The organism is Sulfurihydrogenibium azorense Az-Fu1, assembly GCF_000021545.1.
GTDB classification, from domain to species: Bacteria; Aquificota; Aquificia; order Aquificales; family Hydrogenothermaceae; genus Sulfurihydrogenibium; species Sulfurihydrogenibium azorense.
This window is the reverse complement of record NC_012438.1, coordinates 858,252-915,628: the sequence shown is the minus strand read 5'-3', so window position 1 is coordinate 915,628 and position 57,377 is coordinate 858,252. Positions and strand designations below refer to the sequence as shown.

Below are 57,377 nucleotides of genomic sequence, written 5' to 3'. Positions count from 1 at the left end.
CAGTAGTTTTTATATCTAATCCTTTTAAAGGTTTGTCAGTAAAACCTAAAAAGTCTAATACCTTTTCTTCTAATATTCTGGTTAAGGAATTTTTATTGATATGTTTGTCATAATCTTGTCTTTTTTCCGGGTTTATTAAAGTTTCATAAGCTATGTTTAATACTTTAAAGATTTCTTTACCATTTGGGTTTATGTCTGGATGAAATAGTTTTACTTTTTTCCTGTAGGCTTTTTTTATCTCTTCAGGAGTAGCGTTAAAAGCTACTCCCAAAAGTTTATAAAAGTTCATCAGGTTATTTCTTCTTCCTCTACTGAAACTACTACTTTTGCAGGTCTTATAACTTTACCTTTAAAGGTATAGCCGTGTTGTAAAACTTTAACTATTTGGTTTGGTTTATACTCTTTAGATTTTACAGTCTCTATCGCTTCATGAAGCATTGGATTAAATTCTTGAGTATCTTCTATCTTTTCAATTCCAAAGTTTTTAAGAAGGTTTACAACTTGGTAATGGGTCATCTGTATACCTTGGAGTATGGAGTTAATGTCGTTTGTGTATTTGAAGCTTTCTAATGCTTTTTCAAAGTTATCTACTACTTCTAAGAACGCCTTGGCAAACTTTTCTATAGCCTCTTCTTTTATCTGTTCTTTTTCTTTTATTGTTCTTACTTTATAGTCTTCAAAATCTTTCTGGATAGCTTGGTATAAAGCACTTAGTTTTTTTGCTGCGTCTTCTGTTTTTTGGAGTTTTGCTTTTAGCTCTTCATTTTCTTTTTTTAGTTGCTCAATTAACCCATCTTTATCTATAACTTCTTCTTGAGTTTGCTGATTTTCTTGGTTGTTTTCTTGCTCAGTTTCTTGCTGAGTTTGATCTTTATTTTCTTCCAAGTTTGTACCTCCATTTTTTTTACTTTTTAAATATAAAATATATCTTTTAAGGAAGTTATTCAAGGGTAGCTCATAGGAATATATCCTCGCCATAAATATTTAAATCTATAAACTCATCTGCAGCTTCTATAAGCTCTTTTGCCGTTGTTTGTTTAAACGCTGCAATCTCTACTTTTACACCTTTTGTTTGAAGGTACTTTACAAGGTCCTTAAAGTCTCCGTCTCCTGTTGTAAGAACTGCTACGTCAATCTTATCTGCCAATGAGATGGCATCTATGGCAATTCCCATGTCCCAGTCTGCTTTAATAGTAGTCCACAAATTTCCTTCTTCATCTAACCTTTTAAAGATTTTAGGCTCTTTTTCTCTTACCTGATAACCAATATGTTTTAAGGTATTTATAAAGCCTTTTTGGTCAACTCCGTGAAGCTTTACAATGTAGGCAAAAGCCCTAACTAATATCCTATCTCCAACTGTCTTTTGGAGAATACTTTCAAAGTTTACTTTTCTGTTAAAAGTATCCCTTGCAGAGTAATACAGATTTTGTATATCTACAAACACAGCAACTCTTTGATTGTTGTAAATTCTTTTATTCATGATGCTCCTTAAGAGTTTTTATTGAATTATAACATAAATGTGATAAAATTATCTCTATGGAAATTTTTTCAACCGGGTTTAATTATAAGACAGCTCCTGTAGAAATAAGGGAAAAGTTAGCAATTACAGAATCAAACTACCAGTCTATCTTAGAGAAGCTAAACTCTCTTGATAATGTATACGAAATATGTGTTATATCTACCTGTAATAGAGTTGAGTTTTACGGTGTTTTTGATGGAGATGAGTCTTTAAAGTATGAAATCCTAAAAGTACTTTCTCAATACTCTTCAATACCTATCAATATTTTAGAAAAACATGTATTTTTTTATACAGGCAGAGATGCTATAAGACATATTTTTAGAGTTTCTTCAAGTTTAGATTCAATGGTTATAGGAGAACCCCAGATAGTCTGTCAGTTTAAAGAGTCCTTTTCCCTTGCAAAAGAGTACAAAGCAGTTAGACACATACTAACAAGGCTTTTTGACAAAGCCCTAAATGTATCTAAAAAAATAAGAACTTCTACAGGAATATCCAAAAAAGCAGTATCTATAAGTTATGCAGCTGCTTTACTTGCAAGGAAAATATTTGGAGATTTAAAGGATAAATCTGTACTGGTGATAGGTGCAGGGGAGATGGCAGAGCTTGCTGCAAAGCATCTGTCATCTATGGGTGTAAAACATATCTTTGTATCAAATAGAACATTTGAAAGAGCTGTAGAGCTTGCAGAAAAAGTCAACGGAAGCGCAATAAGATTTGACAAAATTTTAGAATTTTTACCAGAGGTAGATATTGTAATAGTATCAACAGGTGCAACTCAACCTATATTAAAAAAGGAAGATATAAAAAAAGCAGTAAAAAACAAAAGAGAGCCCTTATTCATAATCGATATATCAGTTCCGAGAAACGTAGAAGATGATGTTAATAAAATTGAAGGAGTTTACCTTTACAACATTGATGACTTAAAATCTATCGTAAACTCAAACATTGAAGAAAGAAAGATAGAAGCTCAAAGGGCAGAGCTTATAGTAGAAGACGAAGTAGAGAAGTTTATAAAGTGGTTAAACACTCAAAAGGTAAACCCTTTAATAACTCAGATAAGAGATTACGCAGACCAACTTAGAGAAAAACAGTTAGAAAGACTTTTTAAACAGATACCATACCTAACAGAAAAAGAAAAAGAAAATATAGACTTAGCCTTCAGATCTTTAATAAACAAGCTACTACACAGACCTACAATGTATATAAAAGATAAAGCCTCGAAAGAAGGTAATGATTTATACATAAAAATCATAGAAGAGATGTTTAGCTCAAAGTGGGATTTAAGAAACAAAAAGCAAGAGAAGGAAAGTGTTAGAGAAGACTAAAAAATTTTTCTTCACTTTTTTAGTTATTTTATCTGTATCATTCATATTTAAAGAAATCTCAGATTACTTAGACAGACAAAAAATATTAGAAAAGATAAAGTACTCAAATAATACTTTAGAAAACTTTTACTTAGTGTCAAAAGCAGACCAAACCTATACCCTAACAGGATCAAAGATGGTAGTTAAAGGAGATAATATCTTTATAGAAAATCCAAAAGGGCATTATGAAGGGGAAAAGGGAAGTTTTGATTTAAAGTCTAAAGAAAGTACTTACCATACAAAAGAGAAAGTAGCAAAATTCTATAAAGACGTAATTTTTACGGGTAAAGATATTGATATAAAAACCGAATATATAGTTATAGATACACAAAAGAATATAGTTTATAATGATACTGATACATTAATCTACTCGCAAGAGATGACTACAAGAGGGAAAAATTTATTTTTAGATATGGAAAAGGAGTTTTTAAAGTTGGATGAAGTAAACAGTGAGTATAGAGGTAAAAATGGTTAAAGTGTTGGTTGTTTTAGTTTTGATTTTTAGTGTTTCCTTTGCCCAAATAAATAAAACCGAGAACAAAAAAGAACCTGTTGTTATAAACGCAGATAAGCTAGAATACTACAACAAAGAAAAAGTAGCTGTCTATTCTGGGAATGTAGATGTAAAAAAAGGAAACTTTAATTTAAAGGCTGATACTGTAAAGATATACTTAGACGAAAAAGGAGATGTATCTAGAATATACGCAGTAGGAAACGTATACTTCCAACAAGAAAACAAATGGGGAAAATCGAAGGAAGCTGAGTACTACAAAGATAAAAATCTAATAATCCTTAAAAACAATGCAGAAGTCCATCAAGGTAAAAATGTTGTTGAAGGAGATGAGATTTATTATTATATAGACGAAGAGAAAGCAGTTGCAACATCAAAAGGTAGTAGAGTAAGGTCTGTACTATTTCCTAAAGAAAAAGAGGAAAAATGAACTATTTAGAGTTTTTTGGGTTAAAGGAAGACCCTTTTAAGATTAATCCAGACCCTGATTACTTTTTTGAAACTTTAACCCATAGAAAAGCTTTAAACCTTCTTTGGTACACTTTAGAATCAAAAGAAAGTTTTGGAGTCATTATAGGAGAACCGGGAACAGGGAAAACAACAATATTAAAGAAATTTTTAAAAAGCCTGCCTAACAAGTACACAACTGCAGTAATACTAAACCCTTTTTTATCTCCTGAAGAGTTTTTAAAGACACTTTTAGATGAGTTTAAGATAGAGTATGATGAAAAAAGTTTAAAAAATGAGATGTTGAAAAAGATTTACACTTTTCTTGAAGAGCAGCTATCCAATGGAAAAAAAGTTTTAGTAGTAATTGATGAAGCCCAACTTCTACCAGATGAAACCTTAGAAGAGATAAGATTACTTTCAAATCTAGAAACGGATAAAGAAAAACTAATTCAGTTTATATTAGTAGGACAACCAGAGTTTGAAGAAAAACTTTTAAACCCAAAACTAAGACAACTCAACAATAGAATATCAAATAAATACTTTTTAGAACCTTTATCAAAAGAAGAGGTGGAAAAGTATATAAACCATAGGTTAAAGATTGTTGATTTTAAGGAAATAAAGTTTGATAAATCTGCGATTGATGAAATTTACAGTAAATCTAAAGGCATTCCAAGGTTGATAAATCTAATAGCTTCAAGGTCGTTAATGGTAGCATTCTTAAAGAAGAAAACAGTGATAGAAAAGGAAGATATTCTGAAAAGTCTAACTGCATTAAACCAAGATGTCTTTGAAGATGCAGAAAAATCAAGCAACATCAAAGTTTACTTAACATTTTTTTTAATTTTAACTGCTATTTTTATGGTACTATGGTATATATTTAGTATACTTAAAAACATAATAGGGGTTTAAAATGGAAAAAACAGTTAAACCTGTAAAAAGGATAGAAGGCTCACTAAGAGTTCCTTCTGATAAATCTGTATCCCATAGGTCTATTATATTACCATCACTGGCAGAGGGAGAGTCTGTTATTAAAAACTTTTTAAAGGCTGGAGATACTCTAACCACTTTAAATGTATATAGAAAGTTAGGAGTAGATATAGAAGAGAAAGATAACGTTATATACGTAAAAGGTAAAGGTTTAGAAGGATTAAAGGAGCCTGACGATGTTCTTGATATGGGAAACTCTGGGACTACAACGAGACTAACACTTGGAGTTTTAGCAGGACAAAATTTCTTTGCAACTTTAACCGGTGATGATAGTTTAAGAAAAAGACCTATGAAAAGAGTCGTTGACCCATTATCTGAGATGGGAGCAAAAGTAGATGGTAGAAAAGAGGCAAACAACCTTCCTATATCTATAAGAGGTGGAAAGTTAAAAGGAATATCTTACTTTAACAGTAAGATGTCTGCTCAGGTAAAGTCTGCCATTTTACTTGCTGGACTTTACGCTGAAACACCTACAGAAGTAGTAGAGCCTATAGTGTCAAGAGACCACACAGAAAAGATGTTAAACTGGATGGGTGCAAACATAGAGATAGATTTTATGACTGATGGTTATAAAGTTAAAATATCTAAAACAGATAGATTAAAACCTATCCATATAAACGTTCCAGCTGACCCTTCTTCTGCTGCCTTTTTTGCAGCTGCAGCTTCAATAGTTCCAAAATCAGAGATTATTCTTAAAGATGTTATGGTTAATCCTACAAGGGATGGCTTTTTTAGAAAGTTGAAAGAGATGGGAGCTGATATAGAATATAAAAACAAGAGAGATGAAGCAGGAGAAATTGTGGCAGACGTTATAGTAAAGTACAACGACTTAAAAGGTGTTAAAGTAGTAAAAGAAGAAGTTCCATCTATGATAGATGAGCTGCCTTTACTTGCTATAGTTGCAACTCAAGCTGAAGGAGAGACTGTTATAACAGGAGCTGAAGAGTTAAGAGTAAAAGAAAGTGATAGAATAAAAGCGATAGTAGAAAACTTTAAAAGATTAAACTTAGAGATAGAAGAGTTAGAAGATGGAATGGTAATAAAAGGTAAACAAAAAGTAAAAGGTGGTGTTGTAGATTCTTACAAAGACCATAGAATAGCCATGGGATTTGCGATTTTAGGTCTTGTATCTGAAGATGGTATAACTATAAAAGATGCAGACTGTGTTTACATATCTTATCCAGATTTTTTCAAACATTTAGAAAAAGTTTCCAAGTAGGAGATAAACGATGTTAGATATAGATAGAGCTTTATCTTTAGCATCAGACAAAGAGATTTTTCCAATTATAGACAAAGTACTACAAGGAGAGAGATTACCTTTTGAAGATGGGGTTAAACTCTTTAAAACGAATGATATCCTAACTCTTGGCTATCTTGCAAACTACATCACAGAAAAGAAAAACGGGAAGTATGCTTACTTTGTAATAAACAGACAGATAAACCCTACTAACGTCTGTGTTTTAGATTGTAAGTTCTGTGCTTTTGCCCAGATGGACAAAAACGACCCAAGAGCTTATGAGTTAAGTTATGACCAGATAGTGGAAAAAGCCAGATACGCAGTGGAAAACGGTGCAACTGAAGTTCATATAGTTGGTGGACTTCACCCTGAGTGGGATTTCCAAACTTACTTAAACATAGTATCTATAATAAAGAAAAACTTTCCAAACCTTCATATAAAAGCCTTTACAGCTGTTGAGATAGATTACTTTTCCCAAATCTCAGGACTTTCCTACGAAGAAGTCTTAATAAAACTAAAAGAAGCAGGACTTGGAAGCCTTCCTGGTGGAGGAGCTGAAATTTTTTCCCCAAACATCAGAAGAATAATAGCTCCTAAAAAGATAGGTTATAAAAAGTACTTAGAGATACACAAAACAGCCCATAGACTTGGCTTACACTCTACTACTACGATGTTGTACGGACATGTTGAGAGTTATGAAGATAGGGTAGACCATATGTTAAAGATAAGAGAAGCTCAGGATGAGACTGGAGGATTTACCTGTTTTATACCCCTTGCCTACCAACCAGAAAACAATGAATTACCTGTCTACGACTTTACAACAGGTATAGATGATTTAAAGACTATTGCAGTATCAAGACTTATGTTAGATAACATAGACCATGTAAAAGCCTACTGGGTTATGATAGGAGAAAAGACAGCTCAGGTAGCTCTAAACTTTGGAGCTGACGATATGGACGGGACTGTGATGGAAGAAAAGATAGCCCACTTTGCTGGTGCAAAATCCCCAACCCAGCAACAAAAAGAAAAACTTATAAGACTTATAAAAGAAGCAGGAAAAATTCCTGTAGAAAGAGATACACTTTACAACCCTATAAGAATCTATGAGTAAGATAAACTTTGAAACAAAAGAGTTAACCTTAAAAAATTATATTTTGGCTTTAGTTGTTGTTATCCTGTTTGGGATAGCCGTATTGGCTGTACTAATAGCAGTGCCTTACCTATTATTTTTACTGCTGAAAATATTATTTTTAGGTATAGAGTTTACCATTTTGTTTGTAGTTGTTTTTTGGATTGTTGTAGTTATACTTCTTTGGATTTTAAAGCTTAGCAAGTTAATGTAAGACCTCACATTTTTTGTTAAAGGTCTCTGGCTGGATTGTAATGTGGTTTATCCCTTTATTTTTTAAGTACACTTCCAAATCTTCTAAAAGCTCTTCAAAGTAGGCTAAATCATCTAAAACTATGTGGGCTGTAAGGTATGTATCGCTTGAGCTTAATCTCCAAACGTGAATATCGTGAATCTCTACTATATGGGGAAAGTTTTTTTCTATATCCTGAATAAGAGATTCTAAATCTATATTTTTTGGTACAGCTTCCATAAGGATAGAGTAGCTTTCTTTTAAACCCTTAAAAACCTCTTTTATAATGTACCCTACAAAAATTAAAGACAAAACAGGGTCAATCCAGTAAATGGAAAACAGGTACATAAACACTCCACCAACAACTACAGCTAAAGATAACAAGGCATCACTTAAAAGGTGTAAGTAAGCTGCTTTTATATTTATATCTTCGTGATGGTGGTCATCATGGTCGTGGTGATGATGAGTTTTTAAAATCAAAGCTGAAAAAAGGTTAATAACAAAAGCTAAAAAACCAAATACAATAACGTAAAAGCTTTTTACTTCTTCTGGATTTATAAATCTAACAACTGCTTCATAGGATATAAAAATTAACGTAAATAAAAGGACTAAGTTGTTGACAAAACTTGCCATCGCTTCAGCTTTTAAAAAGCCGTATGTCATCTCAAACGATGGCTTTCTTGAAATTGCGTACACAGCCACTAAGGCAACTATTAAACTTAAAACATCTTGAAAGTTATGGACTGCATCAGTTATTAAAGAAACTGAGTTTGAGTAAAGACCAAATATTATCTGTAAAACTACGATAAAAAGATTTAAAATCACTGCTATAAGAATTTTTGACTTTTTTTCTGTACTTTTCCTTTCTCTAAAAACGTTTTCCTTGTATATCATCTTTAACCTCTCGCTATTACGTAAGCGTAGATTTTTCCATCTGTTTTGTCCTTTATTAAATTGTAAATCTCTAAAAGGGTCGCACCTGTAGTTAAAATATCATCAAAAACTAATGTATTACCTTTTATACTGTCTACTGTTAGAGAAAAAGCATCTTTTAAGTTTTTAAACCTGTCTTCCTTGTTTAGCTGCATCTGAAAAGCTGTCTCTCTATGTTTTACAATGTAGTCTTTTACTAAAAAAGATGGAACTGCATACTTTAATATCTCTTTTAAGTGGTTAAATCCCCTTTCTTTTTGAACGTTTTTAGATATAGGAATGTAGAGGATGTTTTGAATTTTGTTTTTTCTTAAGTAGTCTTGTATATCGTCTTTTATAAGTAAACCTAAATCTTTGGCTAAAGGTTTAATCTTATTAAACTTCAGCTGCTTTATAGCATCTTGAATATAGTAGTAGTAAGTAAATACTTGAATATCTTCGTACTTTCTCTCTACTTTACAGTTATCACATATAGGGTACTCTTGAGCTTTTCCACAGCTTCTACAGTAGAATGCTACCTGTGTTTTTGATTGGTTTAAACAGTCTTGACATATCACGTTTTGATTTTCGAATATAAAAGGGTTTTTACATATTAAACACTCTTTTGAAAACAGTGTGTTTAAAACAGCTTTAAAAATCGTTTTAATAACTCTTCATCTCCTTCAAGAGTTTTTATAACTTTATTATAACAAAGCTTTTAGCTTACTTAAAAACTCTTGCAAGACTTTCTTTTTTGTGTACTTTTGTAAAAACTCTTGGTAGGCGTTTTCTGTTATAGTGTTGTAAAGGCTATTATCCTTAAGGACTTTTTTTATGCTGTCTACAGCTTGATTTATATTGCCTTTTTCTACAATTAAACCGGTTTTGTAGTTTTCTATTAGATATTTAAGATTTTCTACATCATAAACAACTACTAAACTCTTTACAGCAAAACCTTCTATAACCGTTCTACCAAAACTTTCTTCTCCTTTTGATAAAACCAGCACTACATCAGCTGCTTTCAAGTACCAGTGGGGGTTTACTACATTTCCAGTAGTTATAACTTTGTCTTGTAATGAGTAATTTTTAAATCTTTCTAAAGCTGGCTTTAAATCTCTCCCATCACCGATGATTAAAAATTTTAAGTTTTTAAATATAGTATGGAGCTCCTTACAAACTTCTACATAGTCGTATATTCCTTTTCCTCTGTCAACTTTACCTATAAAGGTTATTACAATCTCATTTGGAGATATGTTTAACTGTTTTCTTACAGACTGTTTTTCTTGGGAGCTGTAGTAAAACTTTTCTTCGTCTATAAAGTTTGGAAGGATTTCTATCTTGTTTTCTGGGACACCATCTTTTAAAAGCCTATTTTTACTTGCCTGACTTACTGCAAAAATTTTATCAACTTTAGGTAAGATAAACTTTTTATTGAAAAATGGTTGGTAGTTTAACATATGACGAAAGAGGATTATTTTTGAGCCTGACAGTTTCCCTGCTAAAAATGTGTTTATATACTCGTTTCCGTTGTTTCCTATTACAAAATCTGGTTTTAATTTTCTGGCAAGGTTTATTAGCTTTATGGTGTTTACCGGTGAAAACTCTGACTTTAAAGATATATAAAACTTATTTCTGTCGGTTGTGTTTTTGTCTACAAAACTTCCTTTTGCAACTGCTTTGTAGATTGTGATATCAGGAATGTTTTCAAGGTTATTTATAAAGTCTATAGAGTGGGCTTCTGTTCCACCGGGATTTGGATTTGGGTTTGCGTTAATCCAAAGAATTTTCATACTAAGAATTTCCATAAAAACTGTGGTAAAAGGTAGTGTCCAAAGACTGTGATTCTTTTTATTTGGTAAATATCTTTACTTTCTTCGTAAGAACCTTCTTGAGTTGTGAAAGCCATCTTATAACCTGCATCTGCTACTAAGTCTTTTATTCTCTCGTTGTAGTCTCCGTAAGGATAACAAAATGTTTTAATTTCTACACCTAACTTGTCTTCCAGTATTTTCTTAGAGTCTTCTATCTCAGCTTTTGCAGTCTTTTCCGGAATTTTTGTTAAATATGGATGGGTAATAGTGTGAGACCCTATCTCAAAACCTTCACTTACTAAAAACTTTATCTCTTCCCAGTCCATCAAGGGTTTTTTTACGTTAAGTTTCTCCCAGTCCCAGAGATTGTACTTACCTGTTAATCCTACTACTACAAATATTATTGCTTTTGCGTTGTACTTTTTTAAAATAGGGTATGCATTTCTTACAAAATCTCTATAACCGTCATCAAAAGTCAAAATTATATTTTTTTTACTTTTGTTAATCTCATCTGATAAAACAGTTTGAAAGCCTAACTTTTTTAAAAGTTTTATCTGGCTTTCAAACTTGTTAGGATTTACATAAAGGCTTTTTAGCTTAGCGTTTTCCGGTGGATAGTCTATATTGTGGTAGGTTAAAACCTTCATCTAAGATAAGAAGTTTTGCAGATGTTTTTTCAAGGCCACAGCCTTTAGCTTTTTTAAAGCTCTCTGTTCAAGTTGTCTTACCCTTTCCCTTGAAATACCGAGCATCTCTCCAACTTCTTCCAGAGTTTTTGGTTCTAGACCTTCAAGTCCGTATCTAAGTTTTATTATCTCTCTTTCTCTTTCGTCTAACACATTAAGAAGTCTCTCAAACTCTTCTTTCAAGGTACTTTCCACTAAATCTTTTTCTACGTCTTCTGTTCCTTTTTTTGATAAAATGTCAAGTAAAGTAAAGTCCTCTTCTCCACCTTCTCCTAAAGGCATATCTAAAGATATAGGTTGTCTAACTATTGCTAAAGCGTTTTTCACTTTTTTAACAGAAGTTTTAAGCTCTTTTGCTATCTCTTCTTCTGTAGGTTCTCTGCCTAAACTTTCTTTTAGTTTTTCATAGGCATTTTTTACTTTAGATATAAATAAAGACTCTTTAATTGGTATTCTTACAGCTCCTGTTTGCTGGAATATAGTCTGCATTATTGCCTGACGAATCCACCAAACGGCGTAAGATATAAACTTTACATTTTTATCCGGGTCAAAACGTTTAGCAGCTTCTATTAAGCCTAAGTTTCCAGCTGCTATAAGGTCTGTTAAAGGCACACCCCAACCCATAAAGTTTTTAGCAATATTTACAACAAACCTTAAATTCCCTTCTACAAGTTTTTTAAGAGCTTCTTTATCTCCTTTTTTTGCTCTGATGGCAAGCTCCCGCTCCTCTTCCGGAGTTAGCATAGGATACTTGCCCATCTGTTGCATATAAAGTTGTAAAGTTGTGAGTTCTTGGTCTTGATTTGCCATTTTAGACACCTTTGTTAAAAAACTATTATTAAATTATTTAATAAAGTTTATCATAAATCTATGAGATTTCTCAATTTAAAAACTCTACACTTCCATCAGAAAACTCAACTTTATTAAACTCTATTTCCACCTTTAAATCTGACAGTGGAGCGTCTTTTATGTACCTTAGGTTTGGCTTTTCAGGTTCGTATATTATTTCTAATGTTCTTCTAAATGTTTCTCCGGGTCTGATTTTGTTAGTTCTTATTATATCAAGTGGTTTGTAGATTTTTACAGGCTGGGTTAAAAGTTCATTTCCAGCTTTATCGTACACCTTTAAGTTGCCGTATATAACGTCAACATCTTTTTTAAAGTTTGATGTAAAGTTAAATACAAAGAGTATTTTGTCATCTCTATCGTAGAGTTTATTTTCCCCTTTATGAAACTTTTTTTCTAAAAGGGTGTACTCAACAGGTTTAACATTCTCTTTTAGTAAGATTGATTCTTTTTCTTTTCGTTGTATTAAAGGTTTGCCTTCAAGTTGAAGTATTCTCTCTTCAAGTTGTTTTACTTTCTTTTCAAGCTGGTCAACTCTTTCTTCTAACGATTGAGAAAATGAAAAAGTGAAGATAGATAAAACTGCTACAGTAGATAAAACTTTTTTCATGGGAAGCCTCCTATATAAGATTTTCGTTTACTTTATAGTTTACAGCTGTGATAATGTGTTTATCAAGTATCTCTTGGCTTTGTTCTAAATCTGCTATAGTTCTTGCAACTTTTATTACACGATGGTAAGACCTTGCAGTAAGGTTTAGTTTTTCTGCAGCTGTGTTTAATGTGTTTTTTGCACTTTCTGATAGGTTTGCATAAGCTTCTATGTGGGAAGGTGTCATTTGACTGTTAAACTTTATCTTTTCGTTTTTAAATCTGTTATTCTGTATCTCTACTGCTTTTATAACCCTTTCTCTTATCTCTTTTGAGGTTTCTTGGGGTTTGTTTGATGATAAGTCGGTAGTTCTTACAGGCATTACTGTAACAGATAAATCTATCCTGTCTAAAAGAGGTCCTGATATCTTTCCTAAGTATCTTTTAATCTCAGCTGGGGTACATTTACACTCTTTTACCGGGTCAAACCTATAACCACAAGGACAAGGGTTAGCAGCTGCTATAAGTAAAAAGTTTGCTGGAAAAGTAATTTTTCCTGTTGCCCTTGATATACTAACAACTTTATCCTCTAAAGGTTGTCTTAATACTTCAAGGGTTGATTTTTTAAACTCTGGAAGTTCATCTAAGAATAAAACACCGTTGTGGGCTAAAGAGACTTCACCGGGTTTTGGATAACTTCCTCCTCCTATGAGTGCTATATCACTTACTGTGTGATGAGGACTTCTAAAGGGTCTTGATTTTACGATACTGTCTTTAAGGACTCCTGCTACACTGTGTATTTTTGTTATCTCTATAGCTTCTTCAAAACTAAGGGGTGGTAGAATAGAAACAAACCTTCTTGCAAGCATAGTTTTTCCTGACCCGGGAGAGCCTATCATAAGCAGGTTATGAAATCCGGCAGCTGCTATCTCAAGAGCTTTTTTTACTCCGTACTGTCCTTTTACCTCTGAAAAATCACCAAAATGGTCCAACTTTTCTTCAAGTAGCTTTTCGTAATCAACTCTCTCTGGTTCTTTCTTTAAATAACCATTTAAAAAGTCCACTATATCTTTAAGATTTTTAAATCCGTAAACGTTTATTCCTTCTACTAATGCAGCTTCTTTTGAGTTATCCTGCGGAAGAATAAAGCTCTCAAATCCTTCTTGTCTTAATTTTATTGCTATAGGGAGAATGCCTTTTACCGGTCTTAGGTCTCCGTTTAGGGCAAGTTCTCCTATGAAGGCTGTTTTTTCTAACTTTGACTGGTCTATAAAACCGGATGATGTCAGTATTCCAATTGCTATAGGTAGGTCGTAAAGGGTTCCTACCTTTAGAATATCAGCAGGGGCAAGGTTTACGGTTATCTTTTTTACCGGAAACTTAAAACCTATGTTCTCTATGGCTGATTTTACCCTTTCTCTACTTTCTTTTACAGCTGTATCTGGTAGTCCTACTGTTATAAACTGGGGAAGTCCTTGGGTAATGTTTACTTCCACATCAACTATATAACCGTCTATTCCGAAAGTTCCTCCACTTTTAACCACCGACAGCATCTAACTCTCCACTCTCCCTTAAAGAGTTAACGTCAAGGGTATAGATATGGGATATTCCTTCTTTTGCAGAAACTCCTATAAGTCTGTCTGCAAAACTTGCCATAGCATCCCTATGGGTAACAACTATAAACTGGGCTTGGCTTGATAGTTGTTTTATAAGTTGTCCTACTTTTTTTGCGTTTGCATCATCTAAAGCCGCATCAACTTCATCAAAGTAGTAAAATGGAGCTGGTCTGTACTGCTGGACTGCAAATAAAAATGCTAAAGCGGTAAGAGTTTTTTCTCCTCCTGACATCATCTCAAGTCTTTTAACATCTTTACCTCTTGGTCTTGCTTTTAGTAAAACTCCACCACTTAACGGGTCCGATGGATTTTCAAGTTCTAAGTAAGCCTTTCCACCAGGAGAAAGTATTTTAAAGTTTTTATCAAGATTTTTATTTATGTTTTCGTACACTTCCATAAATGCTTGTAATTTTTTCTCTTCAAGGTTTTCTATGAGTTCTTCAATCGATTTTTTCTCTTGTATTAAGATGGTTAGTTTTTCGTTTATCTCGTTGTATCTTTTTAACTCTTCTTCGTAATCTTCTAAAGCTTTTTGGTTAACGGACCCTAAATTTTTCCTTTTTTCTTCCAGTGTTTTTAGTTGTTTTTCTAAGGATTTTATGTCAGCTTCTACAGGTTCTCCATCGTACTCCTGTTTAAGCGTTAGTATCTCTTCTTCCGTGTCTGTAAGTTTTTGTTGTAGTTTTGCTTTTTCTTGTAGAAGAATTGTTATCTCTTTGTTTATGTTTTCTTCTTCGTATCTTAGATTTTTTATTTTATCTCTGTAGTCTTGAATTTGGTTTATAAGATCGTCTCTTTCTTTTTCTGAGGTTTTTAAGTCCTTCCATAGCTCTGAAAGTTCTTTTGTTAAGCTTTCTATTTTTGATTTTACACTTTCTATCTCTTGATTTATTTGGTATAACTGGTTTCTTATTTCTTCTTTTTCTGTTTCTATCTGAAAGACTCTTATTTTAAGCTGGTTGTCTTTTTTGTCTATCAGTAGGTTTATCTGAGTTTCAATATCTTTTACTTTTTCTTTGAGTGAGTAAACTCTGTTTGCAGCTTCTTCCCACTGCTTTCTTAAGGTTGACAGTCCAGCTCTTTCTAATCTTTTTAATATTTCTTGTTTTTGATTTGATACAGACTGTAGGGTTTGAGACTGTTTTTCTATTTCTTGTTGTAGTTTTTCAATTTTTCCTTCGTATTCTAAAGATTGTTTCTTTAGATTAAATATTTCGTTTTCTAAATAACTTACTTTATTGTTCTTTGAGATTAGTTGATTTGTTAGTTCTTGTATTCTCTGGTTTATACTGGAAGCTTCTGTTTGTATTTTTATTAGAGTTTTTTCATTTTCGGCTATTTTGTTGTTTATTAGTTTTAACTCGTTTTGGATTGATTCTTCTTCTTTTTTTAGTTTTTCATCTTCTTCTTCCAGTTTTTGTTTTTCAGCTTCTAAGTTTGACCTGCCTATTGTTATATTTTGTCTTTCAAAACCTCCAGAGATAGCTCCAGACTTTTCAAAAAGTTCTCCTTCTAACGTTACCATTCTATAACTTCCTATTCCTATAGACCTTGCAGACTCGAAATCTTCTACTACTACTGTATCTTGGAAAACGTACTTTATGGCTTTTTCTATTTTTTTATCGTAATCTACAAAGTCTATTGCGTATCCAAGTAGACCTTTTTTAAATGGTAGTTTAGGGTTGTCAAACACTTTTATTTTGTTTAAAGGTATGAATGTAACTCTCCCTGCTTTTTCTTTTTTTAGTATATCTATACATTTTTGGGTTACGTAATCATCTTCTACAACTATATTTTTTAACCTACCTCCTCCTGCTACTTCTATAGCAGTTTGATACATTGGGTCTTTTAAAGATATAAGTTCTGATACTTGTCCGTAAACACCGGGAACTGATTTTAGTATTATAGATATTTTATCTTCTCTAAACTGGGATAGCTGGGCTAAGATATGGGCTAACTTTTGAAAGTTTTTCTCTAACTTTTCTCTTGTTTCTTTTAATCTTTTTTCTAATGTTTCTTTTCTTACTTTTAGTCTTGTTATCTCACTTTGTAAACCTTGGATTTGGGTTTGAGTGTCTTTTGTGTTTGATTTGATGTTCTCTATTGTTTTTTCAAGGTTTTCAATCTCTTCTTTTGTTTTGGCTAAGTCTTGGTTTAGGTTGTTTATCTTTTCTTGGGTTGTGTTTAGTTTTATTTGATACTGGGTTTTTTCATTTTCTAACTGTTTGATGGTTTCAAGGAGCTGTTTTTCTTGTTTTTCTATTTCTCCAAGGTCATTTTTTGCTGAACTTCCTAAAAACTCTATCTCTTGGAGTTGTTTATTCTTTTCTTCCAGTGTTTTTTCAGCTTCTTTTAACTCTTCTAAAAGTTTTGGAAGCTGTGATGAGAGATTTTTTATTGTTTCTTCTGTTTGGAGTATCTCTTTTATTTTTTCTTCTTTTTCTTTTTCTAAGGCCTTGAGTTTTTCTTGGAGTTGCTGAAGAGTTTTTTCAAGGTCATCTTTTTTTTCACTTAGAGATTTTACTTGGGCTGTTATACTTCCTTCTCTTTCTTTGATAGGCAAAAAAGACTCTTGAATATGGTTTAGTTTTTCTTCAAGTTGTTTTATATTGTTTATAATTTCTTTTTGGTTTTCTATGTTTTTTTCTTTTTCTAAGTATAGGTTGTTTATCTGGTCTTCTACTTGAGTTATTTGGTTTAATACTTCTTCTTTTTGTTTTAAGAGTAGGTAGAGTTTTGCTGACTTTATGGCGTTTTGTAGTTGTTGAATCTGGTTTTCTAAATCAATGGCTAAAAGGGCATCTTCTTTCTCTTTTTCTAACTTTTTTAGTGTATGGCTAATTTCGTTTAGTATGGCTTTGACTTTTTCTATTTTTTCGTTTGATTGGTTTAGGTCTTGTATGGCTTTTTGTTTTCTTTCTTCATACTGGGTAATTCCTGCTATATCACTGATTAGGTCTCTTCTTTCTGATGGAGTCATTTTTACAAATTTGTAAATATCTCCTTGGGTTACGATGTTGTAGCCTTGAGTTGGTATTCCTGCTAAAGTTAGGAGTTCTTCCACTTCTTGTTGTTTTGCAGGTCGTGAGTTTATTTTATAGGTTGATTTTCCGCTTAAATCTACTTTTCGTGATATGCTTACTTCTTCTGTGTTTAGAGGAAAAGCTCCGTTATTTTTAAATATTATTTCAACTTCTGCATAGGGAGCTGTTTTTCCTTTTGAGGAGAATATAAGGTCTGTTAGTTTGATGGCTCTCATTGCTTTGGCAGATGCTATTCCTAGACAGAAAACTATAGCATCTCCAAGATTACTTTTACCGGATCCATTTGGACCAACTATGGCAGTAAAACCTTCTCCTAAAGGGATAGAAAGATATCTTTCTCCGTAAGATTTAAACCCAAAAACGTTAATTCTATCTATGTATGCTTTTAACATGAAAAGATTATAGCATTAGTTATGGATTTTTATCAATTTGGTGTATGAGTTCTATACATCGTGAACACCTTCACCTAAAAATTTTATCATACTCCATAAACAATGTCTGCTGGTCTTTTGTATCCTAAAGAATGATGTGGCCTTATAAAATTGTACTTCCTTACATACTTCCTTAACTTCTTATTCATCTCCTCTAATGTGTAATCTAATCCCTCTATCAACCATAACTCCTCTTCTATTGTCCTTATCAATCTTTCTACAACACCATTAGTCTTTGGACTCCTTGGATAGCTAAAGTAATGCTCCACTCCTATATCCGTTAAATACTTGTTAAACTCCCCTAAAAACTCACTCCCGTTATCTGTTTGTACCCTCTTTATCTCAAATTCAAAATACTCATTTAACTCAATATAAAATTCTTTTGTTTTCTTTGAATTTTTACTTTCATATACCCGTGCAAAACAAAATCTGCTATACTTATCTATAGCTGTGAATTGGTAATATGTTGCACCTGCGATGTTCAGGTGTTTTACGTCTATTTGTACTACATCCCCTGGGGCTTGTGCTTGCAAGCCTCTTTTTGTCCTTTTCTTCTTTATACTCTTTTTTCTTTTGTTTTGTATTTTAATTGATTTTGTTCTCTCTATTAATCCTTCTTCTTTTAATACTTTATACACTGTAGATGGTGATACTTTTATGTTTTTTTCTTCTTGTAGATATGCCGATATTTTTTCTTTGCTCCAAGTTGGGTTTTGTTTCCTGACTTTTATTATTTGTTCTCTGTACTGATTTCTTATAGTTGGTTTTCTTGTGTTTTTTGGTGTTTTAGGTCTATCAAGAAGTCCTTCAAGTCCGTCTTTTTTGTATCTTTCAAACCATTTATAGAAGGTAGTTCTTGATATTCCGAAGTATCTGCAGGTTTTGGATATATTTTTTGTATCTTGGTAGTGCTGTATCCATTTTAGTCTTTTTTTGGCTTCTTTTGTTAAAGGAATGTCTTTAATCTTGTTTGATAGTTTTTTAGGAAAGAGTGTTGTCATATACATAGGGGGTTCCTATAATACCTTTCATATAACCTACCTCCTGTTTTTGTTGAAATTATTTTAAAGGGGTAGGTGTTCACTGTGTATTGAAACTTATACACCGGAATATATTTTTTCCTGTCGACCTCCGATCCTGCAAAAATCACTGGAGATAGACAGTGATTATTTTTCAATCACTTAACTCAATTAATCTCAATAAACCCCTTCTAATTGAGACTCAAAAACTGCCATTTTCGATAGGACAACGACGGCAATTCGGCAGATAGAAAAATTAGGTCAAACCTAATCAAAAAATACTTTATATCTCATTATTAATTTAGTTTTTTATAAACAGCTCCTGTTGGGTTTAATATACTTTCTATTAGATTTACAGTTATTGTTTCTTGCTTTAAAAATAGCTTTTCTTCATATTTTTTTAACTTTTCTACAAACTGAGCCTGTTTCACTTCTTTTATTCTAAGGATTGTAATATGTGGAATAAACGGCTTTATCTCTTTTTTGTAGCCTATACTGTAAAGCTTTTCTTCTAAGTTTAAGAATATCTCTTTTAAAATCTCATTTTCTAAAACTTTAAAAAATAACACCTTTGGATCATCAAGGTTAGGGAAAACCCCAAGGCCTTTTAAAGTTATATTTACTTCCAACTCTTTGTTAAAATCTTTGTTAAGTATATGTAATATATCGTTTATCTTTTCTACCTTAGTATTACCTAAAAACTTATACGTTATATGAAAGTTTTCGGGCTTAACCCAGCTGCCAGACACTACTCCACTTAAATCTTTTTTTATGTCTGTATAACTTTTCTTTAGCTTTTTCCAGTCTACAAAACTTCCTACAAATACTCTTTTTTCCACTACTTTATACTCTCTAAAAATTCTTCACTGATTATTCCTCTGCAAATTTCCTGAACTTCCCCTGTCATTCGTATATTCCAATCTTTATCTACAGTTATTTTCAGCTCTCCACCTATCATTTTAATGGTAATATCATTTTTTGCAAGACCTTTCTTTACTAAAACAGATGCAACGGCACAGGAAGAGCTTCCAGAGGCATAAGTAAACCCGGCTCCTCTTTCCCATATTAATATCTCTGCTTGGTCTTCTGATATTGGTTTTACAAATTGAACATTTATACGATTTGGAAAAAGTGGATGATTTTCTATCAAAGAACCGTATGTTTTTATCTCTTCTTCGTTTAACTCCTTTTTTATTATTACACAGTGGGGATTTCCTACAGACACACAGTTTACTTCGTACTCTTTATCACCAACTTTAACCTTTTCTCCTAAAAACTCTTTTTTATCTGTTTTAACAGGAATTTTACTTGCTTCAAAGATGGCTTTACCCATATCAACAGTTATAACTTTTGCCTTTCCAAACTTATTTTTCTCTTCAATTTTAGCTCTTACTAACCCTCCTTTCGTTTCTACTGTGAACTCTTCTTTATTAGTATATCCATAATCGTATAAAAATTTACAGAATATTCTAAGACCGTTTCCACTTTTTTCAGCTTCAGAGCCATCGGGATTAAATATTCTTAGTTTAAAGTCTGCAACACTTGACGGATACTTTACCAGAATTCCATCAGAACCTATACCGTAGTGTACATCACATATTTTCTTTATAAAGTCCTGTGTAATCTCAAAAGTTATATTTTCTGAATCTATCACTATGTAATCATTACCAAGTCCATGAGATTTTACAAAAAAATTTTTATCCATAATTCTCTTCACCTAAAGTATTTTAGAAAAATCTTCTATAGACTGAGTTTTAACAGCTTCTCTTCTTAAATTTTTCAACTTTTCTAAATCTTCTATAGCTTTAATTTTTGATTTCAACTCATCAGAAACAGATCCAAACCTTATTTCCAGTATCTCTATTACAGCTTCTTGAGATTCTTGTATTAATCTTTTTAACCCTTCCTGTAGCCCTTCCATCTTCCATTTTTCTGTTAGAGTCATCATTTTCTCTTCACCTCCTATTTCTTCTAAAACTTTCTCTATTGTTTCTAAATCTTTTTTTACTATTACCGTGTAGTCAATAATAATATAAAGACACTCTCTAACATCTTCAAGGACAAGTTTTTCCAATATAGGTTTTAGATGTTCTAAATCTTTAAATATATTTTTCATCGTATAAATGGCAGAAAGTAAGCAGGCGTTTAAGTATAAGTTTTCTATCAAGAATATGTCTTCCAATTTTGTAGTATCAAAAAGAATATAGCTAAGAGAGTGGGTGTATTCTTCTAAGTAGTCATCTATATTCTGGAGTTGAGGAATTTTTGTAGGTATATTCCAAGGTTTTTCTCCGTGGTAGAAAACGATAGGAATAACAGGTCTGTAAGGTCTTGATAATCTTTCATCTTCTTCCATCATAACTGACTTGTAAAAAGATATTTGAGAAGGGGTATGTTTGTCTGGATAAGATTTGTGTTCAAAAACTATATAGATTTGTCCATCTGTCTCATTTCCATCTTTATCCTTAAGTTTACAATCGAATGCTATATCAAGAAATAGCTTTTTATACTTCTTTGAAAGTTTCTCTGTATCAGAAAGTTTTAAAGAGTTTGGAACTATACTTTTATAAATCTTTGGTAAAAAGATCTCTAAAAAAGACTCTACATTTTTACTTTGACTAAATATTACTTTAAAAAACCAGTCGTGAGGTTGTTTTTCTATTGACAAAACAATCTCCATTTAATATCTTATTCTCAAAATTATTTTAACACAACAAAGGATAATGATTATAGTTATAGCAGGTGCAACTGCAACAGGAAAAACAGAACTGGGAATAAAACTCGCTAAGATGTTAGATGGTCAAGTGATAAGTGCAGACTCTATGATGATATATAAGTATATGGATATAGGAACTGCAAAACCTACTTTACAAGAGATGGACGGTATTCCTCACCACTTAATAGATATTGTCTTACCTTCTGAAAACTTTTCTGTAAAAGATTACATACAGCATTTTGATAAAGTTGTTAAAAAAATTGAAGAAAAAGGAAAAATTCCGATAGTAGTAGGAGGGACGTGGCTTTATATTCAAGCAGCTTTGTACGGTTTGTCGGAAGCTCCTGAAGGCAATTGGGAAATAAGAGAGGAACTTTACAGTTTAGATAACAGGGTTTTGTATGAAAAGTTAAGAGAAGTTGACCCTCAGTATGCAAGTAAGATACACGTTAACGATAAAAGAAGGATAGTAAGAGCTTTAGAAGTTTACCAGCTTACAGGAAAGCCATTCTCATCTTTCTTTCAGGGATTTGAAAATCCAAGACACAACTTTATAGGTTTTAATTTAGTTAGAGATAGAGAAGAACTTATGGAAAGAATAAAATTAAGAGTAGAAAAAATGTTTGAAAAAGGACTTGTAAAAGAAGTAGAAAGGCTTATAGAGATGGGTTTTAAAGATTCAATAACAGCTATGCAAGCCATAGGATACAAAGAAATTTTACCTTACTTAGATAAAAAAATCTCACTTGAAGATGCTAAAAGTAGTATAATAGAAAATACTAAAGATTTTGCAAAAAGACAGCTAAGAACATTTAAAAGTAAAACAAAGTTTGAAAATTTAAATCTAAGTCATATAAATATGAATGATGCTTTAAAAATTATAGAAAATAGAGTTAAGGAGGTATATGATGGCGTCAGTACAAGATGAAATCTTAAACGAGTATAGAAGAGAAGGTAAAGAGGTAACAGTTTACTTAGTTAGAGGTACGAGAATAGTAGGTAAAATATTAGATGCAGACCAGTTTACAATTTTATTAGACGTTAACGGTCAGCAACAACTTATATACAAACACGCAATAAGTACGATAGTTGTAGAGTAATTTGAGATCAATTATAGTAGGTGTAAACACAGGTTTAAACCCTGCAAGGTTTAAGTACCAGATAGAAGAGCTTGAAGGACTTGTAGAGGCAGCTGAAGGAGTTGTCTTAGGTAAAGTATACCAGAAAAGGGAGTCTCCAGATCCTGCTTACTACATAGGAAGAGGAAAAGTAAACGAGATAAAACAACTGGTTGAAGGTATTGGAGCTGACACTGTAGTTTTTAATGTAAATCTATCTCCTGTCCAGATATCTAATCTATCCCAAGAGATAAACGCTCAAATTTTAGACAGAACAGACTTAATACTACAGATATTCTTCAAAAGGGCAAAAACAAAACAAGCAAAACTCCAGGTAGAACTTGCTTACTTACAACATCAACTTCCAAGAGTGTATAACCAAAAAGGTAAGGAACTATCAAGAATCGGTGGAGGAATGAAAACAAAAGGAGCTGGAGAAAAGCTTGGAGAAATTAAAACAAGAGCTATAAAAGACAGAATAAATAAGATAAAAAAAGAGTTGAAAGAGATAGAAAAACAAAAGAAACAGCAAAGAAAAACAAGGGAAGACAATCCAAACATTCTTAATGTAGCACTTGTAGGTTATACAAACGCGGGAAAATCTTCTCTGCTAAACCGCCTAACAAAAAGGGATACTTACATATCAGACCAACTATTTGCAACACTAGACACAAAAACATCTTTTATACACTTTCCTGACATAAATAAAAGAGTTATAATAACAGATACAGTAGGTTTTGTAGAAGATATGCCCCAAGAGATAATGGATGCTTTTATGACAACACTAAAAGAGACTGAAGAAGCCGATTTAATCCTACATGTGATAGATATATCAGATGATAACTGGATGCTGAAAAAACAGACGGTAGAAGATGTTTTAAAAAAGCTTAAACTTGAAGAAAAACCAGTTATAAACGTAATGAATAAAGTAGATAAAGTAATACCTTCACAAGAATACTTAGAGCCTGATGAATCGGAAAATACTATAACTGTATCAGCAACAAAAGGGTGGAATATTGATAAATTATTTGATATACTAAAAAAATATGCTATAAAAAAAGGAGAGGAGTATGGAAAACTGCGTATTTTGTAAAATTGTAAACAAAGAGATACCTGCAAAGATAGTTTACGAAGATGAACTAATAATGGCTTTCCATGACATTAGACCTCAGGCAAAAGTCCACGTTTTAATAATACCTAAAGAGCATATCCCTAACAATCTTTACTTTGAAGGCAAACATAAAACCCTTATAGGACACTTAATGCTAAAAGCTAACGAAATAGCTAAAATCCTTGGCATTGCAGAAACAGGATTTAGGCTTATAGTAAACACAGGTAAAGACTCAGGTCAAGAAGTATTTCACGTACACTGGCATTTATTAGGAGGAGAACCTCTTGGAAAACTTATCTGCAAATAATAATATACCCAGCATAGATACAAGAGGACTTTTTTGTCCTTTACCTCTTACGTTAGTATCAAGAAAGTTAAAAGAAATACCGGTAGGAGGAAGACTTAAAGTTTTAGCAGATGATAAAGCTTTTAAAAAAGACATAGAAGTCTGGGCTTACGAAACTGGCAATAAACTTGCAGAGTTTAAAGAAGAAAACGGATACTTTGTAGTAATTATAGAGAGAGGAAAAGGTTTTAAAGGTGAAAGTATAATTGATAAAATAAAGTTTATATCTTTAGGTGTTAAACTCCATTTTATAAAGCATTTTTTAGATATAGTACCTTTCAACAAACCTAAATACCTTTTAACATTTGTATCAGTTGCAGAAGGTATAAGAGCTAACAACTTTTTAAAAGAAAAGAATATCAACAACTACATTATGCTTCCTGTTCCAAAAGAGATATATCCACACTGTGGTTTAGTATTTGGCTTTAAAAATAAAGAAGATGCCTTGAATATATACAACCTGCTAAAAGAAAACAAATTTGCAGTTGAAGATGTTCACGTTATAGATAAGGAAAAAAAGTATCCAAAAATTACTTGAGCTTTTTAATGTCTGAAAGTTTAAAAGTTGTAGGTTGACTTTCCGTAGAACAGCAGCTTTTAATGTTTATATTCATTCTATTTATTATTTCGTTGTAGGCATCTATAAAGTTTAACACCTTTCCTCCAAAACCTTTTGCAAACTTCTCAGCATCTTCTTTGTTAGTAAAAGGTATTACACTTGGACTACAGCACGGAATAGCAGAACTTCCCACAACATACCAAGCATCTAAAGCATTTATAGGTTTTTCAGAGATAAAGTCAAACGTTAAAGCATATACACTTTTATCTGCATACCTTTGATGCAGCATTAAACCACAATGCTCACAACACGCCTCCACAACTTTTATATTTTCAACTATAATCTTATAAGGATGAGACCTTGTTATAGGTTTAGAGCAAACAGGACAGGACTTTAAAGATACCGGCTCTTTATTTTCAACTGTGTTTAGAAGAATAGACCCGTGCTTTCTTTTTATCTCTCCCTCTTTCTCCAGCTCCCTTACATCCCTGTATATAGTCATCTCTGACACATTAAAAATATGGCTTAACTCTTTTACTGTTACTTCTCCCCTTTCTTGGAGTATTCTTAAAATCTCTTTTTTTCTATTTATGTTATTTTCCATAGATATCCTCCTATATTGATCCTTTTGTTGATGGAATTTGACTTCTCCTTGGGTCTATTGATACAGCTTCTTTTAAAGCAATAGCAAAAGCTTTTGTTAGACACTCTGCAATGTGGTGTAAGTTATGCCCTGATAGAGCCTTTAGATGCATCGTTATTCCTGCAGACAGGGTAAAACCCTTAAAAAACTCTCCCATAAGTTCATAATCAAAGTTAGTTATTTTACCTCTGTATCCTAAGTCGTCATAAAAAAGTAAAGGTCTCCCTGATAAATCTATTGAACATAAAGCTAAAGCTTCATCCATTGGAATTATACTGTAGCCAAACCTTTTTATACCCTTTTTATCACCTAAAGCCTCTTTAACAGCCATACCTAACACTATTCCTACATCTTCTACCAAGTGGTGATGGCTAACATGAACATCTCCTGTAGCCATTATCTCAAGGTCTATCATAGAATGAAAAGAAAAACTCTCAAGCATGTGGGATAAAAAACCTACCTGAGTGTCTACTTTATACTTTCCGCTACCATCTAAGTTTATAGATAGCTCTATCTGTGTCTCTTTAGTTTCTCTTTTAATAAACGCTTTTCTCTCCATGTTATAACCTTCTTAATTCTTTTTGTATAGATGTCCTCCTAAAGTCTTCACCTTCAATATACAAAGGATAACACATTTCCATTAATCTTGATGCTATCCCTTTTCCAAATTTACTTTCTACATCTTGGTCTATATCCTTATTTTTATTTTTTTCCAACGAAATATTAGAAGTTATTATAACAGGAAGTTTATCGTTATATCTACTGATAATTATATAATGAAGTATATCTTTTGCCCAATCAGATAGCCTTTCTGAACCAAGGTCATCTAAAACTAAAATAGGAGCTCTTATAACCGCATCTAAAAGTTCCCTTGTAGAAGAGTTTCCTTCAAAGGTTGCCTTTAAGTCATAAAGGAGTATTCTGGTATCATAAAATATACCTGTTATACCCTTTAGGTTGTAAAATTCTTTTAGTATTCCAACTGCCAAGTGAGTTTTCCCTACACCGTTGTTTCCATAAAAGAAAAAGCCTTTACCCTCTTCTATTTCATCAGAGTATATGTATTCTTTTACCTTTTTTATAACTAACTTTCTTGAAAAGATACCACCGTCTATAAAGTTTTCTAACGTTGCGTGGTAATACTTTTTTGGTATATTTAAGGAACTGCTTACTTGATAGCTTCGAAGACTGTACTGACATTCACACTTTACAACTCCCCCTTCTTTAAATACCCATCCCGTATCGTTACATATATTACACTTTACAACTTCTTTTTCCATAAGATAATCCTTGTATTTAGTTGAAAATTTATTATAAAATATACTTTAAAAAAAGTAAATCAAGGTAAGAAATGAAAAGAGTTTGGATTTTATTTTTGCTTTTATTTTTTAAAATCTCTTTTGCTCAAGAGATAACTATAATAGGAGATAGTTTAACGTTAGGTTCAGAAAAGTACATTCGTCAGCAACTTCAAGATGTAGTAATAGATGCAAAAGTAGGAAGAAAGTTTCAAGAAGCCATGCCTGTGATAAAAGATTTAGAATCTAAAGGACTTCTTGGTAAAGTAGTTGTAATAGCACTGGGAACAAATGGACCGTTTACGGTAGAAGAAGGATTACAGGTTATAGATTACTTAACTTCCAAAGGAGTAAAAGTTATATTTGTAAATGTAAAAGTACCAAGATTTTGGGAAAATCAAGTTAACGAGAACTACCAAACACTAAAAAGATTACGACCTCAAATAGAGGTTATAGATTGGAATTACTTAAGTACTGTTTTATGCTCTCGTCCTGATATAGGTTCATGTTTTAGACCCGATGGCTATCATCTTACACCAGTTGGAAGTTATATTTATAGCTATATCATATATAAGTATTTAAGTAACGTAAATTAATGGAAAAAATAAAAGGTCTTGACGGTCTTAGAGGAATTTTAGTAAGCTCAGTTTTAATTTTTCATGTGTTTTTAGTATTTTATCCTGATAAGATAGATTACTTTAGTGGTGGTTTTTTAGCTGTAGAGTCTTTCTTTGTCTTATCAGGATTTTTAATAACAAGGTCTTTAATAAAGAAATCTTCTGAAAGAGGTTTCTTTTCTAACTTGTTAGATTTTTTAAAAGGAAGGTATTTGAGGCTATTTCCTGCATTTGTATTTTTACAGCTAAGTTTACTATTTATAGTTAGTTTTTTATTCCCTAATTTAGCTGTAAAGTTTATTCAAGAGTCTATAGCAGGTAGCTTAAACATTTATAACTGGTGGCTTGTTTTTAGAAATGTTCCTTACTTTGAAAGGTTTGATGATGTTTTATTTACATTACAGTTATGGTCTCTTTCAATCGAGTGGCAGTTTTACATTATATGGGGGATTACTTTCCTACTGATATCAAGATTTGGCAAAAAGGTTCTTACTTTGTTTATTGTTGGAACAATCACCTTATCTATTTTAGAAATGACTATTATTTATCATTTATATGGAGCTGTAGATAGAGTTTACTTTGGGACTGATACAAGATTTTTCTCATTTATGATTGGGTCTTTGCTAGCAGTGTATATAGGCAAATTTGAAAATAATAAAATACTGTTTACAATAACGGGTTTTATTAGTTTACCTCTCTTAATCTCATTTTATATCTTTATGTCTAACTATAACGATTATATGTATTCCTTTGGATTTTTATTAACATCTTTAACAACAGCTGTTGTTATTTTATCAATAATGAAGTCAGATATTGTTAACGCTTTACTATCAGTTTTACCTTTAAAATGGTTAGGTGAAAGAAGTTATTCTATCTATCTATGGCACTATCCAGTATTTGTAATAATAAATCAACTGTACTCAAACAGTTATATAGATACTATAATAGCAGGAACTCTTATAACATTGTTTATATCTAATTTAAGTTATTCTTTTATAGAAGAGCCTTTTAGAAGAATTGATTTTAGTGGTTTGATTAACTACAAAAATGTTTTTAATATCTTTGTTTCTCTAACATTTATTAGTCTTTCTATTATATATCTATCAATGTTTCAACCTGTAAAAGAAGAAAAAGTCTTATCCATTGAGCTAAACATAGAAAATACTGTATCTTATGAATTAACACTGAAAGAAGAAAATTATAAAAAAGAAAATCAGAAAACAGCTGAACCCCAAGTAGGAGAAGAAACAGATAAAGTGGAAAAAAGTCAAACTATTTCAAACCCTCCAGCAACTACATTTATAGTTGGAGACTCTGTTTTACTTGGAGCTTCTAATTATATAAAAAAGTATATTCCCGATTCTGAGATAGATGCAAAAGTAGGTAGACAGTTTAGCGAATTAAAAGAGATTCTATCTTTTGATAGAGTAAGTAAATATAACAAAATTATAATAGCTTTAGGGAACAACGGACATATAAAAAAATCTGATTTGGAGTACATTCTTGATAGGTTAAAAGACAAAGAAGTTTACCTTGTTACTGTGAAAGTTCCACGACCTTGGCAAAATGAGGTAAATAGGTTATTTAGAGAAGTTGCTTTGGAAAGACCTAACGTACATGTAGTAGACTGGTACTCTGTTAGTAAAGACAAGGAAGAGCTGTTTGTAAAAGATAAGGTTCATCTAAACTCCAAAGGTTCTAAAGTTTATGCCTCTGTTTTAAAGAGCTATCTTACAGGTAAACCCTTTAAGATTGAAAGTGAATTTAAAAAAGATACAAAAATTGAGTCTGAAGTGGAGAATATAGATATAAAACCTTTAGAAAATAATGAAGGAAAAGAAGATACAAAAAATTTCTAAGAAAATATTATCTTAAGTATTTCAAAAGCAGCGTTTTCTTTATTTTTTGCTGATATATTTACAGTATTTAAAGATTTGTTAATTAACATTCCTTCATAAAAATCTTGACTAAAGACTTTAACCGGATTTGCTACTATAAAATCAAGATTTTTCCTCTTGAGTTTATCTACCGCGTTTTGATACAGGTTATCACTCTCAGCTGCAAAACCTACAAGTATTTGATTTTCTCTTTTATTTTCTCCTAAAAACTTCAGTATGTCAGGATTGGGTTGGAGCTGTATTACGGGATTTTCTTTGTCTTTTTTTAGCTTTTGGGAGCTATACTCCTGTGGTCTAAAGTCCGCAACTGCTGCGTTCATTATGATAATATCAAACTCTTGGTAAAGTTCTTTTACTTTTTCAAACATATCTTGAGCTGATACTACATCTATCTTTTTTATCTGAGATGGAAGTTTTAAACAGGTTGGAGCTGATATAACTACTACATCTGCACCCATACAGTAAGCACTTTCAGCAAGTAAGTATCCCATCTGTCCTGAAGATGCGTTTGATATGTACCTTATAGGGTCAAAGTACTCTCTTGTCCCACCTGCTGTTATTAAAACTCTTTTTCCTTTTAAAAGTTTAGAAGTAGCAGCATACTTTACAGCCAGTATTATATCTTCTAAATCTGCTAACTTACCTGTTCCTTCTTCTCCACAGGCTAAAATTCCCTCTGATGGGTTTACTATTATATGTCCTCTTTCTTTTAGTACTTTTAGGTTTTCCTGTGTTGCAGGATTTTCATGCATCTTAGTGTTCATAGCAGGAGCTATTACGATTGGTTTATTGTAAGCAAGAGCTAAAGAAGTTAGAAAGTTATCTGTTATCCCAAACCTAAGTTTTGCGATTGTGTTTGCAGAAGCAGGAGCGATTAAAAATACGTCTGCCCATCTTGCTAAGGTTATGTGTTCTAATCCTGTCTTTCCATCTTTCCAAGAGATATATACATCCTCTCCTGTAAGAGCTTGGAAAGTAAGCCTACCTACAAACTCTAAAGCAGATGGAGTCATACAAACCCTAACATTTGCTCCTTTTTTTTGAAGGAGTCTAACTATTTCGCAGGCTTTATAAGATGCTATAGAACCACTAACACCAACAAGAATATTTTTATTTTCTAACATTTTTTAACTTCTCTATCCTCTCTTTTATAAATTCTTTAGGAAGTACACCTGTTAGCTTCCCATTTATAAAGTAAGTTCTACAATTGTAGGTATAATTAGAAGGTTTTTCGAGTGTATAAATATCAATTCCATTATAGAGAATAGATGGAGAGCCTTGAAAGTTTAGTTTTTGTGCGTCTTCAGGAGATTCTATTTTAGTTATTTTCACTTCATCTTTTTTTAAAAAACCTTCTTCTACGAGAAGTATAAGATTATTTAATGTTTCTTTTGCATTCGGACATCCTTCAAAGTATTGAAACTCTATCATAAATTCCTCCTAATCAAATCTCTATTCTAACTACAACACCGTGAACCTTTTGAGGTGGTAATTTGTAAAAGTCTGCGAAGTTAGAGAAAATTCTTTTGATTAAACCAAATAGTTTCCATATAAGATTTTCAGAATAAACATTATCAACTCCGTAGAAAACAACTCTTTCGTTAATATCTAAGTTTCTCAACTCTTGCTCAACATTTACTATTTCTTGATAACCATACTCTACAATGGCATGCTTTATTCCCGGACATATCTCTCCAGCAATATAACTTTTAATACCAAAAGGTTGATCTAACTTTTTCAAGGACAAAAATACATTTTCTTCGTAAATTATTCCATGTTTTATCATCGTTTCCACTATGTATGGAGCTATTCTCTCTTTCTCTCTTATTAAGAATACAGCACAACCTTTTATTTTACATTTTGAAGGGTATATTTTTTGGAAGTTATTAATAAAAGTCTGTAAATCCATAAACTTTGCCTTTTTGTAAATTCTTGCCTGACCTAAAACGTAAATAGCCATAAATGTTATTGGTGGAGTTGCAAACAGTATAGGCCAGAACGCACCGTGGGGTATCTTAAGAGTATTTGAAGCAAGGAAAGTTAAGTCTATTAAGAAGAGAAAAACTGCTACCACGAAATAAAAGTATTTTCTAAGATTAAAGTATGTATACATTAAAAATATACTTGTTATAACCATATCTATATTTACAGCAAAACCATATGCAGAAGCCATTTTTTCAGATTGTCTAAATAGTAAAAACATAATTAATACTCCAAGCAAAAGGAAAAAGTTAACTACAGGAATATAAATTTGTGTGCTTAATTGTGTAGAAGTGTGTCTTACTTGAAGTAGGGGAATTAACCTTGCATTTATTCCTTGGAAAATAATAGAAAAAACACCACTTATTAAAGCCTGAGATGCAATTATACCTGCACCTGTTACTATTATTAAAAAAAGTATATAAAAGTTATTTCCAAGTAAAATACTTGCACTATCAAAAAATGGGTTTTGTTCTCCGGGCTTGGATAAAATAAAAGATACCTGTCCTAAATAACTTGACACTACAGCAAAAAATACAAATATCCATGCAATTCTTATTGCATTTTTACCTATGTGTCCCATATCTGCATACATTGCTTCACCACCAGTTGCAACAAGGATAACTTCAGATAGAGCAAGAAAAGCTACAAATGGATGGTTTGCGATAAAATTAAAAGCTTCCATAGGATTAAAAGCTTTTAATACGGAAGGGTTTTTAGATATAAAATAAATACCTATTAGAGATATTGATAAAAAGTAAACAGTCATAAAAGGGCCAAATGCTATTCCAATTTTTCCTGTTCCAAATTTTTGGACTAAAAATAATATTAGAGTTATAAAGATAGCTATAAAAAGAATTTCTTCTTGAGTTAAATTTTCAAGTCCATGTATTAATTTCAATCCTTCCGTTGAGCTAAGAATTGTAATTGCAGGTGTTATTATACCATCTCCTAAAAGGAAGCCTATTCCTAAGATTGTTAAAGCTCTATGTACTCTCCTTAGTTTTTCAGATTTAGTTATAGATTGGGCAATTTCTCCTAAAACAATTATACTTCCTTCTCCTCTTAAACTTAAGTTCATTGCCAACCATGCGTATTGTAAAGTTGGGATTAAGATTAATGTCCATATCATAAGTGAAGCTATACCATAAATTTCTTCAATGGTTGGTTTTGTTATTAAAATAATTACAGCAAAAGTATAAAGAGGGCTTGTTCCTATGTCTCCAAATACAGTTCCAATAGCTCTTATAACGTCTGAAAAACTTGTTTTATTGGTATGCAACAAAACCACCTCTAATTAAGATTATACCAAATAACTAATTATATTCTAAAATAGTCTATTTTGCAATTTAGGGCTATTTAAATAGCTTTAAATACTCTTGACATCTTTTTTCTACATCTGGAGCTGTCCATACATCGCTTATAACTGCCACAAGATCTGCTCCAAGATCTATAAGCTCTTTTGAATTTTCTACTGTTAAACCTCCTATTACACAGACAGGTATTTTTAAAACTTTTTTTGCTTCACTTATAACAGACTTAGGAACAATTCTTGATTTTGGTTTTGTAGGAGAAGGGTAGAAACTTCCAAAAGCTACGTAATCTGCACCTAACTCTTGCATTTGTAATGCTCTTTCAACACTTCCATAACAAGATACTCCCATTATTTTCCCTTTTGTTTTTTCTCTTACCTCTACTACATCAGGGTCTTCTTCTCCTATGTGAACTCCGTCTGCATCTACTTTTAAGGCAAGGTCTACCCTATCGTTTACTATAAAAATAGCGTCATACTTATGGCAAAGGTCTTTTAGCTGATTACAGTAAGGAATTAAAAATTCATCAGAGTTGTTTTTGTCTCTAAGCTGGACTATAGAAGCTCCTCCTTTTAAGGCTTTTTCTACCATATCTAACATCTTATCGTAAGGCGTTAGTTTTTCATCAGTTATAACGTATAAACCTTTTAATTTCATAACTCCTCCTTGTAAAAGTTTACCATTTGGATAGGTTTAAACATTTTTTCATAGATAAAAATCGGTTTGATTGAGTATTTTTTAAAAAAGCCACATTCTTTAAACTGTTTATCTTTATACTCTTGAAATACAAACTCATCTCTTGTTTTATAGCTACAAGCTAAAATAAGCTTTACAGCTTCATCACAATCCACAAGCTGAAACCTTTTTATAGCTTCTAAGTAGTGATTTTCCAGTATATGTATAACACCTCTTAAAAACCATTTTTCTTTTAAATCTTGTGTTGTTTCTAAGTATTGGTTTACTTCATCTTCTTTTAAAAGATTTCCATCTTCCTTTAAAAAGCCTATCTTTAGTTTTTTAAAGTCTTTTATCTTCATTATCCAAAGTACTCTAAAAATCTTTTTAGTCTAAATTTAACCCTTTCTATACCTATAACTTCAACAAGTAAATCTAAACTCACTCCTGATGATTCTCCTGTTAAAGCTATCCTTATTGGATGGAAAAGGGCTTTTCCTTTAAATCCATACTCTTTCTGAATCTCTTTTGTTATGGTTTTAAAATCTTCTTTTGTGAGTTTATCTAATCCTTTTACTTTTTCATAGAAAATCTCTACCACTTTATAAAAGTTAGGGTCAGACTTTACTTCTGCTACTATTTCATCTGTAAAGGGAAACTCATCTACAAAAAATACTTTAGCTCTTTCTTTTATATCCATTAATGTCTCTATACTGTCTCTTATAGCTTCCATTACTTTTTTGTAGAATTCAAAGTCTGCTTTGTAGCCAAAACCTTCAAAAAATTCCACCGACCTTTTTGTAAGTTCTTCTAAATCTAATATTTCTCTTATGTAAACTCCGTTCATCCATCTTAATTTTGTTCTATCAAATATAGCTGGAGATTTGTTTACGTCTTCTATTCTAAACTGTTTTATTATTTCTTCTTTTGGTAAAATCTCTCTTTCGTCTTTTGGATGCCATCCAAGTAAAGATAGATAGTTAAACACAGCCTCTGATAAAAACCCATCGTCTTTTAAAGCTCTTACTGATACAGCTCCGTGTCTTTTTGATAGTTTTGTTCTGTCTTCTCCCAAAATTATAGGAAGGTGGGCAAACTGTGGGATATTAAAGCCAAGTGCTTCGTATATTACTATCTGTTTTGGTGTGTTTGAAAGGTGGTCTTCTCCTCTTATTACATGAGTTATACCCATAAGTGCATCGTCTATAACTACAACGAAGTTATAGACAGGCATTCCGTCCTGTCTTACTATAACAAAGTCCCCAAACTCCTTTGTATCTATCTCTACGTGTCCTCTTATAATATCTTCAAAAATAACAGTTTTGTCTGGAACTTTAAATCTTACAACTGGTTTTATTCCTTGTGCTTCGTAATCTGCTCTTTCTTCTGGTGTTAAATTTCTACATTTTCCGCTGTAGCGGTAAGGTCTTCCTTCTGCTATCGCCTTTTCTCTTTCCTTTTCTAACTCTTCCTCACTGCAGTAGCAGTAGTAAGCATCTCCTGATTTTAAAAGTTTATCTACATATTTATAGTATATTTCTAACCTCTCAGACTGTCTGTAAGGTCCGTAATTTCCGCCTACATCTGGACCTTCATCCCACTGGATACCTAGCCATTTTAAATCTTCTATAAGCATTTCTTCATACTCTTTTTTAGATCTTTCTAAGTCTGTGTCCTCTATTCTTAGAATAAGGCTGCCGTTTTCATGTTTTGCAAATAGATAGTTAAACAAAGCAGTTCTTGCATTTCCCAAGTGTAAGTATCCAGTAGGGCTTGGAGCAAATCTAACTCTTTTCATCAAAAGCCTCCATTAATCATTTTTATAACGACGTATGCTATGATTAAACCAAGTATTAAACCAATTATGGATATAATTATTTTACTACTTCTTTCTAACTCTTGCTTTTGGTAATCTTCTAACTTTTCATTTTCTTTTAAGAGAATTTTCCTAAGCTGGTATTTATCTATACTGTCTATCATTGTTTTCCTTTCTAAATCATAAGTGGCTATGTATATTTTTTCTTTTGAGTTTAAAGGTTGTAAGTAGAGTTTAAAGATATTTTTCTCTATTTCTCCTGTTAAATTGTAAAATTCTGCGTATTTTGAAAACTCTTTTTTATAAAAGTCTTTTAATATTTCTTCCAAAATTTTGTAGGGAAGGTCATCTAAGTTTTCATCAAAAAAGGCAAACTTCACGTTTTAACACCAAACCTTTTCCTTTTATCCTTTACAAACTTTTCAACTTCTTTCCAAGAAAGTGTATTTATAACGTCTTCTTTTTTCGCCCAGCCTCTGCGGGCTATGTAAACTCCAAGTTGAATGTAGTGAAAGTTAGACAGTGAGTGACTATCACTACTTATTACAAGTTTTACTCCCATATCTACAGCTTTTTTTACCATTATGTCAGGTAAATCCATTCTAAGTGGTTGTGAATTTATCTCTAAAGCTGTTCCTGTTTCTTTTGCTACTTTAAAAACTTCATCTGAGAGCTGATATCCTTCTCTTGTTCCGAAAATTCTTCCTGTAGGATGACCTATAACGTTTACGTAAGGGTTTTCCATTGCCTTTATTATCCGGTCTGTGTTGTCTCTGTTAAAGTTGGTGTGGATTGATGCTACAACCCAGTCTAGCTTTGATAGTATCTCATCAGATAAGTCTAAGGACCCATCAAGTAAAATATCTACTTCTATTCCTTTTTTCAACAAAGGATAACCTATTATTTTATTCACTTTATCTATTTCTTCTATCTGTTTTAAAACGTCATCTTCTGTCAGTCCATGGGCTACTCTTACTGCTTTTGAGTGGTCTGTTATTACAAGATACTCATATTTAAAATTTTCTTTTATATACTGTCCTATCTCTAAAATAGTGTTAAAACCGTCAGTCCAAGTTGAGTGGCAGTGAAAGTCTCCTTTTATGTCTGATAGCTCTACCAGTTTTGGTAAACTGTTTTTTAAAGCTGCCTCTATTTCTCCTCTGTCTTCTCTTAATTCTGGTGGTATCCATTGCATTCCAACTGCTTTGTAAACACTTTCTTCTGTATCACCAGCTATTTTTTCTCCTGTTTTCGCATCAAAAACACCGTACTCACTTATTTTTAAACCAATAGATTTTGCATAGTCTCTAAGGTGTACGTTATGTTCCTTTGAACCTGTAAAGTACTGAAGACCACTTCCCCATTCATCTGGTTTTAAAACCCTTAAATCTACTTGTCTGTCTTTCTCTTTTATGATTACACTTGCTTTTGTATCCCCTTTTGCTAAAACCTCTTTTACATCTTCAAGGTTTATAAAAAAGTCAATCACTTTTTCTCTGTCTTTATCATCACAAGATATTAAGATATCTATATCCCCTATTGTCTCTTTCTTTCTTCTTAAACTTCCTGCTAACTCTATATTTTTTATCTCTTTTAAAGTTTTTAACTTTTCTACTATAGTGTTTGCAATGTTTAGAGCTTCCCAAAGTAGTAGTCTTTCTTTAGACTTTTCGTAAAGCTCTAAACCTTTTAACATATTTTCAACTTTCTTTGGTCCAAAACCTTTAAGTTTTGCTACTCTTCCATCTTTTAAAGCTTTTATAAGTTCCTCTTTTGTGGATATTCCAAGTTCTTGATAAATTCTTTTTAGGGTTTTAGGACCAAACCCTGGAACATCCATAAGCTCTAAAAAGTCAGGTGGAACTAACTTTTTTAACTCTTCATACTTTTGAATTTTTCCAGTTTTGATATACTCAATAATCTTCTCTTGAGTATGGGTGCCTATACCTCTTATCTCGCTTAACTTTCCAAGGGCAATGTAATTTCTTACATCATCTGGCAAATCCTCTAAAACTTGAGCAGCTTTTTGATAAGCTAAAGCTCTAAACTTATCATCTAAAAACTCGTATATATGAGCCATATCTCTAAAGATTTTAGCTATTTCTTTATTTATGTTTAGATACATCTTAAAGAAGCTCCGTTCCATTTTTCCTATCCGTATTTATCAGAACCTGTCCATCTGTTAAGATTTTTCAACCTGAGATAAGAAGTCTCAACTATCCTGAGGTAAGAAATCAATTTCGTTAAAGAAATCAAAGAAAGAAAAGCTTTAAATTTATAAGGAAGCACTTGATGAGCGGGCACCAGAGGGAACGGAACTCTCCCTGGAGTATCCTTACCCATATAGGGCTTGGATTTTGTCCCTCTCACCAAAATCTGCAATGCTCTTTTTCCAATATTCACTGCCGCATTGTAATCTCTATCATATACCCCACATTCACAGCTAAATTGAAGCATCTCTGGTTTCTTCTCCTTTCCACATTTATGACAAATCCTTGATGTCTTGTATGGATTTACTGATAATACTTTTATACCAAAAATAATAGCCTTCTGTTTTAATCTTTCATTAAACCTTGAATAAAACCACTGTGAAAAATGTCTTCTCATCTTACTGTCTTTCCACTGGGGAAAATCAGAAAACTTTAATCTTTCAACTGCAATAAAAGAGCAGTTATATGCTTTTGCATGTTGAATAACAAGATTTGTAAATACCTCAAGTACCTGTTTCCTTAGTGCTTTAAATTTTCTCCATCTTAAGTTTTGTTCTGTGTATAAATGTCTTAGTCTGTCTTTTAACTTTTCTCTATGGCTCTTACTTGTTGTTATGTGTATCTGGTTAGAAATGTTATCTATCTTGCTTTCAAGTTTTGAAATCTCTTTTAGTATTCTCTCAAGTTTTTTAATTATCTTTTCTGCTGAAAAGAAAACAGGCTTTGAATAACCTTCAGGATATGCAATAACTCCTACTCCTAACCTATTCTCTGATGGAGATAAATCAACGGAAAAAGTTCTTAAATTATTTTCCTTCAAATCTTTTGTTTCAAACTCAAGGGAAATTACAAGACGATAAATAGAATATCCACTTTTTAGATTGACTTTTTTAATCAAAGGAGATGCAACTCTCTTAGCTTTTAGTAAACTCTTTTTAAGTCTGTCAGGTATGAGTTTTTTTAGCTTGACCCACTGCCAAGAGTTTCCACTTGGTATTTTAATCTCAAACTCTAAAAAGTTGCTTGTAAGTTTTAATCTTCTAAATTGTCCTTTTTCTATAGAGTCATCTGCAAAGGTGATAACTACATTTCCATTGAAAATAGGATTTATAACTTCAAGGTAGTCTTTCTTTTGTTTGTATTTTTTTAAAACTCTTATTACTTGTCTTTGAATGTTTTCTACAAACAAGGGAGAGGTTTGAAGTTCTTCTGCTATTTTATACTCACTCCATATAACTCTACAAGGTTTTTCTATAATGAAGTCATATATTTGTTTTCTTTGAATATTAGACCTTACAATCTGTCCTGAGAGTTCAAGTATGTTTCTGTGAACTCTTGATGGGATGTGGGGAGGTTTTGGAATGTCCTTTTTTAAGACACTCATAGCAGATGTTTTTTCTTTTAACTTTTGAAAATATTCTTCATTCCAGATAGAGTTAATGGTTTTTCTAACTTGCCATTTGAAGACGTTAAAAAGTCTGTCAAGATAAGGATATACCCACTGTGGAAGTGTTAATTCAAACGAGAGTGTGTATGTATTACTCATTTTTAAGTTCCTTAATCATCTTCTCTCCCATCTTTTTAAAGTGTCTACAGAAGCACTAAGTATTCTTGATGCTTCTCCTATACTTAATAACCTGTCCATATAATTGAATGTAATGCAATTTAGTTAAAAAATCAAGATGCTGTTAACACCCTTAACTTTTTCCCTATATCTCTTTCCCTCATAAGGGATTCTCCTATTAAAAATGCATCTACTTGATAATTTTTCAACTCTAAAAGTTCTTGTTTTGTATTTAGACCACTTTCTGCTACTACAACTTCAGCTCCAAGTTCTTTCATTTTAGGTGCAAGTTGTTTTGAAAGGTTTATATCTACTTCAAATGTTTCTAAACTTCTGTTGTTGATGCCTATTATTACAGCTCCTGCATAAAGAGATTTTACACCTTCATCGTAAGAGTGTATCTCAACAAGAGGCTCCATTCCCAGCTCTTTACCAAAATTTATAAATTCTTTTATCTCTTGAAGAGTTAAGACTTTTGCAATAAGAAGATAACTGTCAGCTCCGTAGGCGTAAGCTTCTAATATCTGTCTTTTGTCTATTATAAAGTCTTTTCTCAGTAGTGGAAGTTTTACTTCTTTTGAGATGTTGTACAGGTACTCTATGCTTCCTTGAAAGTACTGTTTATCTGTTAAAACGGATATAGCCTTTGCACCGTTTTCTTCGTAAATCTTGGCTATAGTCAGTGGGTCAAAGTCGTGTCTTATTACACCTTTTGAAGGAGATGCTTTTTTTACTTCTGCAATTATGTTAATGTCTTTACCTTTTAAAGCTTTTTTAAAATCAAGGACTTTTTTCTTTCTTTCTAAAGAAAGACTTTCTAAGTGTTTTACATACTTATCGTTGTAATTTTCAAGTTCTTGTTTCTTTGTTTGAATAATCTTTTCTAAAATATTCATCTCTTTACCTCAACACTACTAAGTAGTAAACAATACCTAAGATAATTCTATACACACCAAAAGGTATAAAGTTATGGTTTGATATAAACTTAAGTAGTAGTTTTATAGCAAGAATGGCAAATATAAAAGCTGTAATAAACCCAATTGCAAGATTACTCCAGTCTGAAGTATTAAAATGACTGTGATTTTTGTAAATATCGTAAAATGTTGCCATAAACATTGTTGGGACAGCTAAAAGAAAAGAAAACTCAGCAGCTGTTTTTCTGTTTAAACCAAGTATTAAACCACCTATTATGGTAGCTCCACTTCTTGAAGTTCCAGGAACCATAGACAAAGACTGAAACAAACCTATAAAAAATGCTTTTTTATAACTTACATCTTCAAGACTTTTAACAGGATAATCTTTATTTTTATGATAGTACTCAATCAGTATAAGAATAACACCACCTAAAACAAGCATAAACACAACTATGTAAGGATTAAAAAAAGATTTAATAACCTTGTAAAGTAAAAATCCTAATATACCAGTTGGGATAAATGCAACTATTAACTTCTTAAGTAAATTAATATCTTTAAATTTTCCAAAATACAAAAATACAACAGCAAGGATAGAGCCAAGTTGTATAGAAACTTCAAAGGCTTTTTGAGTGTCTGTTTGATCAATTCCCATCAGTGTAGATACAAGTATCAAATGACCAGTAGAGGATATAGGTAAAAATTCAGTTAAACCCTCAACTACTCCTAAAATAAAAGCCTGAAGATTACTCATTACTTTTCTCCTGTTTTTCTTTTTCTATTTCTTTGATTACACTTTCAAAGTCTTTAATATCTTGAAATTCATCACAAACAGAAGCAAACCTTAAAAAAGTAACAGGGTCTATTGCCCTTAACTTACTTTTAACCATATCTCCTATTTCTGCCGAAGTAACTTTTAACTTTCCTTCGTCTATCAGATACCTTTCTATCTCATCTGCTATCTGTCTTATTTGAGTTTCTGTGATAGGCCTTCCCTTTGAGGCAAGTTTTATTCCCCGTACTATCTTTTCTTTATCAAAAGGTTGAGTTGAGTTGTCTTTTTTAATTACAGTTATAAGTTCCTCTTCAATTCTCTCGTAAGTAGTAAACCTATAGCCACATTTTAAGCACTCTCTTCTTCTTTTTATAACAGTTCCTTCTTTAGACTGTCTTGTTTCTAAAACTTTGTCTTCCAATGAACCACACTTAGGACATCTCATAGTATTTTAAAACACTCCCTTGCTTTTTCTAAAGTTTCTTCTAAATCTTTTTGGCTGTGGGCTGTACTTAAGAAAAATGCTTCAAACTGAGAAGCTGGTAAATAAATACCTTTTTCTAACATACATCTGAAAAACTTTGCAAACTTGTTAGTATCTGAAGTTTTTGCAGTTGCAAAGTCTTTTACAGGTATGTCTGTAAAGAATACAGTTATCATTGAACCTACTCTGTTTACTTGAATAGCAGCTGAAAACTCCTGTGCAATCTGTTTAAAACCTTCTTCTAAGAATCTTCCCTTTTCATCTAACTCTCTATACGGGTTTAACTCTTTAAGAAGTTGAAGTTGTCTTAGTCCTGCAGCCATTGCCAGTGGATTTCCTGATAACGTTCCGGCTTGGTAAACTGGTCCAACAGGAGCAACGTACTCCATAATCTCCCTCTTACCACCATAGGCTCCTACAGGAAGTCCTCCTCCTATCACCTTTCCAAAGGTAGTTAAATCAGGGTCTATACCGTAGAGTTCCTGAGCTCCTCCGTAAGCAAGCCTAAATCCTGTCATTACCTCATCAAATATAAGTAAAGCACCGTACTTTCTTGTTATATCTCTTAATCTCTGATGATACTCTTTTGAAGGTGCTACAACTCCCATATTTCCTGCTACAGGCTCTATAATTACACAGGCGATATCTTCACCATACCTTTTAAATGCTTCCTCTACAGCTTCTATATCGTTGTAAGGAAGTACAATAGTAAGGTTAGCAAGTTCTTCAGGGATTCCGGGTGTTCCCGGTATTCCTAAAGTTGCAACACCAGACCCAGCTGACACTAAAAGACTGTCTCCATGTCCGTGATAACATCCATCAAACTTTACTATCTTTTTCCTTTTTGTATAACCTCTTGCAAGTCTTATAGCACTCATAGTTGCTTCTGTTCCTGAGTTAACAAACCTTACCATCTCAACGGATTTAACAGCATCTACAACTGCTTTAGCCATCTCTATTTCAAGCTCAGTAGGAGCTCCAAAACTAGTTCCATAATTGGCAACCTGTTTTATAGCATTTACAACTTGGTCATGTGCATGCCCAAGAATTAGTGGTCCCCAAGATAAAACGTAGTCTATATACTCATTTCCATCAACGTCCCATATACGGCTACCCTTTCCTCTCTGGATAAAGATAGGGTCAGTTCCTACAGCTTTAAACGCTCTTACGGGAGAGTTTACACCTCCTACAAGGTAGTTTTGAGCTTCCTTGAAAAGTTCTTTAGATTTTAAAATATTCATTTATGATACCTCCTACTGTTTTTTTGGTTTAAATACAAGTTTTGCTATCTTAGGAGCATACTGTATCGTAAATGTTCCTATAAATGCCATTAAAAGTGTGTATATTCCAAACAAAGGTGCATAAGAAGAAGGAGACAGTTTTGATATTACAATTGAAAACTCCCCCCTATTTACTATAGATAAACCTGCAACTAAAGAAGCCCTTTTAGAAAGACCGTAAATCTGTCCTCCAATAAAACCAGTTAAAACCTTTCCTATGATTGAGACAATAACCATTAAAGTAAGTACCAAAAGATTTTTAAAGGTAAAAAAGTCAGGATTAAAAACAACATTTGACCCAAAAACAAAGAAAAATATGGCAACAGCTAACTCTCTTATAGACACAAGATGTCTCTCTACTGCTTCAGCTTTCCCTGATTCTGATATAAGCATACCAATTAAGAAAGCACCCAGAGCTTCAGATAGTCCTATGTAGTAAGTTAAACCAGCAAAAGATATGAGAAGTCCAAAAGCAAATAAGATAAAAATATCTTCTTCCAAAAACTTTTCAATAAAAGAAGAGATTCTCTCTTTCATAGTCATAGCAAGTAAAATGATAAAAGAAAAAACAGCCAAAACCTTAAAGAAAATAACACCAAAAGTTAAAGGTTCTAAATTTCCTCCTGACATCACTCCAGCTAAAATAGCAAGTAAAATAGGAGCAACTATATCTTCAAAAACCATAAGACCTAAAATCATCTCAGTTTCAGTATTTGCAATCCTTTTTTCATCTACGATAATCTTGGAAGTTATGGCAGAAGAGGAAGCGTAAGCTATAGCACCTCCCAAAACTGCTATAACAAAATCAAAACCCATAATTAGTAAAGCTAAAAATACTCCACCAAAGTTTAAAAGTAAATCTATAACTCCAACTATCCATATTCTTTTAGAAACTTCTAAAGCTCTGGCAATGTTAAACTCAAGTCCAAGGTAGAAAAAAAGAAGAATAATACCAATCTCACTCAACCTTTCTAAAGTTATATCTTCGTGGACAAAACTACCTAAGACAAGTCCTGCAAGAATAAAAGATAAAATAAGAGGTATCTTAAGAAACCTGCTTACTATACCAAATATAAATAAAATTAAAGTAGATAAACCTAAAATAATTAAAAACTTTTCCATTACTTGATTTCACATAAAGGATAAAAAACTTCAAAAAATCTCTTTATTTGTTCTTTATTTCCTACTATTATAAGAGTATCTCCCGATTTTATCACCTCATCTGGAGATGGATTTGTAATTGTTTCGTTGTTTCTTATAATAGCAATAACTGAAGCACCAGTTTTTTTCCTAATCTCTAACTCTTTTATACTTTTGCCGGCTAAAAATGAAGAAGAATCTATGTTAACCCATTCTATAAGTAAGTTTTTCATAAACATCTCTTTCTCATCTTTTGCTTCAGGTTTAAAGTAAGTACCCATAAGAATAGAACCAAGCTGAGCAGCTTCTTCTTCATTTAAACTAAATGAGCACATTGGCTCATCAAAATCATCTTTACTAAAAAAATAAATTTCTCTCTTTCCAGAGACATGAATTATTACGGCAACTTTTTCTTTGTTGGCTGTAATTACTGAAAATTTTTTACCTATACCGGGTAGCTCCGTTTCTTTAAAAAGCATAGCAAACACCTCTTTTTTATGAGATAATTATTTACAATTAAATTATACAAAAATTTTGCCGAAAAGATAAAAGTAAAGCTAAATATGGAGGAAGTACATGGCTATAGCTATTATATCTTACGATATTAAGTATGTACAAGAGCTGACAAAAAATTTAGGTAATACAAAATACGATATATTTGGGGATAGTCTTTCTTTTATAAAAAACTTTAGAGATGATTTTGATACAGTTATATACGATGCATCATCCGGTGTTTTTGCAGAAGATGATTTGAGATATTTGACTAATAAGATGAAAGATAAAAACTTAAATTACATAGTCCTTACTGCTCCAGAAAACCCAATTGATAAAAGTATATTTCAAGGGAATTTTGAATTTTTACCAAAAAATGCTGATACAAATGAAGTCCTACAAAAAATAGCTTCAAAAGTAGAAATTCCAAATATAAACGAGGAAGTTAAGACCAAGCCTTATGAAGAGGAAAGTAAAGAAGCCGATGTATACTCTGAATTTAAAGAGTTAGAAGAATTTTTCCATGAAGTTGAGTTAAAGGACTCTGAAACAACAGAAACACCTTCCTTAGGGTTGGAGTACAATGATTTATTTTTAGAATATGAAGATACATCTAAGGAAAAAGACTACAAAGAAGTACATGAAGACCTCTCACTGCTTGATAACTTCAACTTTGAAGATTTATCAGGTCATAAACAAGAAGAAAAGATTATAGAGATGGATTATGGTATATTAGAAACAACCAATTTGGACATATCTAAGGATTTAGAAGCTGAAGAAACATACTTAAATAATTTGGAAAATCTTGAAGAAATTTTAGGAAATAGTTATATAGAAAACGAAAACAAAGACAACAAAATAGAGGATATTAAAGCAGAGGATATCCCAACGAAAGAGGCTACTATATATCCAAAAGAAGAATTAGAACAAAAACCTAAAACTATTACTTTAAATGAAATAATGGACTCTCCTAAAGAGGTCAATGAAGAGAAAAATATAGAAGGAGGAAAAGATATGATAGCCAACTTTAATATCCAGATCTCTTCTGAAGACATAAAAAAGATGGCCTTAGAGATTGCGAGAGAATATCTAAAAAACGATCCTGCAATGGCTACGATAATAGACCATCTTCAAATAGACTTTCAAGACGAAGCAAGAAGAGAGATGGAAGAAATAAAGAATCAATTAAAAAATAAAGTAAGAGAAGAGGCAGAAAAAGTTTTAACTGCAGAAATAGAAGAAATTATTAAAAAAGAGTTAAAAGATTACGTAGCAGAGATAACTGCAAAAATAGTAAAAGAAAAGTTAGAACAAGCATTTAGAGTTTAAACATTTTAATTAAATAAACAAAGATAGCTAAGAGACTACTACTTATAAGTATAAAGGTGTGGACTAAGAAAGCTGAAAGTAAAGCTGTATCTTTCGGTACAGATAGAAAAATAAGAATACCTACATATCCAGTTTCGTAAGTACCTATTCCTGCTATTCCGTGGATAGGAAGAACAGTAGTTAAATCAGCCAAAGATGAAGCGAGTATAGACTGTAAAAAATCTAAATTAGCTTCTTTTGGTAAGATAATATAGAAGGCAGAAAACTTAAATATAAGTGTTAAAATAGATAGAAAGTAAACCATTGATACATTTCTAAAATTTATCATACTTTGATTGTAGTTTTTGACTTTCTCATGCTTAATAAACTTGAAGATAAATAATAAAATCAAGAAAGAAAATGGTAAAAGAATAAAAGAAATAAACCCCAAAATGAAGCTATTTGTATAAGTAAAATAAGCCAGAAAAAATAAAGATAGTAAAGATATACCATCAAAAAATCTCGTAATTATAAAACTCATAGTAGATTCGGTTATGTGTATATTTTCTTTTTTCAGCATATAAAAAAAGGACAACTCCCCAGTTCTAAAAGGTAAGACTATATTAAAAAAAGTGTTATAAACTGTTAACTTAAAGAGTTTAAAAAAATCTTTTATGCTAAGTGTATAACTCCACCTTATAGTCCTTACTATATAGCTAAATATATATAAAATAAAAGCTAAAAAAATCTGCTTAAACGTAATTAATCTAAAAAACTCTAAAAGTTTATCAAAACCTACAATTTTTTGAAAAAAGTAAAAAAAAACAAACGTAATAAAGATAGAAAGGAAGAGCTTTAATATTTTAGTTTTATTCATTCTTTTTTTGTATTACCCCTTTTATAACATAAGGCTTTTTACCTTGAGACTCATAATAAGTCCTTATTATAATTTCAGCTATTATTCCAGTAGATATAAGGTTTATTCCGGTTAAAAACGATAACATTCCAAACATCAATAGTGGCCTGTTTCCTATTGAATGTCCTAAACATATCTTTTCACATGCAAGGTAGAATAAAGTTAAAAAACCTATCACTAAGAATAAAAATCCAAAACCTCCAAACACTCTAAGAGGTTTATTTCTATAATCTATCAAAAACTTTACCCAGAGTAAATCTAAAATCACTTTAAAAGTTCTTGATATGCCGTATTTAGACTTTCCATATATCCTTGGATGGTGTTTAACTGGAATCTCTGTGATGTTAGCTCCTACTATCTTTGCTAAAGCAGGTAAGAACCTATGCATCTCTCCGTAAGAGTCTAAACTTTTTGCCACTTCTGACCTGTAAGCTTTTAAGGAGCATCCATAATCGTGTAAATATACACCTGTAGTTTTTGATATAAGCCAGTTTGCTATCCTTGAGGGTAGTGTCCTACTTAAAAAGGCATCTTTTCTGTCTTTTCTCCATCCACTTACAACATCATAACCTTCATCTATCTTTTCAAGGAGTTTTGGAATATCTTCTGGGTCATTTTGAAGGTCTCCATCCATTGTTACGATAATCTCTCCTTGAGCTTTGTCAAAACCTGCAGCCATTGCAGCTGTCTGACCAAAATTCCTTCTAAAGTTTATCCCAATAACGTGAGGGTCTTTTTCTGCTAATTCTTTTATTATCTGCCAAGATTTGTCTTTACTTCCATCATTTACAAAAATTATTTCATATGTCTTGTCTTTATATCTCTCTTGATTGAAAAGATTTTCCAGCACATCTTTTATTTTTTTGTAAAGTATTGGTAAATTTTCTTCTTCGTTATAAATGGGAACAACGATAGATAAGTAAACTTTCTTATCCATGTCTCTCCTTTATTTTATCAAATTTTTTATTTGGTCAGCTTCATTGTTGGTTTTCGACTCATTGTTAGGATTTAAATTTTCTTCACTTTTTGGATTTTCAACTAAATCAAATAATACTTTTTTTATCTCTTCTTGCAGACTTTTATTATCTTGAGAAGCCTTTAAAGCCTTTTCTAAATAAAATTTTGCTAAATCTACTTGGTTTAGGTTTTTATAAACTAAACCCAATTTGTAGAATATGATAGGGTCGTTAATACTTAGTTGTAATGCTTTAGCGTAGTAATCCCTTGAAATTTTTAAATCTAAGAGGTTTTTGTATTTTTTGTATCTTTCATAGTAGTAGTCCCCAAGTGTGAGGTATGCATTGAGGTAGTTAGAGTTGTACATAATGGCTTTGTTTACATAATCAATAAATTTATCTTCCTTTCCAAGCTCTCTATAAATTAAACCTAAATTATAGAATGCTATCTCTTTTTTTGGGTAAGTTGGATGATTTACTGCTTTTTCAAGATAGGTAATAGCCTCGTTATACTTTTTTAAAACTGCAAGGAGAATTCCATAGTTTGTTAGAAGTTCTGGAGAGTTTGGATACCTCTCTAACCCTTCTTTAAAAGTTTTTAAAGCTTTTTCGTACTCTCCTGCAAATTGATAAGCAAGAGCTAAGGAGTTGTAAACTTCCGGTTGTTTATTTATTTCTAAAGCTTTTTCTAAGTAAGAAATAGCCATGGCGTTATTACCACTACTTAGATATGATACCCCCATATCGTACAGGTACTTTCCATCAACTGAGCTTGTATAATCTGTATTACTGTTTATCCCTTGTTGAGCACAAGAGTTTAGTATAAAAACTAGTAAAATAAGTTTTAATATTAAAAATTTCCTCATAAAGATTATTATACCATTAACTAATCTTCAAGAGATATGTCTAAATCTTTTATCTTTTTAGAGATTGTATTTCTATGTAAACCTAAATACTCAGCAGCTTGGGATATATTTCCGTTTGTAAATTTTAGTGCTTCTTTTATAAGTATGTACTCTGCTTCTTCTATAAGTTTTATATATATATTTTTCCTCTTTCTTGTAAGCATTTTTCTTGCTTCTATTAAAAATCCACTTTTCCAATCAGAAGTTTTTTCCTCTTCTCCTCTTATATTTGCTGGGAGTAAATCGGGAGTTATAGGTCTTTCTCTATATAATGCTATTAGTTTAAAAACTAAATTTTTTAACTCTCTAACGTTTCCAGGCCATTTATAGTTGATTAAAAATTTAATAGACTCTTGAGTAAAGCCTCCAGATGATAATTTATATCTTTCTAAAGCTTGTTTTGTAAAAAGTTCAACCAAATCCGGGATATCTTCCTGTCTTTCTCTTAAAGGTGGTAATCTTATTTCTATCACTGATAATCTGTAAAACAGGTCTTCTCTGAATTTCCCTTCTGCAACTAACTTTATCAAATCTTTATTTGTAGCTGTTATTATCCTTACATCTACCTTTTTAGTTTTATTTGATCCAAGAGGCTGAATTTCCATATCTTGCACTGCTCTCAAAAGTTTAGCTTGAGACTCTAAAGGCATCTCTCCTATCTCGTCTAAAAACAATGTTCCTCCATCAGCTTGGACAAACTTTCCTTCTTTTGCTTTATCAGCTCCGGTAAATGCTCCTTTTTCATACCCAAAAAGCTCACTTTCTATAAGTCCTATTGGGATAGATGCCATATTTATGGCTATAAAGGGTTTTTCTGATCTATCTGAGTATTTGTGAATTAAATTTGCTATTACTTCCTTACCTGTTCCACTTTCACCAGTTATAAGTACAGGATCTTTTGAGCTAGCAGCTCTACCTACAAGTTTAAACACTTCCTTCATCGCAGAGCTTTTCCCCACAACCTCATCAGGAGAGACTTGTGAGATATGTTTTGCTTTTAAACTCTCTTTTATCTCGTTTACTACTTGTTTAATCCTTTCTATATCGAAAGGTTTTACTATGTAATCAAAAGCTCCATACTTCATCGCTTGTATTAAATACTTATACTCTGAATGGCCTGATATTATTACCACGTAAGGATAACTTTTTAAAGATGTTATAGATTTTAGGATTTCCAAACCGTTGAAGTTTTTTAAACCTATATCTAAAAATACAAAATCTGGATTAATGCTTTTTACTTTTTCTAAAGCTTCCTCTCCAGATTCAAAATCGTAAACTTCTATATTTTCTTTGTTTAAAATCCTTTTTAAAACATTTCGTGTTGTTTTTTCGTCTTCAAATATTATTGCTTTCAACCTCAATCCTTATAGGTAGTAATATTTCAAATGTAGAATTTCCTATATATCTTAATATACCTTTATGACTTTTTACAATATTATAGGCATTTGCAAGTCCAACACCAGACCCACTTTCTTTTGTAGTAAAATGAGGTAAAAATATTTTATCAACAATCTCTTGAGGAACACCTTTTCCGCTATCTTTTATTTTTATTGATACTTTATTCATTCTTGGAGAAAAGACTGAGTCAAAGGATATACCTGTTTGTATTGTTATCTCTCCTTTTTGGTCTATAGCCTCAATTGCATTTTTTACTAGGTTTTCAATAACAGATGTCATCTTCTCTTTATCAACATAGATGTCTGGAAGGCTTGGGTCGTAAAGCTTTATAAATTTTACATTTTTATACACTTTTTCATACTTTTTTACTACTTTGTCTATCAATTTGTGAATGTTTTGGTAAGAGAGATTTAATTTTAATGGTTTTGATAAGGATGAAAGCTGATTTATATAATTTTGTATTTTATTTACCTCATAAATAATATCATCTAAAAGATCTAACTCGTCTGGGTTTTCTTTTAAATACTCAGTAGCTGCTTTTATTCCCGTGATAGGTCCTTTTATATCATGGAAAAGCTGTATTAAAAATTTAGATACTGCCGTTAAAGTTCCTTCTTTTTTCAGTTCTTCTTCTAACTTTACAAGTCTTGTAATATCTTTTAGTAAGATTATATACATATCTTCAAATGGATAAACATCTACTAAAAGGTAAGAGTTGTTAAGTGTTATCAGATAATTTTTAACTGAGAGTCCTTCTTCCAAGTACTTTATAGATAGTATCTCTTTTAGTAGATTTATTATGTCGTTTTTAGAGAAGTAAGAGATGTAAGAATCAAAAGCAGAATTAGAGTAAACTATATTTTTATCTTTATCAATAACTACGATTGGTTCCTGAAAATTATCTAAAATTTCCTTTTCATGCATTTAACTCTTCACAGACTTTTTCCAATATTATACCATCGTAATCCTTACCTTCTTGAGCTTTAGCTCTTAATATAAAGCCAAGACCAGTTTTTCCATCAGTTGTAATTGATGTCATTATTCCTATGGATTTTCCTTCAAAAATTATCTTGTCTTCCTCTTTAATATCTTTATTTATCAAAAACTTGGCCATAACTCTCGGTGGTTTACCTCTGTAGTATACTCTTGCAACAGCTTCTTGACCTACATAACAACCTTTATTTAAACTTATAGCGTACTTCCAAATGTTTGTTTCTAATGGAAGTATATTTTCTTTCAACTCTTTTTTTATCTTAGGTATACAGCTTTTTATTCTTAAATCTTCAAAATCTTGTAATGATATCTCATCCTGAGGATTTAGTAAATCCAGTATATTTTCAATATCTCCAAAAATATCATACCCCTTTACTCCTAACCTTAAAGGGTTGTTTGCAACAAAGTATTTATGACTTTTTGCAAAACTAAACTTTTCTAAGTTTAACCCCATACTTTTTATAAAATCTTCTACATTCTCACCAAAGATGTATAAATGTCGTGAAGGAAGAACTTCAAAGTTTACTTGAAGAGAAAGTTTTAATTTATTTAACTTTTCAATAGTTTGATAAGGGTCCTCTTCTGTATCTAAAATGTACACATTATCGTTGTTGTAAACGAAAAAGTCTGTTAAAGGAGAACCTTTACTATCTAACATTAGATTGTAATTAAATCTACCAGTTTGTAAATTTACGATATCATTACTTAAAATATTATGTAAAAAAGCTTTATGTTCTTCATTTACCCCTTTTAAGTTTAACTTTGATTTTTTACCTTTAACTAAGATTTTATGGCGGTTTAGTGAAATCCAGTTCATTAAACACTCCTTTTTTGATATAAATCAATGAATAGCTTATCAATTCATTATCTAATTTTAATTGAAAATTTTTCTATGATTTTTATTAGTTAGTTGTTGTTAACTAACATTTTTAGATTTATGATATGATAATTAATTAACCCTAATTTCCAATTCGAAAAAAAGATGAAATAAAAAACCTCCAGTGGTATCATAAAGTAAAACTACCACTGGAGGTAAAATCATGACTTTTAGAGATTATATCATAAACGTTTATATTCTGACAGATGAAATCCTAAAACTCATAAAACATAAACATAAAACAAATAAGCCTAAATTCTCTGATGTAGAGCTTATAACTCTCATCATATTTTCTATGAGCTATAGAAAAGGTGATTACAAAATAACACTTAAGGAATTTAAAGAGAATTACAATGACCTTTTCCCTTATGTTCCTCAATTACCAGCAATAGTAAAAAGAGCTAAAAAACTATATAAACTTGCTCAAGTAATCTCAATCATTCTTACAAATTTATTTTCTGAGAAGATAACCACAGTATACATAGCAGATACAAAACCAATACCTGTTTGTAAAAATCAAAGAATGAAAAGAAACAAGAAAGTTTCTGGTAAGTTATACAAAGGAAACAATGCAGCAAGAGAATGGTTTGGTTTTAAAATAGGATTAATAGTGGATTATTACAAAAGACCGATAGGATATGAGATTATTCCAGCTTCAAAGCATGATATAAACTTTTTAAAGGAAGTAAAAGAGGACAGTGTTTTGATAGATATATTAAACAAAGGGACAATAATAGCAGACAAAGCTTTTAATTCAAAGGATTTAAAAGAAGAATTTAAGAGTTTAGGAATAGAGTTAGAGGCTATAAGAAAGAAGGGGAAAGTACATCACAAACAAAAGGATAAACAAGAGTTTTTAAAGAGAGTAAGGAAGAGAATAGAGACAGTATTTAGCAAGTTATACTATATGGGAATAGAGGATATCAGGGCAGTATCTTTAGAAGGATTTAAAGCTAAGATAAACTTCTTCATTTTAGCTTTAAGTTTGTATAAGTTTCAATACACAGTGAACACCTACCCCTTTAAAATAATTTCAACAAAAACAGGAGGTAGGTTATATGAAAGGTATTATAGGAACCCCTATGTATATGACAACACTCTTTCCTAAAAAACTATCAAACAAGATTAAAGACATTCCTTTAACAAAAGAAGCCAAAAAAAGACTAAAATGGATACAGCACTACCAAGATACAAAAAATATATCCAAAACCTGCAGATACTTCGGAATATCAAGAACTACCTTCTATAAATGGTTTGAAAGATACAAAAAAGACGGACTTGAAGGACTTCTTGATAGACCTAAAACACCAAAAAACACAAGAAAACCAACTATAAGAAATCAGTACAGAGAACAAATAATAAAAGTCAGGAAACAAAACCCAACTTGGAGCAAAGAAAAAATATCGGCATATCTACAAGAAGAAAAAAACATAAAAGTATCACCATCTACAGTGTATAAAGTATTAAAAGAAGAAGGATTAATAGAGAGAACAAAATCAATTAAAATACAAAACAAAAGAAAAAAGAGTATAAAGAAGAAAAGGACAAAAAGAGGCTTGCAAGCACAAGCCCCAGGGGATGTAGTACAAATAGACGTAAAACACCTGAACATCGCAGGTGCAACATATTACCAATTCACAGCTATAGATAAGTATAGCAGATTTTGTTTTGCACGGGTATATGAAAGTAAAAATTCAAAGAAAACAAAAGAATTTTATATTGAGTTAAATGAGTATTTTGAATTTGAGATAAAGAGGGTACAAACAGATAACGGGAGTGAGTTTTTAGGGGAGTTTAACAAGTATTTAACGGATATAGGAGTGGAGCATTACTTTAGCTATCCAAGGAGTCCAAAGACTAATGGTGTTGTAGAAAGATTGATAAGGACAATAGAAGAGGAGTTATGGTTGATAGAGGGATTAGATTACACATTAGAGGAGATGAATAAGAAGTTAAGGAAGTATGTAAGGAAGTACAATTTTATAAGGCCACATCATTCTTTAGGATACAAAAGACCAGCAGACATTGTTTATGGAGTATGATAAAATTTTTAGGTGAAGGTGTTCACGATGTATAGAACTCATACATGATAAAATTTTTAGGTGAAGGTGTTCACGATGTATAGAACTCATACAGATAATTAATTAATTTTTTTTGGAGGAAGTCATGGCAAAAATTGTTATCGCTGGAAGTGGATTTGCAGGGCATTACGCAGCTCTCATTTTAGGAGACAGGCTGAAAGGCAAACACGAAATCACAGTTGTTACGCCTAACGAAACTTTCAACTACATTCCCTCTCTTATCTGGGTTGGTGTAGGCCAGATGCCTGTTGAAAAGACCCAGTTCCCATTAAAGCCGGTTTACGATAAATTTGGTATCAAGTACGAAAGAGGGTTTTTAACAGAAGTTCATCCAGATGAAAATTACGTTATAGTCCAGCCTTACGGAACACAAGATTCTAAAAGACTTGATTACGACTATCTTTTAGTTGCTACCGGTCCAAAGCTCAACTTTGATGCAACACCAGGACTTGGACCTGATAAAGGTTATACTTACTCAGTGTGTACACCACCTCACGCCGTAGAAACGGCTAAAGCATACCTTGAGCTTGTAAAAAGGTTAGAAAAAGGAGATAAGGCGAGAGTAGTTATAGGTACAGGGCATGGTGGGTGTACCTGTCAAGGAGCTGCCTTTGAGTTTATAACAAACGTTCATAACGATTTAGTAGATAGAGGTTTAAGAGATAGAGTTGAACTTATATGGCTTTCTAATGAGCCAAAATTGGGAGATTTTGGAATAGATGGGCTTGAGGCTAAGAAAGGGTCTTTAATATTTACTTCTGAAATGATGGCAGAGGCAATATTCTACGACTACGATATAAAGTATGAAATAAGAAGCCACGTTCATAAAGTTGATGATAAAAAGATATATACCGAAAACTTAGATGGAGAGTTTAAAGAGATAGAGTATGACTTTGCAATGCTATTACCACCTTTTGCCGGACAGCCAATTAAATGGATAGATAAAGATGGAAACGATATTAAAGATAAAGTGTGCAACCCTGCAGGATTTGTAAAAGTTGACGCTGTTTACGGAAAACCTTATGAAGAGTTAGACGGTCCAGACTGGCCTAAAACATACCAAAACCCAATATATAAAAATATATTTGCAGCCGGAATCGCATTTGCACCACCAGGACCTTTATCTAAACCGGGTAAATCTCCAAACGGAACAATAATAGCTCCTGCACCCCCAAGAACTGGATACACAGCTGAGCTCTCTGGTAAAGCGGCAGCTCTAAATATAATTGACATGATAGAGGGAAGAGAACCACAAAACACAGCTTCTATGGCAGAAACACCAGGGCTTTGTGTTGCTTCTATGAAAAATGGCATATTTGACGGTATGGCAGGAACTATTGCTATATTCCCGGTTGCAAGAAATAGGGCTAAATACGGAGAGTACGGAAGAGACTTAGACCTTTGTGTTGCAGAACCAGGCAAAGCAGGAGCGTGGTTTAAGTTAGGATTACACTATGCTTTCTTATGGAAACTACAAGGTAAACCTTTCTGGAAATTAATACCTTAAATAGGAGGATTTAAAAATGGCACAGGCAAAGTTTAGATTTTCAGATGCTGATAGAAGAAAAATGCATTCTTTAATATCTCAATTTTTCAGAGCTATAAGTCTTGCTTTCCACTTTTTAAGATTAGTTAAAGAAGCTGAAAAAGGTTATAAAACTCACTAGTGTAAAATAGACAGCCCTTTATGGGCTGTTTTTATAAAGATTTTTTTCTTTTATATAATTTTCTACTTCTTCTAACACCAAATACTTTATAGACTTTCCTAACTTTACCCTTTCCCTTATCTCTGTTGAAGAGATGTCAATCCGACGGCTGTCAAAAAAATATACTCCTTCTTTTATAATACTTTCATTGTAAAAAATGTTATTAAAATTGAAAAAGGTATTAAGATAATTTTTAATCTCTTTATAACTGTCTTTTCCTCTTCCTACAACTATAAAGTTGGCTTTTTTTAGTAAATCTTCTGGTTTTTTCCATTTATGCAACGTTAAAAGAGAGTCAGAACCAAGTATTAAAACTGGTTTATGGTAAAAAAGCCTCTCGTAGTGCTCAACAGTTTCTATCGTGTAGGATTTACCTCCTTTTTTTATCTCGTAATCTGATACTTCAAAGTAAGGATTGTCTTTTATTGATAAAGTAAGCATATTAAACCTGTCTTCAGCAGATGCGTTAGAGGACTCTTTTAAAGGAGATAGGTAGGCCGGTACAAATATAACTTTTTTTAAATTGAAAAACTCCCTAACGTCTTCAGCAATTCTTAAATGACCCAGATGAACTGGGTCAAAACTTCCGCCGAATAATGCTATCATCTTAATGGCAGTGTTGTATATATTCTGTTATCTCTTCTTTGGATGTAGAGTAAAACGTTGTCTTGTTTTTCATTTTTTGCCTTACTTATAATCTGCCAAAACTCTGATGCAGACCTTACAGGTTTTTTATTGACTGACAGTATAATATCTCCTGCCTGTAATCCAGCTTCTTCAGCTACAGAGCCTTCCTTAACGGCGTATACTAAGACACCGTAATCTACCTTTGGAAGTCCGTATCTTTTTATCAATTCAGGAGTAATATCTTTTACTATTAAACCTATAGCACTTTCTATATTAGCTGCCTGTCCTGATTCTTCTGTAGAAGCTGTTTCATCTGATTCTAAAGGGACTGTAACAACGTCAAAAGTAAGCTCTTTACCATCTCTTATAACTTTTATTTTAAGTTTCGACCCCGGAGGATTTTTCATAACTTGATTTTGAAGGTCTGATATGTCAGAGATTTTCTTTCCGTTTACTTCTACAATAATATCTCCAGCTTTTATACCCGCTTTATCTGCAGGTCCACCAGGTTGAACACTTGATACTAAAGCACCTTCGTTAACTCCAAAATGTTCTGCTAAATCTGCTGTTAAAGGTTGAATAACAACTCCTATTTTACTTCTTTTTACTTTACCGTACTTTAGTATCTGATCCATAACCCATTTTGCTTGATTGATAGGAACAGCAAACCCAAGACCCTGAGCTCCTGCTATTATTGCAGTATTTATACCTACAACCTCTCCTCTAACGTTTATTAAAGGTCCACCTGAGTTTCCTGGGTTGATGGCTGCATCTGTTTGTATAAATCCTTCACCGGGTCTGTCTTCTATCTGTCTGTTTTTAGCCGATACTATACCTATAGTAACTGTATCAGATAATCCCAACGGAGCTCCTATTGCAATAACAGTTGAACCTACTTTAAGCTGGTCTGAATCACCAAGTTTTAAAACATTTTTGGATGCAAAATCTTCTATACCTTTTTTAAATGGAACTTCCAAAACTGCAACATCACTAAGTTTATCACCACCTACAACTTTTCCTTTCAAAATCATTTTATTTTTAAATTGTACTTGAATATCTTTTGCATTTTCTACTACGTGGTTATTCGTAAGAAGGTAAACAACTTTCTTGTTGTAATCTACATCAACTATAAATGCAGAACCAAGTCCTTGTCTTTTTTGTTTAAATTGAGGAGTGTTTGGAATACCAAAAAAGTCTCCAAAAGGCATATCAAAAAATGGGTTGTTAACTGTTATTTCCTGTGTCGTAAAAACAGTCGCTACCCCCGGAGATACACTTTCAATAAGTTTTGTCCTTTCATTATCTATAGCCTCTAACGTAGGAAAACTGTAAGACTTACCTTCAACATTTTGTTTATATCCCTCTTGAAACTTCCCAAACTGAGCTTTTACAAAGAATGCTAAACCAAGAATTATTAAAACAGGTAAAACAAACCTTTTCACGATTTTTATTACCTCCTTTCTGTTAATCAACGTACAACTCCAAAGCTTGATATAATTATTATAATTTTAATTTTTATAGGATGTGTTAACAAGTGATAAATAAACTTAAAACGTACCTTGAACTTATAAAGTTTTCTCACACGATTTTCGCCATACCTTTTGGTGTATCGTCTGTTTTCATCATTGAAAAAGGATTACCACAAGTAGAAAAAATTTTTTGGATTATACTTGCAATGGTTTTTGCAAGAACTGCTGGAATGGCTTTTAACAGGTATATAGACATCCCCATAGACAAGTTAAATCCAAGAACAAAAAACTGGCCATCGGCAAAAGGAGAAGTTAAACCTTGGGAGATGATGGCTCTTGGTTTGACAGCTTCTATTTTATTTATGTACACTGCCTACAAATTAAATATGCTTGCATTCTGGCTTTCACCTGTAGTTATTCTTTTACTTTTAATATACCCGGCTGGAAAGAGATTTACCCAGTATGTCCATCTTATACTGGGAGCTGTTTACTTTCTAATTCCTGTAGCTGTAAGTATAGCTCTTAAAGGTAGTGTAGAGTTATCGGCGATTACTTTAGGTGTTGCAATGGCGTTTTGGGTTGCAGGATTTGATATTCTTTATGCCCTTCAAGATTATGAGTTTGACAAATCGTTAGGTATATACTCAATACCTGCTAAGTACGGCATAAAAAAGTCTATCTTTATAGCAAGATTTTTTCACTTTTTAACATTTTTATTTATATTACTTACAGGTTTTTTTGCTGGTATGGGTTTGGTATACTACATAGGAATTTTTATTTTAGCTGGATTTTTAGTGTATGAGCATACATTGA

At 32.1% G+C, this 57,377-nt stretch carries 61 protein-coding genes (2 of these 61 cut by a window edge); 20 read left to right on the top strand and 41 right to left on the bottom strand.

Features of this window, described 5'->3' with window-relative positions; translation table 11 throughout:
* The 3 genes from SULAZ_RS04840 to SULAZ_RS04830 all read right to left on the bottom strand — a co-directional run.
* Window positions 1-289 carry the start of a DnaJ C-terminal domain-containing protein gene (locus SULAZ_RS04840; protein ID WP_012674105.1) on the bottom strand. The gene continues 602 nt to the left of window position 1, outside the view, so the window shows 289 of its 891 coding nt (coding positions 1-289); the start codon lies at window positions 287-289; the stop codon falls past the left edge of the window.
* Window positions 289-885 (bottom strand): nucleotide exchange factor GrpE, encoded by a 597-nt coding sequence (locus tag SULAZ_RS04835; RefSeq protein ID WP_012673435.1) that lies wholly within the window; start codon window positions 883-885, stop codon window positions 289-291. The genes SULAZ_RS04840 and SULAZ_RS04835 overlap by 1 nt, the downstream gene beginning before the upstream one ends.
* A 70-nt stretch (window positions 886-955) precedes the next feature.
* Entirely contained in the window at window positions 956-1,480 is a 525-nt protein-coding gene (locus SULAZ_RS04830) for a LabA-like NYN domain-containing protein (protein ID WP_012674687.1), read from the bottom strand.
* 56 nt (window positions 1,481-1,536) lie between these two features.
* Here SULAZ_RS04830 and hemA point away from each other — a divergent pair, with 56 nt between their 5' ends.
* Genes hemA through SULAZ_RS04795 form a run of 7 tightly spaced genes read left to right on the top strand, consistent with a single transcriptional unit; the run spans window position 1,537 to window position 7,411 of the window.
* Window positions 1,537-2,844 (top strand): glutamyl-tRNA reductase, encoded by a 1,308-nt coding sequence (hemA, locus tag SULAZ_RS04825; RefSeq protein WP_012673705.1) that lies wholly within the window; start codon window positions 1,537-1,539, stop codon window positions 2,842-2,844.
* Entirely contained in the window at window positions 2,828-3,358 is a 531-nt protein-coding gene (lptC, locus tag SULAZ_RS04820; RefSeq protein ID WP_012674726.1) for an LPS export ABC transporter periplasmic protein LptC, read from the top strand. The genes hemA and lptC overlap by 17 nt, the downstream gene beginning before the upstream one ends.
* A complete protein-coding gene (lptA, locus tag SULAZ_RS04815) occupies window positions 3,351-3,824 on the top strand; it encodes a lipopolysaccharide transport periplasmic protein LptA (RefSeq protein ID WP_012673740.1) in 474 nt (157 codons plus the stop codon). Before lptC ends, lptA begins: the two co-directional genes overlap by 8 nt.
* Window positions 3,821-4,753 (top strand): ExeA family protein, encoded by a 933-nt coding sequence (locus tag SULAZ_RS04810; RefSeq protein WP_012674947.1) that lies wholly within the window; start codon window positions 3,821-3,823, stop codon window positions 4,751-4,753. The genes lptA and SULAZ_RS04810 overlap by 4 nt, the downstream gene beginning before the upstream one ends.
* A gap of 1 nt (window position 4,754) precedes the next feature.
* Window positions 4,755-6,050 (top strand): 3-phosphoshikimate 1-carboxyvinyltransferase, encoded by a 1,296-nt coding sequence (gene aroA / locus SULAZ_RS04805; RefSeq protein ID WP_012673995.1) that lies wholly within the window; start codon window positions 4,755-4,757, stop codon window positions 6,048-6,050.
* A 10-nt stretch (window positions 6,051-6,060) separates the two neighbouring features.
* Window positions 6,061-7,179, top strand: coding sequence for an aminofutalosine synthase MqnE (gene mqnE / locus SULAZ_RS04800; protein ID WP_012673535.1), 1,119 nt, complete (start codon window positions 6,061-6,063; stop codon window positions 7,177-7,179).
* Complete coding sequence (locus tag SULAZ_RS04795; protein WP_012673899.1) at window positions 7,172-7,411, top strand: hypothetical protein; 240 nt, start codon at window positions 7,172-7,174, stop codon at window positions 7,409-7,411. Before mqnE ends, SULAZ_RS04795 begins: the two co-directional genes overlap by 8 nt.
* Here the strand turns inward: SULAZ_RS04795 and SULAZ_RS04790 are convergent.
* From SULAZ_RS04790 to SULAZ_RS04735, 12 genes are all read right to left on the bottom strand, one after another.
* The gene (locus SULAZ_RS04790; protein ID WP_012674548.1) at window positions 7,403-8,323 is read right to left on the bottom strand and encodes a cation diffusion facilitator family transporter; all 921 of its coding nucleotides are present in this window, start codon (window positions 8,321-8,323) and stop codon (window positions 7,403-7,405) included. The genes SULAZ_RS04795 and SULAZ_RS04790 overlap by 9 nt on opposite strands.
* Window positions 8,324-8,325: 2 nt before the next feature.
* Window positions 8,326-8,976, bottom strand: a complete 651-nt coding sequence (locus SULAZ_RS04785; RefSeq protein ID WP_083758891.1) for a ComF family protein — start codon at window positions 8,974-8,976, stop codon at window positions 8,326-8,328.
* Window positions 8,977-9,045: 69 nt separating this feature from the next.
* Entirely contained in the window at window positions 9,046-10,131 is a 1,086-nt protein-coding gene (locus SULAZ_RS04780; RefSeq protein ID WP_228357430.1) for a glycosyltransferase family 4 protein, read from the bottom strand.
* Complete coding sequence (locus SULAZ_RS04775) at window positions 10,128-10,799, bottom strand: polysaccharide deacetylase family protein (protein WP_012674872.1); 672 nt, start codon at window positions 10,797-10,799, stop codon at window positions 10,128-10,130. The genes SULAZ_RS04780 and SULAZ_RS04775 overlap by 4 nt, the downstream gene beginning before the upstream one ends.
* Window positions 10,800-11,648 carry a sigma-70 family RNA polymerase sigma factor gene (locus SULAZ_RS04770; protein ID WP_012674216.1) on the bottom strand — a complete coding sequence of 283 codons (849 nt, stop codon included), beginning with the start codon at window positions 11,646-11,648 and terminating at the stop codon, window positions 10,800-10,802. It lies immediately after the preceding gene.
* Between the two features lie 70 nt (window positions 11,649-11,718).
* Window positions 11,719-12,294 (bottom strand): hypothetical protein, encoded by a 576-nt coding sequence (locus SULAZ_RS04765; RefSeq protein ID WP_012674310.1) that lies wholly within the window; start codon window positions 12,292-12,294, stop codon window positions 11,719-11,721.
* A 10-nt stretch (window positions 12,295-12,304) separates the two neighbouring features.
* The gene (locus SULAZ_RS04760; protein WP_012673553.1) at window positions 12,305-13,825 is read right to left on the bottom strand and encodes a YifB family Mg chelatase-like AAA ATPase; all 1,521 of its coding nucleotides are present in this window, start codon (window positions 13,823-13,825) and stop codon (window positions 12,305-12,307) included.
* A complete protein-coding gene (gene smc, locus SULAZ_RS04755) occupies window positions 13,809-17,324 on the bottom strand; it encodes a chromosome segregation protein SMC (protein WP_012674619.1) in 3,516 nt (1,171 codons plus the stop codon). The genes SULAZ_RS04760 and smc overlap by 17 nt, the downstream gene beginning before the upstream one ends.
* Window positions 17,325-17,410: 86 nt before the next feature.
* The gene (locus tag SULAZ_RS04750) at window positions 17,411-18,364 is read right to left on the bottom strand and encodes an IS481 family transposase (RefSeq protein ID WP_187145710.1); all 954 of its coding nucleotides are present in this window, start codon (window positions 18,362-18,364) and stop codon (window positions 17,411-17,413) included.
* Between the two features lie 314 nt (window positions 18,365-18,678).
* A complete protein-coding gene (gene thpR, locus SULAZ_RS04745) occupies window positions 18,679-19,221 on the bottom strand; it encodes an RNA 2',3'-cyclic phosphodiesterase (protein WP_012674560.1) in 543 nt (180 codons plus the stop codon).
* On the bottom strand, window positions 19,221-20,099 hold the full coding sequence (dapF, locus tag SULAZ_RS04740; protein ID WP_228357427.1) for a diaminopimelate epimerase: 879 nt from the start codon (window positions 20,097-20,099) through the stop codon (window positions 19,221-19,223). The genes thpR and dapF overlap by 1 nt, the downstream gene beginning before the upstream one ends.
* Complete coding sequence (locus SULAZ_RS04735) at window positions 20,100-21,062, bottom strand: Rpn family recombination-promoting nuclease/putative transposase (protein WP_012674028.1); 963 nt, start codon at window positions 21,060-21,062, stop codon at window positions 20,100-20,102. It lies immediately after the preceding gene.
* 43 nt (window positions 21,063-21,105) lie between these two features.
* Here SULAZ_RS04735 and miaA point away from each other — a divergent pair, with 43 nt between their 5' ends.
* The 5 genes from miaA to SULAZ_RS04710 are packed head-to-tail and all read left to right on the top strand — an operon-like array spanning window position 21,106 to window position 24,211.
* Window positions 21,106-22,026, top strand: coding sequence for a tRNA (adenosine(37)-N6)-dimethylallyltransferase MiaA (gene miaA / locus SULAZ_RS04730; protein ID WP_012674794.1), 921 nt, complete (start codon window positions 21,106-21,108; stop codon window positions 22,024-22,026).
* Window positions 22,007-22,198: an RNA chaperone Hfq gene (gene hfq, locus SULAZ_RS04725; protein ID WP_012673725.1), complete on the top strand. Its 192-nt coding sequence runs from the start codon at window positions 22,007-22,009 to the stop codon at window positions 22,196-22,198. The genes miaA and hfq overlap by 20 nt, the downstream gene beginning before the upstream one ends.
* Window position 22,199: 1 nt before the next feature.
* On the top strand, window positions 22,200-23,309 hold the full coding sequence (hflX, locus tag SULAZ_RS04720) for a GTPase HflX (protein ID WP_012674573.1): 1,110 nt from the start codon (window positions 22,200-22,202) through the stop codon (window positions 23,307-23,309).
* On the top strand, window positions 23,287-23,634 hold the full coding sequence (locus tag SULAZ_RS04715) for a histidine triad nucleotide-binding protein (RefSeq protein ID WP_012673567.1): 348 nt from the start codon (window positions 23,287-23,289) through the stop codon (window positions 23,632-23,634). Before hflX ends, SULAZ_RS04715 begins: the two co-directional genes overlap by 23 nt.
* Window positions 23,612-24,211 carry a sulfurtransferase TusA family protein gene (locus SULAZ_RS04710; protein ID WP_012674613.1) on the top strand — a complete coding sequence of 200 codons (600 nt, stop codon included), beginning with the start codon at window positions 23,612-23,614 and terminating at the stop codon, window positions 24,209-24,211. The genes SULAZ_RS04715 and SULAZ_RS04710 overlap by 23 nt, the downstream gene beginning before the upstream one ends.
* Here the strand turns inward: SULAZ_RS04710 and SULAZ_RS04705 are convergent.
* The 3 genes from SULAZ_RS04705 to SULAZ_RS04695 are packed head-to-tail and all read right to left on the bottom strand — an operon-like array spanning window position 24,204 to window position 26,155.
* On the bottom strand, window positions 24,204-24,836 hold the full coding sequence (locus tag SULAZ_RS04705; RefSeq protein ID WP_012674289.1) for a DeoR family transcriptional regulator: 633 nt from the start codon (window positions 24,834-24,836) through the stop codon (window positions 24,204-24,206). The genes SULAZ_RS04710 and SULAZ_RS04705 overlap by 8 nt on opposite strands.
* 10 nt (window positions 24,837-24,846) lie before the next feature.
* Window positions 24,847-25,434 carry an imidazoleglycerol-phosphate dehydratase HisB gene (gene hisB / locus SULAZ_RS04700; protein WP_012674108.1) on the bottom strand — a complete coding sequence of 196 codons (588 nt, stop codon included), beginning with the start codon at window positions 25,432-25,434 and terminating at the stop codon, window positions 24,847-24,849.
* A gap of 1 nt (window position 25,435) precedes the next feature.
* Complete coding sequence (locus tag SULAZ_RS04695) at window positions 25,436-26,155, bottom strand: ATP-binding protein (protein WP_012675063.1); 720 nt, start codon at window positions 26,153-26,155, stop codon at window positions 25,436-25,438.
* A 71-nt stretch (window positions 26,156-26,226) separates the two neighbouring features.
* Between SULAZ_RS04695 and SULAZ_RS04690 the strand changes: the two genes are divergently transcribed.
* Both SULAZ_RS04690 and SULAZ_RS04685 read left to right on the top strand, forming a co-directional pair.
* Window positions 26,227-26,769, top strand: coding sequence for an SGNH/GDSL hydrolase family protein (locus tag SULAZ_RS04690; RefSeq protein WP_012674423.1), 543 nt, complete (start codon window positions 26,227-26,229; stop codon window positions 26,767-26,769).
* A complete protein-coding gene (locus SULAZ_RS04685) occupies window positions 26,769-28,649 on the top strand; it encodes an acyltransferase family protein (RefSeq protein WP_012675056.1) in 1,881 nt (626 codons plus the stop codon). The genes SULAZ_RS04690 and SULAZ_RS04685 overlap by 1 nt, the downstream gene beginning before the upstream one ends.
* Here SULAZ_RS04685 and coaBC read toward each other — a convergent pair.
* From coaBC to SULAZ_RS04610, 15 genes are all read right to left on the bottom strand, one after another.
* Window positions 28,646-29,812, bottom strand: a complete 1,167-nt coding sequence (gene coaBC, locus SULAZ_RS04680) for a bifunctional phosphopantothenoylcysteine decarboxylase/phosphopantothenate--cysteine ligase CoaBC (RefSeq protein WP_012674139.1) — start codon at window positions 29,810-29,812, stop codon at window positions 28,646-28,648. The genes SULAZ_RS04685 and coaBC overlap by 4 nt on opposite strands.
* Entirely contained in the window at window positions 29,799-30,119 is a 321-nt protein-coding gene (locus tag SULAZ_RS04675) for an alkylmercury lyase (RefSeq protein WP_012673919.1), read from the bottom strand. Before SULAZ_RS04675 ends, coaBC begins: the two co-directional genes overlap by 14 nt.
* Before the next feature lie 13 nt (window positions 30,120-30,132).
* Window positions 30,133-31,959 (bottom strand): KUP/HAK/KT family potassium transporter, encoded by a 1,827-nt coding sequence (locus tag SULAZ_RS04670; protein WP_148205391.1) that lies wholly within the window; start codon window positions 31,957-31,959, stop codon window positions 30,133-30,135.
* A 64-nt stretch (window positions 31,960-32,023) separates the two neighbouring features.
* Entirely contained in the window at window positions 32,024-32,638 is a 615-nt protein-coding gene (gene thiE, locus SULAZ_RS04665; protein WP_012674241.1) for a thiamine phosphate synthase, read from the bottom strand.
* A complete protein-coding gene (locus tag SULAZ_RS04660; protein ID WP_012675043.1) occupies window positions 32,635-33,018 on the bottom strand; it encodes a hypothetical protein in 384 nt (127 codons plus the stop codon). The genes thiE and SULAZ_RS04660 overlap by 4 nt, the downstream gene beginning before the upstream one ends.
* Complete coding sequence (gene gltX / locus SULAZ_RS04655) at window positions 33,018-34,454, bottom strand: glutamate--tRNA ligase (RefSeq protein WP_012673951.1); 1,437 nt, start codon at window positions 34,452-34,454, stop codon at window positions 33,018-33,020. The genes SULAZ_RS04660 and gltX overlap by 1 nt, the downstream gene beginning before the upstream one ends.
* Window positions 34,454-34,852, bottom strand: a complete 399-nt coding sequence (locus SULAZ_RS04650; RefSeq protein ID WP_012674877.1) for a hypothetical protein — start codon at window positions 34,850-34,852, stop codon at window positions 34,454-34,456. Before SULAZ_RS04650 ends, gltX begins: the two co-directional genes overlap by 1 nt.
* Window positions 34,849-36,597, bottom strand: coding sequence for a DNA polymerase/3'-5' exonuclease PolX (polX, locus tag SULAZ_RS04645; protein ID WP_012674658.1), 1,749 nt, complete (start codon window positions 36,595-36,597; stop codon window positions 34,849-34,851). Before polX ends, SULAZ_RS04650 begins: the two co-directional genes overlap by 4 nt.
* A gap of 26 nt (window positions 36,598-36,623) precedes the next feature.
* Window positions 36,624-38,228, bottom strand: coding sequence for a zinc ribbon domain-containing protein (locus tag SULAZ_RS04640; protein WP_012675019.1), 1,605 nt, complete (start codon window positions 38,226-38,228; stop codon window positions 36,624-36,626).
* Window positions 38,229-38,359: 131 nt separating this feature from the next.
* On the bottom strand, window positions 38,360-39,142 hold the full coding sequence (trpC, locus tag SULAZ_RS04635) for an indole-3-glycerol phosphate synthase TrpC (RefSeq protein WP_012674528.1): 783 nt from the start codon (window positions 39,140-39,142) through the stop codon (window positions 38,360-38,362).
* 4 nt (window positions 39,143-39,146) lie between these two features.
* Window positions 39,147-39,911, bottom strand: coding sequence for an undecaprenyl-diphosphate phosphatase (locus SULAZ_RS04630; protein ID WP_012674066.1), 765 nt, complete (start codon window positions 39,909-39,911; stop codon window positions 39,147-39,149).
* A complete protein-coding gene (gene nrdR, locus SULAZ_RS04625) occupies window positions 39,904-40,353 on the bottom strand; it encodes a transcriptional regulator NrdR (protein WP_266105186.1) in 450 nt (149 codons plus the stop codon). Before nrdR ends, SULAZ_RS04630 begins: the two co-directional genes overlap by 8 nt.
* A gap of 20 nt (window positions 40,354-40,373) precedes the next feature.
* Window positions 40,374-41,657 carry a glutamate-1-semialdehyde 2,1-aminomutase gene (hemL, locus tag SULAZ_RS04620; RefSeq protein WP_012673760.1) on the bottom strand — a complete coding sequence of 428 codons (1,284 nt, stop codon included), beginning with the start codon at window positions 41,655-41,657 and terminating at the stop codon, window positions 40,374-40,376.
* Window positions 41,658-41,669: 12 nt separating this feature from the next.
* The gene (locus SULAZ_RS04615) at window positions 41,670-42,818 is read right to left on the bottom strand and encodes a cation:proton antiporter (RefSeq protein WP_012673644.1); all 1,149 of its coding nucleotides are present in this window, start codon (window positions 42,816-42,818) and stop codon (window positions 41,670-41,672) included.
* Window positions 42,818-43,315 carry a cation:proton antiporter regulatory subunit gene (locus tag SULAZ_RS04610; protein WP_012674341.1) on the bottom strand — a complete coding sequence of 166 codons (498 nt, stop codon included), beginning with the start codon at window positions 43,313-43,315 and terminating at the stop codon, window positions 42,818-42,820. The genes SULAZ_RS04615 and SULAZ_RS04610 overlap by 1 nt, the downstream gene beginning before the upstream one ends.
* Before the next feature lie 97 nt (window positions 43,316-43,412).
* On the opposite strand from SULAZ_RS04610, the gene SULAZ_RS04605 reads away from it, so the two are divergent.
* The gene (locus SULAZ_RS04605; RefSeq protein ID WP_012674176.1) at window positions 43,413-44,657 is read left to right on the top strand and encodes a hypothetical protein; all 1,245 of its coding nucleotides are present in this window, start codon (window positions 43,413-43,415) and stop codon (window positions 44,655-44,657) included.
* Here SULAZ_RS04605 and SULAZ_RS04600 read toward each other — a convergent pair.
* The 6 genes from SULAZ_RS04600 to ygfZ are packed head-to-tail and all read right to left on the bottom strand — an operon-like array spanning window position 44,647 to window position 50,621.
* Window positions 44,647-45,513, bottom strand: coding sequence for a lysylphosphatidylglycerol synthase transmembrane domain-containing protein (locus SULAZ_RS04600; protein ID WP_012675107.1), 867 nt, complete (start codon window positions 45,511-45,513; stop codon window positions 44,647-44,649). The genes SULAZ_RS04605 and SULAZ_RS04600 overlap by 11 nt on opposite strands.
* On the bottom strand, window positions 45,506-46,489 hold the full coding sequence (locus SULAZ_RS04595; protein WP_012674230.1) for a glycosyltransferase family 2 protein: 984 nt from the start codon (window positions 46,487-46,489) through the stop codon (window positions 45,506-45,508). The genes SULAZ_RS04600 and SULAZ_RS04595 overlap by 8 nt, the downstream gene beginning before the upstream one ends.
* A gap of 9 nt (window positions 46,490-46,498) precedes the next feature.
* The gene (locus SULAZ_RS04590; protein WP_012675052.1) at window positions 46,499-47,374 is read right to left on the bottom strand and encodes a tetratricopeptide repeat protein; all 876 of its coding nucleotides are present in this window, start codon (window positions 47,372-47,374) and stop codon (window positions 46,499-46,501) included.
* A gap of 20 nt (window positions 47,375-47,394) precedes the next feature.
* Entirely contained in the window at window positions 47,395-48,768 is a 1,374-nt protein-coding gene (locus tag SULAZ_RS04585; RefSeq protein WP_012674746.1) for a sigma-54-dependent transcriptional regulator, read from the bottom strand.
* Window positions 48,749-49,735, bottom strand: a complete 987-nt coding sequence (locus tag SULAZ_RS04580) for a two-component system sensor histidine kinase NtrB (RefSeq protein ID WP_012674676.1) — start codon at window positions 49,733-49,735, stop codon at window positions 48,749-48,751. The genes SULAZ_RS04585 and SULAZ_RS04580 overlap by 20 nt, the downstream gene beginning before the upstream one ends.
* Window positions 49,728-50,621 (bottom strand): CAF17-like 4Fe-4S cluster assembly/insertion protein YgfZ, encoded by an 894-nt coding sequence (gene ygfZ, locus SULAZ_RS04575; protein ID WP_012675025.1) that lies wholly within the window; start codon window positions 50,619-50,621, stop codon window positions 49,728-49,730. Before ygfZ ends, SULAZ_RS04580 begins: the two co-directional genes overlap by 8 nt.
* Window positions 50,622-50,844: 223 nt before the next feature.
* On the opposite strand from ygfZ, the gene SULAZ_RS04570 reads away from it, so the two are divergent.
* From SULAZ_RS04570 to SULAZ_RS09025, 4 genes are all read left to right on the top strand, one after another.
* Window positions 50,845-51,789 (top strand): IS982 family transposase, encoded by a 945-nt coding sequence (locus SULAZ_RS04570; protein ID WP_012674119.1) that lies wholly within the window; start codon window positions 50,845-50,847, stop codon window positions 51,787-51,789.
* Window positions 51,740-52,723, top strand: coding sequence for an IS481 family transposase (locus tag SULAZ_RS04565; RefSeq protein ID WP_012673450.1), 984 nt, complete (start codon window positions 51,740-51,742; stop codon window positions 52,721-52,723). The genes SULAZ_RS04570 and SULAZ_RS04565 overlap by 50 nt, the downstream gene beginning before the upstream one ends.
* Before the next feature lie 124 nt (window positions 52,724-52,847).
* Complete coding sequence (locus SULAZ_RS04560) at window positions 52,848-54,269, top strand: NAD(P)/FAD-dependent oxidoreductase (protein ID WP_012673521.1); 1,422 nt, start codon at window positions 52,848-52,850, stop codon at window positions 54,267-54,269.
* A 16-nt stretch (window positions 54,270-54,285) separates the two neighbouring features.
* Window positions 54,286-54,429, top strand: coding sequence for a hypothetical protein (locus tag SULAZ_RS09025; protein ID WP_012674718.1), 144 nt, complete (start codon window positions 54,286-54,288; stop codon window positions 54,427-54,429).
* An 18-nt stretch (window positions 54,430-54,447) separates the two neighbouring features.
* Here SULAZ_RS09025 and nadD read toward each other — a convergent pair whose 3' ends face one another.
* Entirely contained in the window at window positions 54,448-55,074 is a 627-nt protein-coding gene (gene nadD / locus SULAZ_RS04555) for a nicotinate (nicotinamide) nucleotide adenylyltransferase (RefSeq protein WP_012673694.1), read from the bottom strand.
* Entirely contained in the window at window positions 55,071-56,537 is a 1,467-nt protein-coding gene (locus tag SULAZ_RS04550; protein WP_012674996.1) for a Do family serine endopeptidase, read from the bottom strand. Before SULAZ_RS04550 ends, nadD begins: the two co-directional genes overlap by 4 nt.
* A gap of 92 nt (window positions 56,538-56,629) precedes the next feature.
* On the opposite strand from SULAZ_RS04550, the gene SULAZ_RS04545 reads away from it, so the two are divergent.
* A protein-coding gene (locus SULAZ_RS04545; protein ID WP_012674055.1) for a UbiA-like polyprenyltransferase crosses the window boundary here: on the top strand, window positions 56,630-57,377 show its 5' portion. 125 nt of this gene lie beyond the right edge of the window; the window shows 748 of its 873 coding nt (coding positions 1-748); it begins with the start codon at window positions 56,630-56,632; its stop codon lies off the right edge, out of view.

Excerpts from the sequence above, each read along its gene's own strand:
- trpC (WP_012674528.1), bottom strand. The coding sequence starts at position 39,142 with ATGAATATTTTAGAAAAGATTATTCAAACAAAGAAACAAGAACTTGAA.
- SULAZ_RS04615 (WP_012673644.1), bottom strand. The coding sequence starts at position 42,818 with ATGGAAAAGTTTTTAATTATTTTAGGTTTATCTACTTTAATTTTATTT.
- SULAZ_RS04590 (WP_012675052.1), bottom strand. The coding sequence starts at position 47,374 with ATGAGGAAATTTTTAATATTAAAACTTATTTTACTAGTTTTTATACTA.
- SULAZ_RS04770 (WP_012674216.1), bottom strand. The coding sequence starts at position 11,648 with ATGGCAAATCAAGACCAAGAACTCACAACTTTACAACTTTATATGCAA.
- mqnE (WP_012673535.1), top strand. The coding sequence starts at position 6,061 with ATGTTAGATATAGATAGAGCTTTATCTTTAGCATCAGACAAAGAGATT.
- ygfZ (WP_012675025.1), bottom strand. The coding sequence starts at position 50,621 with ATGAACTGGATTTCACTAAACCGCCATAAAATCTTAGTTAAAGGTAAA.
- SULAZ_RS04735 (WP_012674028.1), bottom strand. The coding sequence starts at position 21,062 with ATGGAGATTGTTTTGTCAATAGAAAAACAACCTCACGACTGGTTTTTT.
- polX (WP_012674658.1), bottom strand. The coding sequence starts at position 36,597 with ATGTATCTAAACATAAATAAAGAAATAGCTAAAATCTTTAGAGATATG.
- SULAZ_RS04790 (WP_012674548.1), bottom strand. The coding sequence starts at position 8,323 with ATGATATACAAGGAAAACGTTTTTAGAGAAAGGAAAAGTACAGAAAAA.
- SULAZ_RS04640 (WP_012675019.1), bottom strand. The coding sequence starts at position 38,228 with ATGAGTAATACATACACACTCTCGTTTGAATTAACACTTCCACAGTGG.
- SULAZ_RS04595 (WP_012674230.1), bottom strand. The coding sequence starts at position 46,489 with ATGGATAAGAAAGTTTACTTATCTATCGTTGTTCCCATTTATAACGAA.
- smc (WP_012674619.1), bottom strand. The coding sequence starts at position 17,324 with ATGTTAAAAGCATACATAGATAGAATTAACGTTTTTGGGTTTAAATCT.
- hemL (WP_012673760.1), bottom strand. The coding sequence starts at position 41,657 with ATGAATATTTTAAAATCTAAAGAACTTTTCAAGGAAGCTCAAAACTAC.
- SULAZ_RS04605 (WP_012674176.1), top strand. The coding sequence starts at position 43,413 with ATGGCTATAGCTATTATATCTTACGATATTAAGTATGTACAAGAGCTG.
- SULAZ_RS04560 (WP_012673521.1), top strand. The coding sequence starts at position 52,848 with ATGGCAAAAATTGTTATCGCTGGAAGTGGATTTGCAGGGCATTACGCA.
- SULAZ_RS04750 (WP_187145710.1), bottom strand. The coding sequence starts at position 18,364 with ATGACAACACTCTTTCCTAAAAAACTATCAAACAAGATTAAAGACATT.
- thiE (WP_012674241.1), bottom strand. The coding sequence starts at position 32,638 with ATGAAATTAAAAGGTTTATACGTTATAACTGATGAAAAACTAACGCCT.
- nadD (WP_012673694.1), bottom strand. The coding sequence starts at position 55,074 with ATGATAGCATTATTCGGCGGAAGTTTTGACCCAGTTCATCTGGGTCAT.
- SULAZ_RS04810 (WP_012674947.1), top strand. The coding sequence starts at position 3,821 with ATGAACTATTTAGAGTTTTTTGGGTTAAAGGAAGACCCTTTTAAGATT.
- SULAZ_RS04565 (WP_012673450.1), top strand. The coding sequence starts at position 51,740 with ATGAAAGGTATTATAGGAACCCCTATGTATATGACAACACTCTTTCCT.
- SULAZ_RS04705 (WP_012674289.1), bottom strand. The coding sequence starts at position 24,836 with ATGGAAAATAACATAAATAGAAAAAAAGAGATTTTAAGAATACTCCAA.
- SULAZ_RS04600 (WP_012675107.1), bottom strand. The coding sequence starts at position 45,513 with ATGAATAAAACTAAAATATTAAAGCTCTTCCTTTCTATCTTTATTACG.
- SULAZ_RS04570 (WP_012674119.1), top strand. The coding sequence starts at position 50,845 with ATGACTTTTAGAGATTATATCATAAACGTTTATATTCTGACAGATGAA.
- SULAZ_RS09025 (WP_012674718.1), top strand. The coding sequence starts at position 54,286 with ATGGCACAGGCAAAGTTTAGATTTTCAGATGCTGATAGAAGAAAAATG.
- coaBC (WP_012674139.1), bottom strand. The coding sequence starts at position 29,812 with ATGTTAGAAAATAAAAATATTCTTGTTGGTGTTAGTGGTTCTATAGCA.
- SULAZ_RS04690 (WP_012674423.1), top strand. The coding sequence starts at position 26,227 with ATGAAAAGAGTTTGGATTTTATTTTTGCTTTTATTTTTTAAAATCTCT.
- SULAZ_RS04775 (WP_012674872.1), bottom strand. The coding sequence starts at position 10,799 with ATGAAGGTTTTAACCTACCACAATATAGACTATCCACCGGAAAACGCT.
- gltX (WP_012673951.1), bottom strand. The coding sequence starts at position 34,454 with ATGAAAAGAGTTAGATTTGCTCCAAGCCCTACTGGATACTTACACTTG.
- SULAZ_RS04675 (WP_012673919.1), bottom strand. The coding sequence starts at position 30,119 with ATGATAGAGTTTCAATACTTTGAAGGATGTCCGAATGCAAAAGAAACA.
- lptA (WP_012673740.1), top strand. The coding sequence starts at position 3,351 with ATGGTTAAAGTGTTGGTTGTTTTAGTTTTGATTTTTAGTGTTTCCTTT.
- hfq (WP_012673725.1), top strand. The coding sequence starts at position 22,007 with ATGGCGTCAGTACAAGATGAAATCTTAAACGAGTATAGAAGAGAAGGT.
- SULAZ_RS04610 (WP_012674341.1), bottom strand. The coding sequence starts at position 43,315 with ATGCTTTTTAAAGAAACGGAGCTACCCGGTATAGGTAAAAAATTTTCA.
- aroA (WP_012673995.1), top strand. The coding sequence starts at position 4,755 with ATGGAAAAAACAGTTAAACCTGTAAAAAGGATAGAAGGCTCACTAAGA.
- hisB (WP_012674108.1), bottom strand. The coding sequence starts at position 25,434 with ATGGAGAGAAAAGCGTTTATTAAAAGAGAAACTAAAGAGACACAGATA.
- SULAZ_RS04695 (WP_012675063.1), bottom strand. The coding sequence starts at position 26,155 with ATGGAAAAAGAAGTTGTAAAGTGTAATATATGTAACGATACGGGATGG.
- SULAZ_RS04660 (WP_012675043.1), bottom strand. The coding sequence starts at position 33,018 with ATGAAGATAAAAGACTTTAAAAAACTAAAGATAGGCTTTTTAAAGGAA.
- SULAZ_RS04580 (WP_012674676.1), bottom strand. The coding sequence starts at position 49,735 with ATGCATGAAAAGGAAATTTTAGATAATTTTCAGGAACCAATCGTAGTT.
- SULAZ_RS04830 (WP_012674687.1), bottom strand. The coding sequence starts at position 1,480 with ATGAATAAAAGAATTTACAACAATCAAAGAGTTGCTGTGTTTGTAGAT.
- SULAZ_RS04685 (WP_012675056.1), top strand. The coding sequence starts at position 26,769 with ATGGAAAAAATAAAAGGTCTTGACGGTCTTAGAGGAATTTTAGTAAGC.
- miaA (WP_012674794.1), top strand. The coding sequence starts at position 21,106 with ATGATTATAGTTATAGCAGGTGCAACTGCAACAGGAAAAACAGAACTG.
- SULAZ_RS04780 (WP_228357430.1), bottom strand. The coding sequence starts at position 10,131 with ATGAAAATTCTTTGGATTAACGCAAACCCAAATCCAAATCCCGGTGGA.
- SULAZ_RS04760 (WP_012673553.1), bottom strand. The coding sequence starts at position 13,825 with ATGCTGTCGGTGGTTAAAAGTGGAGGAACTTTCGGAATAGACGGTTAT.
- SULAZ_RS04795 (WP_012673899.1), top strand. The coding sequence starts at position 7,172 with ATGAGTAAGATAAACTTTGAAACAAAAGAGTTAACCTTAAAAAATTAT.
- SULAZ_RS04630 (WP_012674066.1), bottom strand. The coding sequence starts at position 39,911 with ATGAGTAATCTTCAGGCTTTTATTTTAGGAGTAGTTGAGGGTTTAACT.
- SULAZ_RS04715 (WP_012673567.1), top strand. The coding sequence starts at position 23,287 with ATGGAAAACTGCGTATTTTGTAAAATTGTAAACAAAGAGATACCTGCA.
- hemA (WP_012673705.1), top strand. The coding sequence starts at position 1,537 with ATGGAAATTTTTTCAACCGGGTTTAATTATAAGACAGCTCCTGTAGAA.
- SULAZ_RS04765 (WP_012674310.1), bottom strand. The coding sequence starts at position 12,294 with ATGAAAAAAGTTTTATCTACTGTAGCAGTTTTATCTATCTTCACTTTT.